This is a genomic window from Plasticicumulans lactativorans (assembly GCF_004341245.1).
In the GTDB taxonomy this organism is placed as follows: domain Bacteria; phylum Pseudomonadota; class Gammaproteobacteria; order Competibacterales; family Competibacteraceae; genus Plasticicumulans_A; species Plasticicumulans_A lactativorans.
Genome location: NZ_SLWY01000026.1, coordinates 1 through 48,168 on the forward strand (window position 1 = coordinate 1; position 48,168 = coordinate 48,168).

44 protein-coding genes, 1 pseudogene and 1 riboswitch are annotated in these 48,168 nt (G+C 71.8%); of the genes and pseudogenes, 25 read left to right on the plus strand and 20 right to left on the minus strand.

Annotated elements, in window-relative coordinates:
• Positions 1–117: 117 nt before the first annotated feature.
• The 3 genes from EV699_RS17955 to EV699_RS17965 all read right to left on the minus strand — a co-directional run bounded on the left by EV699_RS17955 (position 118) and on the right by EV699_RS17965 (position 3,279).
• The gene (locus tag EV699_RS17955; RefSeq protein WP_165904200.1) at positions 118–840 is read right to left on the minus strand and encodes a YiaD family glycine zipper/OmpA-like lipoprotein; all 723 of its coding nucleotides are present in this window, start codon (positions 838–840) and stop codon (positions 118–120) included.
• A 111-nt stretch (positions 841–951) separates the two neighbouring features.
• The gene (locus EV699_RS17960) at positions 952–1,320 is read right to left on the minus strand and encodes a PilZ domain-containing protein (RefSeq protein ID WP_132545392.1); all 369 of its coding nucleotides are present in this window, start codon (positions 1,318–1,320) and stop codon (positions 952–954) included.
• Positions 1,321–1,458: 138 nt separating this feature from the next.
• Positions 1,459–3,279, minus strand: a complete 1,821-nt coding sequence (locus tag EV699_RS17965; RefSeq protein ID WP_132545394.1) for a PHA/PHB synthase family protein — start codon at positions 3,277–3,279, stop codon at positions 1,459–1,461.
• Positions 3,280–3,514: 235 nt separating this feature from the next.
• On the opposite strand from EV699_RS17965, the gene EV699_RS17970 reads away from it, so the two are divergent.
• Positions 3,515–4,114 (plus strand): hypothetical protein, encoded by a 600-nt coding sequence (locus EV699_RS17970; RefSeq protein WP_132545396.1) that lies wholly within the window; start codon positions 3,515–3,517, stop codon positions 4,112–4,114.
• A gap of 7 nt (positions 4,115–4,121) precedes the next feature.
• Here EV699_RS17970 and EV699_RS17975 read toward each other — a convergent pair whose 3' ends face one another.
• Complete coding sequence (locus EV699_RS17975) at positions 4,122–5,969, minus strand: EAL domain-containing protein (RefSeq protein WP_132545398.1); 1,848 nt, start codon at positions 5,967–5,969, stop codon at positions 4,122–4,124.
• Between the two features lie 262 nt (positions 5,970–6,231).
• Here EV699_RS17975 and EV699_RS17980 point away from each other — a divergent pair, with 262 nt between their 5' ends.
• The 3 genes from EV699_RS17980 (at position 6,232) to thiC (ending at position 10,580) form a co-directional block, all read left to right on the plus strand.
• The gene (locus EV699_RS17980; RefSeq protein ID WP_132545400.1) at positions 6,232–7,926 is read left to right on the plus strand and encodes a nitrite/sulfite reductase; all 1,695 of its coding nucleotides are present in this window, start codon (positions 6,232–6,234) and stop codon (positions 7,924–7,926) included.
• Positions 7,919–8,404 (plus strand): DUF934 domain-containing protein, encoded by a 486-nt coding sequence (locus EV699_RS17985; protein ID WP_132545402.1) that lies wholly within the window; start codon positions 7,919–7,921, stop codon positions 8,402–8,404. The genes EV699_RS17980 and EV699_RS17985 overlap by 8 nt, the downstream gene beginning before the upstream one ends.
• Before the next feature lie 140 nt (positions 8,405–8,544).
• A riboswitch (TPP riboswitch) is annotated at positions 8,545–8,642 on the plus strand.
• Between the two features lie 48 nt (positions 8,643–8,690).
• Positions 8,691–10,580 carry a phosphomethylpyrimidine synthase ThiC gene (gene thiC / locus EV699_RS17990; RefSeq protein ID WP_132545404.1) on the plus strand — a complete coding sequence of 630 codons (1,890 nt, stop codon included), beginning with the start codon at positions 8,691–8,693 and terminating at the stop codon, positions 10,578–10,580.
• A 109-nt stretch (positions 10,581–10,689) separates the two neighbouring features.
• Here the strand turns inward: thiC and EV699_RS17995 are convergent, their stop codons facing one another.
• The 3 genes from EV699_RS17995 to EV699_RS18000 all read right to left on the minus strand — a co-directional run bounded on the left by EV699_RS17995 (position 10,690) and on the right by EV699_RS18000 (position 11,817).
• On the minus strand, positions 10,690–11,124 hold the full coding sequence (locus EV699_RS17995) for a hypothetical protein (protein WP_132545406.1): 435 nt from the start codon (positions 11,122–11,124) through the stop codon (positions 10,690–10,692).
• A 115-nt stretch (positions 11,125–11,239) separates the two neighbouring features.
• A complete protein-coding gene (locus EV699_RS20030; protein ID WP_165904201.1) occupies positions 11,240–11,383 on the minus strand; it encodes a hypothetical protein in 144 nt (47 codons plus the stop codon).
• A 134-nt stretch (positions 11,384–11,517) separates the two neighbouring features.
• On the minus strand, positions 11,518–11,817 hold the full coding sequence (locus EV699_RS18000) for a hypothetical protein (protein WP_132545408.1): 300 nt from the start codon (positions 11,815–11,817) through the stop codon (positions 11,518–11,520).
• Between the two features lie 316 nt (positions 11,818–12,133).
• Here EV699_RS18000 and EV699_RS18005 point away from each other — a divergent pair, with 316 nt between their 5' ends.
• Positions 12,134–13,150, plus strand: a complete 1,017-nt coding sequence (locus tag EV699_RS18005; protein WP_132545410.1) for a metallophosphoesterase — start codon at positions 12,134–12,136, stop codon at positions 13,148–13,150.
• 87 nt (positions 13,151–13,237) lie between these two features.
• Here the strand turns inward: EV699_RS18005 and fusA are convergent, their stop codons facing one another.
• The 6 genes from fusA to EV699_RS18035 all read right to left on the minus strand — a co-directional run bounded on the left by fusA (position 13,238) and on the right by EV699_RS18035 (position 21,400).
• Positions 13,238–15,286 (minus strand): elongation factor G, encoded by a 2,049-nt coding sequence (fusA, locus tag EV699_RS18010; RefSeq protein WP_132545412.1) that lies wholly within the window; start codon positions 15,284–15,286, stop codon positions 13,238–13,240.
• A gap of 102 nt (positions 15,287–15,388) precedes the next feature.
• Positions 15,389–16,393 carry a hypothetical protein gene (locus EV699_RS18015; RefSeq protein WP_132545414.1) on the minus strand — a complete coding sequence of 335 codons (1,005 nt, stop codon included), beginning with the start codon at positions 16,391–16,393 and terminating at the stop codon, positions 15,389–15,391.
• A gap of 80 nt (positions 16,394–16,473) precedes the next feature.
• A complete protein-coding gene (locus EV699_RS18020) occupies positions 16,474–17,574 on the minus strand; it encodes a BMP family ABC transporter substrate-binding protein (RefSeq protein WP_132545416.1) in 1,101 nt (366 codons plus the stop codon).
• A 258-nt stretch (positions 17,575–17,832) separates the two neighbouring features.
• Positions 17,833–18,306 carry a MarR family winged helix-turn-helix transcriptional regulator gene (locus EV699_RS18025; protein ID WP_132545418.1) on the minus strand — a complete coding sequence of 158 codons (474 nt, stop codon included), beginning with the start codon at positions 18,304–18,306 and terminating at the stop codon, positions 17,833–17,835.
• Between the two features lie 150 nt (positions 18,307–18,456).
• Positions 18,457–18,903 carry a DUF4124 domain-containing protein gene (locus tag EV699_RS18030; RefSeq protein ID WP_132545420.1) on the minus strand — a complete coding sequence of 149 codons (447 nt, stop codon included), beginning with the start codon at positions 18,901–18,903 and terminating at the stop codon, positions 18,457–18,459.
• An 88-nt stretch (positions 18,904–18,991) separates the two neighbouring features.
• Entirely contained in the window at positions 18,992–21,400 is a 2,409-nt protein-coding gene (locus EV699_RS18035; protein WP_165904202.1) for an ATP-binding protein, read from the minus strand.
• Between the two features lie 96 nt (positions 21,401–21,496).
• Between EV699_RS18035 and EV699_RS18040 the strand changes: the two genes are divergently transcribed.
• The 4 genes from EV699_RS18040 (at position 21,497) to EV699_RS18055 (ending at position 23,649) form a co-directional block, all read left to right on the plus strand.
• On the plus strand, positions 21,497–21,961 hold the full coding sequence (locus EV699_RS18040; protein ID WP_132545424.1) for a flavodoxin family protein: 465 nt from the start codon (positions 21,497–21,499) through the stop codon (positions 21,959–21,961).
• Positions 21,962–21,964: 3 nt separating this feature from the next.
• Positions 21,965–22,723 carry a monofunctional biosynthetic peptidoglycan transglycosylase gene (gene mtgA, locus EV699_RS18045; RefSeq protein ID WP_132545426.1) on the plus strand — a complete coding sequence of 253 codons (759 nt, stop codon included), beginning with the start codon at positions 21,965–21,967 and terminating at the stop codon, positions 22,721–22,723.
• A 35-nt stretch (positions 22,724–22,758) separates the two neighbouring features.
• Positions 22,759–23,061: an Rdx family protein gene (locus EV699_RS18050; RefSeq protein ID WP_243662729.1), complete on the plus strand. Its 303-nt coding sequence runs from the start codon at positions 22,759–22,761 to the stop codon at positions 23,059–23,061.
• A gap of 72 nt (positions 23,062–23,133) precedes the next feature.
• Positions 23,134–23,649, plus strand: a complete 516-nt coding sequence (locus EV699_RS18055) for a disulfide bond formation protein B (RefSeq protein WP_132545430.1) — start codon at positions 23,134–23,136, stop codon at positions 23,647–23,649.
• 36 nt (positions 23,650–23,685) lie between these two features.
• On the opposite strand, the gene EV699_RS18060 is transcribed toward EV699_RS18055, so the two are convergent.
• Both EV699_RS18060 and hemL read right to left on the minus strand, forming a co-directional pair.
• On the minus strand, positions 23,686–25,107 hold the full coding sequence (locus EV699_RS18060) for a saccharopine dehydrogenase C-terminal domain-containing protein (RefSeq protein WP_132545432.1): 1,422 nt from the start codon (positions 25,105–25,107) through the stop codon (positions 23,686–23,688).
• A 114-nt stretch (positions 25,108–25,221) separates the two neighbouring features.
• Positions 25,222–26,499 (minus strand): glutamate-1-semialdehyde 2,1-aminomutase, encoded by a 1,278-nt coding sequence (gene hemL, locus EV699_RS18065; RefSeq protein WP_132545434.1) that lies wholly within the window; start codon positions 26,497–26,499, stop codon positions 25,222–25,224.
• 235 nt (positions 26,500–26,734) lie between these two features.
• Between hemL and EV699_RS18070 the strand changes: the two genes are divergently transcribed.
• Positions 26,735–27,205, plus strand: a complete 471-nt coding sequence (locus EV699_RS18070) for a Dps family protein (RefSeq protein ID WP_132545436.1) — start codon at positions 26,735–26,737, stop codon at positions 27,203–27,205.
• 291 nt (positions 27,206–27,496) lie between these two features.
• A complete protein-coding gene (locus EV699_RS18075; protein ID WP_132545438.1) occupies positions 27,497–28,825 on the plus strand; it encodes a dicarboxylate/amino acid:cation symporter in 1,329 nt (442 codons plus the stop codon).
• A 69-nt stretch (positions 28,826–28,894) separates the two neighbouring features.
• On the opposite strand, the gene EV699_RS18080 is transcribed toward EV699_RS18075, so the two are convergent.
• Positions 28,895–29,092 (minus strand): hypothetical protein, encoded by a 198-nt coding sequence (locus tag EV699_RS18080; RefSeq protein WP_132545440.1) that lies wholly within the window; start codon positions 29,090–29,092, stop codon positions 28,895–28,897.
• A gap of 123 nt (positions 29,093–29,215) precedes the next feature.
• Between EV699_RS18080 and rraA the strand changes: the two genes are divergently transcribed.
• Both rraA and EV699_RS18090 read left to right on the plus strand, forming a co-directional pair.
• Positions 29,216–29,695 carry a ribonuclease E activity regulator RraA gene (rraA, locus tag EV699_RS18085; RefSeq protein ID WP_132545442.1) on the plus strand — a complete coding sequence of 160 codons (480 nt, stop codon included), beginning with the start codon at positions 29,216–29,218 and terminating at the stop codon, positions 29,693–29,695.
• Positions 29,696–29,759: 64 nt separating this feature from the next.
• Entirely contained in the window at positions 29,760–32,042 is a 2,283-nt protein-coding gene (locus EV699_RS18090; RefSeq protein ID WP_132545444.1) for a Tex family protein, read from the plus strand.
• Positions 32,043–32,051: 9 nt separating this feature from the next.
• Here the strand turns inward: EV699_RS18090 and EV699_RS18095 are convergent, their stop codons facing one another.
• A complete protein-coding gene (locus EV699_RS18095; protein ID WP_207923025.1) occupies positions 32,052–33,380 on the minus strand; it encodes an ATP-binding protein in 1,329 nt (442 codons plus the stop codon).
• Positions 33,380–34,093 (minus strand): response regulator, encoded by a 714-nt coding sequence (locus EV699_RS18100; RefSeq protein ID WP_132545446.1) that lies wholly within the window; start codon positions 34,091–34,093, stop codon positions 33,380–33,382. Before EV699_RS18100 ends, EV699_RS18095 begins: the two co-directional genes overlap by 1 nt.
• Before the next feature lie 187 nt (positions 34,094–34,280).
• Here EV699_RS18100 and EV699_RS18110 point away from each other — a divergent pair, with 187 nt between their 5' ends.
• Entirely contained in the window at positions 34,281–34,859 is a 579-nt protein-coding gene (locus tag EV699_RS18110; protein WP_165904204.1) for a Spy/CpxP family protein refolding chaperone, read from the plus strand.
• Between the two features lie 285 nt (positions 34,860–35,144).
• Positions 35,145–35,474, plus strand: coding sequence for a hypothetical protein (locus EV699_RS18115; RefSeq protein WP_132545452.1), 330 nt, complete (start codon positions 35,145–35,147; stop codon positions 35,472–35,474).
• A 100-nt stretch (positions 35,475–35,574) separates the two neighbouring features.
• Here the strand turns inward: EV699_RS18115 and pyrC are convergent, their stop codons facing one another.
• On the minus strand, positions 35,575–36,609 hold the full coding sequence (gene pyrC / locus EV699_RS18120; RefSeq protein WP_132545454.1) for a dihydroorotase: 1,035 nt from the start codon (positions 36,607–36,609) through the stop codon (positions 35,575–35,577).
• A 129-nt stretch (positions 36,610–36,738) separates the two neighbouring features.
• Here pyrC and EV699_RS18125 point away from each other — a divergent pair, with 129 nt between their 5' ends.
• On the plus strand, positions 36,739–37,722 hold the full coding sequence (locus EV699_RS18125) for a magnesium and cobalt transport protein CorA (protein ID WP_132545456.1): 984 nt from the start codon (positions 36,739–36,741) through the stop codon (positions 37,720–37,722).
• 21 nt (positions 37,723–37,743) lie between these two features.
• Here the strand turns inward: EV699_RS18125 and norR are convergent, their stop codons facing one another.
• Complete coding sequence (gene norR, locus EV699_RS18130; RefSeq protein ID WP_132545458.1) at positions 37,744–39,285, minus strand: nitric oxide reductase transcriptional regulator NorR; 1,542 nt, start codon at positions 39,283–39,285, stop codon at positions 37,744–37,746.
• Positions 39,286–39,436: 151 nt separating this feature from the next.
• Here norR and ytfE point away from each other — a divergent pair, with 151 nt between their 5' ends.
• The 9 genes and pseudogenes from ytfE to EV699_RS20340 all read left to right on the plus strand — a co-directional run bounded on the left by ytfE (position 39,437) and on the right by EV699_RS20340 (position 47,943).
• Positions 39,437–40,120: an iron-sulfur cluster repair protein YtfE gene (gene ytfE, locus EV699_RS18135; RefSeq protein WP_132545460.1), complete on the plus strand. Its 684-nt coding sequence runs from the start codon at positions 39,437–39,439 to the stop codon at positions 40,118–40,120.
• Between the two features lie 23 nt (positions 40,121–40,143).
• Positions 40,144–42,432, plus strand: coding sequence for a nitric-oxide reductase large subunit (locus tag EV699_RS18140; RefSeq protein ID WP_132545462.1), 2,289 nt, complete (start codon positions 40,144–40,146; stop codon positions 42,430–42,432).
• Positions 42,433–42,555: 123 nt separating this feature from the next.
• Positions 42,556–42,933 carry a DUF488 domain-containing protein gene (locus EV699_RS18145; RefSeq protein ID WP_132545465.1) on the plus strand — a complete coding sequence of 126 codons (378 nt, stop codon included), beginning with the start codon at positions 42,556–42,558 and terminating at the stop codon, positions 42,931–42,933.
• 91 nt (positions 42,934–43,024) lie between these two features.
• Positions 43,025–44,011: a magnesium and cobalt transport protein CorA gene (locus tag EV699_RS18150; RefSeq protein ID WP_132545467.1), complete on the plus strand. Its 987-nt coding sequence runs from the start codon at positions 43,025–43,027 to the stop codon at positions 44,009–44,011.
• Positions 44,012–44,100: 89 nt separating this feature from the next.
• Positions 44,101–45,306 (plus strand): argininosuccinate synthase, encoded by a 1,206-nt coding sequence (locus EV699_RS18155; RefSeq protein ID WP_132545469.1) that lies wholly within the window; start codon positions 44,101–44,103, stop codon positions 45,304–45,306.
• A gap of 134 nt (positions 45,307–45,440) precedes the next feature.
• Positions 45,441–45,830, plus strand: coding sequence for a lactoylglutathione lyase (gene gloA / locus EV699_RS18160; protein WP_132545471.1), 390 nt, complete (start codon positions 45,441–45,443; stop codon positions 45,828–45,830).
• Complete coding sequence (locus tag EV699_RS18165) at positions 45,830–46,813, plus strand: tRNA dihydrouridine synthase (protein ID WP_132545473.1); 984 nt, start codon at positions 45,830–45,832, stop codon at positions 46,811–46,813. The genes gloA and EV699_RS18165 overlap by 1 nt, the downstream gene beginning before the upstream one ends.
• Before the next feature lie 170 nt (positions 46,814–46,983).
• Positions 46,984–47,367 (plus strand): annotated as a pseudogene (locus EV699_RS20335) (alpha/beta hydrolase); the annotation flags it as partial.
• Between the two features lie 81 nt (positions 47,368–47,448).
• A complete protein-coding gene (locus EV699_RS20340; protein ID WP_243662731.1) occupies positions 47,449–47,943 on the plus strand; it encodes a GNAT family N-acetyltransferase in 495 nt (164 codons plus the stop codon).
• The last annotated feature ends 225 nt before the right edge of the window (positions 47,944–48,168 follow it).

Consider the following 48,168-nt stretch of genomic DNA (forward strand, 5'->3'; position numbering starts at 1 on the left):
GGTATCGGGTTTGGGGCACCGGCCGCCACACGCAGGCGCATGGACGAGGGAAGGCCCTCCCCGCGTCCATGCGCACAGTGAACACTCCACTATCGTCATCTCGAAGATACAAGGGGATCAGCCCTGCGAGATCGGCTGCAGCACGATCTCGACGCGGCGGTTCTGCGCGCGGCCGGCGGTGGTGTCGTTGCCCGCGACCGGCATGTCGTCGGCGAAGCCGCGGGTGCTGATGCGCTGCGGCGGCACGCCGCGCGAGGTCAGGTAGTTGGCGACCGCGAAGGCGCGGTCCTGCGACAGCTGCACGTTGGTGGCGCGCGAGCCGGTGCTGTCGGTGTGGCCGCAGACGCCGACCGTGGTCTTCTCGAAGCGCACCAGCGTCGGCGCGACGCGGTCGAGCGAGCGCTGCGCGCCGGTCGACAGGTTCGACTTGCCGGTCTGGAAGGTGATGCCTTCCGGCAGCGTCAGGATGATCACGTCGCCCGAGCGCGCCATCTGGATGCCCGAACCCGCCAGCTGGCCGCGCAGCGCCTGCTCCTGCTGGTCCATGTAGGCGCCGATCGCACCGCCGACCAGCGCGCCGCCGGCCGCGCCGATCAGCGCGCGCTTGCCGTGGGACTGCCCGGTCGCAGCACCGATCGCCGCCCCGGCGAGGCCGCCGATCAGCGCGCCGGTGGCGGTGTTGTTGGTCTGCACCGTCTGCTGGAAGCCACAGCCGCGCGCCCCGCCCGCCACCGTGCTGCCGACCGACCCCGGTGCGCCCGGCCCGGCGCAACCGGCGAGCGCCATGCTGACGACCACCGCCGCGACGATGGCACCCTTGCTTGCCTTACTGGACATCATCCCGAAAGACCTCCCGAAGCTGTCGTTCCATTGCCGGCGCCGCGCCCCTCGCCGCGGCGCTGCCGCCACGCTGGGGCCGGGCACCGGCCGCTGCGATCCGCACCGCCGGAGCTAGTCCGTCGCCGGCCGGATCAGTTCGAACACCTCGCGCTTGATGCGCTCGGCGTCGCCGAGGTTGAGTTCGAGCAGACGGCGCAGGTGCACCATCGTTTCGAGTTCCACGCGCTCGAAGGCGAGCCCGAAGTGATCACCCTCGCGATGGGCGACACGCGCTCCCATTTCCAGCACCAGCGCGTTGTCGCCGAGGGCGAGCACCAGGGTGACCGCCTCGCCCCGCCCCGGCGCGGCGGCGTCGGCACAGGCGACCAGGGCGCCGGCGAGCGAGAGGTCGAGCAGCTCGGCGGGCAGCTGCCCGCCGGCGAAGACGAGCATCGCATCGGCGACGAAGGGCACACGGCTGAAGGTGCGGCGTTCGTTCATGGGACGATCTCCGTGGGGCCGGCGGCCCGCCGATCGGGGGGCGCGCCCGTCACCGGTGCGAGGTCTGCAGCCGCGGCCGGCCCGTGCGCCGCCGGCGGGAGCGGTGCCGCGCTGCGCGGCACCGCTCCCGGGCGTGGGCTAGATGCGGATCTTCACGAACGACCCCGGGGCGTCCTCGAGCGGCGGGCACTTGTCGCTGCCGGGCTGGCGCGCCGGCACCATCTCGCCGGCGAGCTCGCGGACCCACTCGCGCCAGTAGGGCCACCAGGAGCCCTCGTTCTGCTGCGCGCCGGCGAGCCATTCGTCGGCACTCGCGGGGTAGCTGTCGTTGGTCTGGAAGCCGTACTTCTTCGAGGTGGCCGGGTTGATCACGCCGGCGATGTGCCCGGAGCCGCCGAGCACGAACTTGACCGGCCCGCCGACCAGCTGGGTGCCGCGGTAGGTGGACTTCCACGGGGCGATGTGGTCTTCCTTGGCCGACAGGAAGAACACCGGGGTCTTGACCTTGCGCAGGTCGATCGGCACCCCGGCGAGGGTGATGCCGCCGGGCTCGCGCAGCTTGTTGTGCTGGTACATGTTGCGCAGGTAGAAGCTGTGCATCTTCGCCGGCATGCGCGTCGAGTCGCTGTTCCAGTACAGCAGGTCGAACGCCATCGGATCCTTGCCGAGCAGGTAGTTGTTGATCACGAAGGACCAGATCAGGTCGTTCGCGCGCAGCATGTTGAACACGTTCGACATCGACGTGCCTTCGAGATAGCCCTTCTCGGCCATGTGCTTCTCGATCAGCTGGATCTGCTCCTCGTCGATGAACACCTCGAGCTCGCCGGGCTCGCCGAAGTCGAGCATCGTGGTGAAGCAGGTCGCGCTCTTGATGCGGTTGTCGCGCTTGGCCGCGAGGTAGGCCAGCGTGGACATCAGCAGCGTGCCGCCGAGGCAGTAGGCGATGGCGTTGACTTCCTTCTCGCCGGTGACGTCGCGGATCGCGTCCAGCGCCGCCAGGGTGCCGTCGGTCAGGTAGTCCTCGAAGTCCTTCTCGGCCAGCGCCGCGTCGGGGTTGACCCACGAGATCAGGAACACCGTGAAGCCCTGGTCCACCGCCCACTTGACGAAGCTGTTCTTGGGGCCGAGGTCGAGGATGTAGAACTTGTTGATCCACGGCGGCACGATCAGCAGCGGGCGCTTGTGCACCTCCTCGGTGGTCGGCGTGTACTGCAGCAGCTGCATCAGCGGCGTCTGGAACACGACCTTGCCGGGGGTCGTGGCGACGTTCTTGCCGAGCTCGAAGGCTTCGAGGTCGGTCATCTTCACGCGCAGCTGGCCCTTGCCGCGCTTGAGGTCGTCGAGCATGTTGCCGAGGCCGCGCACCAGGTTCTCGCCGCCGGACTCGAGGGTTTCCTTGAGCACGCGGGGATTGGTCAGCGCGAAGTTGGTCGGCGCCATCGCGTCGACGAACTGGCGGGTGTAGAACTCGATGCGCCCCGCGGTCTTCTCGTCAACGCCGTCGACGCTGGTGGCGGTCTGGTGGATCGTGCGGGCGGCGAGCAGGTAGCTCTGCTTGATGAAGTCGAACACGGCGTTCTCGACCCAGGCCTCGTCCTTGAAGCGCTTGTCGTCGGCGGCCGGCTTCACCACCGGATCCACCTGCTCGCCCATCATGCGGCGCGCGCTCGCCTGCCAGACGTTCATGTACTCCTGCCAGAAACTCATCTGCGCCTGCACCAGCTTGCCGGGGTCGGCCATCAGGCGCTGCGTCATCTCGGCGAAGGTCTTGGCGACGATGCCCGGGTCGGGGACCTGGAAGTTCCCGCCGCTGGCCTGGCTCTCGACGAAGTCCTGCACCAGGGACTGGCTGCGCTCGGCGATCTTGGACAGGTTCTCGGCGAGACGCTGGCTGTCGGGCAGGCTGACGTTGGGCAGGTTGACGTTGGGCAGACCGAAGGGCGGCTTGTTGTCGGCCATGGGGGGACTCCCTGGGTGGTGCTGCGCGGTTTCGGCAGCGTCGTCGTTGTGCGTCGGCGCGCCACGGCGCCGTCGGCTGGCAGAGTCTCCGTCGCGTCCCCGGGCAGGGGGCCGCGAAGGGCGCCTACGATACGGCCTCGCCCGCGCCAGCGGAATACGCGGCTGCGCTTTTACCGCTTCGGCGAATGTGGAACCATGGATCGACCAGTGGCGAGGCGGATGGCAGGGGCTGACGATGAAGCGGTGGCAGGGGAGGTGGATCGCGCTGCTCCCGGCGCTGATCACGGCGCATGCGGCGGCGGCCGACGAGGTCGAAACGCGCCTGCAGCGCGGCCTCGATGCCTACCGCGCCGGCCAGTACACGCGCACCCTGCAGGAACTCGGCACCGCGCTGCAGGCGGTGCAGGCGCGGGTCGCCGACGAGTACCGCGGGCTGCTGCCGCCGCCGCCGAGCGGCTGGGACGCCGACGACACCGAGGTGCGCGCGCTGGTGCCGGCGGCGGCGAGCGGTGCGCTGCAGCTGAGCCGGCGCTACTTCCGCGAGGAGGAGGAGATCGCGCTCGAGGTGAGCGTGGACTCGCCGCTGCTCGCCGGTCTCGGGTTGATGCTGTCCGACCCGAAGCTGCTCGCCGGCGAGCCCGCCGCGCGGCCGTACCGGCTCGGCGACCACAAGGGCCTGATGAAGAGCCTCGGCGACGAGACCGAACTCTCGGTGATCGTCGGCCCGCGCCTGCTGCTGCGGGCCAGCGCCACCAACGTCAAGGACGAGACCGTCACCGAGCGCCTGCTCGACAGCGTCGACCTCGCGCAGCTGAGCCGCACCCTGGTGCCCTGAGGCGGCATCACGCCCAGGCGCGCGGCACTTCCAGCACGTGCCCCTGGGCCAGCGTGAAGCCGCGCGCCCGCACGCGGGCGAGCAGCTCCGCCGTTTCCACCTGTTCGGCCACCGTGGCCACGCCGAGCGCGTCCGCCAGCTGCAGGATCGCCCCCACCATCGCCGCGTCGAGCGGATCGCCGACCAGGCCGCGGACCAGCGGCCCGTCGATCTTCAGGAAGTCGAGCCTGAGCGCGGCGAGCTGGACCGGTGACGGCAGCCCTCCGCCGACGTCGTCGAGCGCGACCGCGCAGCCCAGCGCGTGCAGCGCATCGGCCAGCGCGCAGGCGCGGTCCCAGTGGTTGAGCGCATCCGCCGCGGGGAGCTCGAAGCACAGCCGGGTGCCGTCGACCCCGGCGGCGGCGAGCTCGGCGCCGACGAAGGCGGCGAAGCCGGGGTCGCACAGGGTCGCCGCGCCGAGGTTGAGCGCGTAGCGCCCGGCGGGTGCCGGCCCCGGGCCGCGGAGCCGGGCGAGCGTGCGCCGCAGCACGGCGCGGTCGAGTTCGGCGCCGAGGCCGCCGCGCCCCGCCGCCGGCAGGAAGGCGCCGGGCGGCAGCAGGGCGCCGTGTTCCTCGATGCGCAGCAGCACCTCGTGCAGCGGCGTCGCGGCGGGGGCGGCGAGCGGGACGATGGCCTGCACCAGCAGCTGCAGGCGCCCCTCGGCGAGCGCGTGCTGCACGCGCTCGAGCCAGCCGGCGTAGCCGTCGTCGCGCGACTCGTCGCCGGGCACGAACACGTGCACGCGCCCGCGCCCGGCGTCCTTCGCCGCATAGCAGGCGGCGTCGGCGCGGGCGAGCGCGTGCGTGACCTCGCTGCAGGAGCCGTCGAGCGCGACCACGCCGACGCTGACCCCCAGTTCGAACACCTGCGTGCCCCAGTGGAAGCGGAACGCCGTGACCGCGGCGACGAGCTTCTCGGCGATGCGCAGCGCCTGCGGCAGCGGGCAGCCTTCGAGCAGCACGCCGAACTCGTCGCCGCCGAGCCGCGCCAGCGTATCGCTGGTGCGCAGCTGGCGGCCGAACAGCAGCGCGAGCTGGCGCAGCAGGGCATCGCCGGCGACATGGCCGGCGCCGTCGTTGACCGGCTTGAAGCGGTCGAGGTCGAGGTAGAACAGGGCGTGCGGGCGCTGCCCGCCGCGGCGGTCGCCGAGCAGGCGGCCGAGCCGCGCCTCGAACTCGGTACGGTTGATCAGGCCGGTGAGCGGGTCGTGGCTGGCGCGGTGGCTGAGCGCCGCGGTCAGCGCGCGCTGCGCCGAGACGTCGCGGAACACCCAGACGGCGCCGGGGGTGCCGGTCTCGTCGACGAAGGGGATGAGCATGTAGGCGACGGGGAGGTGTTCGCCTTCGCGCGTGAGCAGCAGCGCCTCGTCGTCCTGCACGCAGCCGCCGCCGGCGAGCAGGGCGGCGAGGTCGGGCACCGTGGCCTCCGCCGGCAGCAGCCGCGCGAACAGCGGCGTGCCCGCGAGTTCGGCGGCGCTCCAGCCGAGCAGGCGTTCGGCGGCGGGGTTGGCGAGGCGCACGTGGCCGTCGGCGCCGAGCACGAACAGGCCGTCGGCGATCGCGTTCAGCACCGTCAGCAGCAGCCGGCGTTCGGCCGCCAGGCGGGGTTCGCTGGCCTGGCGCAGGCCGTCGCCGAGACGCGCGAGTTCGGCGTAGAGCACCCCGAGCGAGGCTTCGAGGCTGCGGCGTTCCTCGTCGTGCGCGGCGCAGCGCGCCTCGAACGCCGCCAGCAGGCGATCGAGCGTGGCACCGGAGAGCGTCGACGGACGCGCCGGCAGGCCCAGCCGGGCCAGTTCCTCGCGCAGGTGGGGGTGCATGCGGGATCTCGAACGGGGACTCGATCGCGCCGGCCCGGCGGGCGTGCCGCCGGGCCGGCGCGATCGAGCATAGCAGCGCCGCCCCGACGGGCAAGCGCGACGCGGCGCGCGCGTCGCTGCCGCGCAGGTGCGGTCATTGGAATTTGGGTATGGATAAAAGATACTTCAATGGAATAACGCGCGGTGTTAGCGTGCCGGGTTCTCAGACCAGGCACACCCGCCGTGCCCTCATCAGGGGCGGTACGAGAGGTGGACGGAGCACATGTACCAGTACGATCACTACGACCAGACCCTCGTCGATCAGCGCGTCGCCCAGTTTCGCGGGCAGGTCCGCCGCTACCTCGCCGGCGAACTCAGCGACGACGAGTTCCGTCCGCTGCGGCTGATGAACGGGCTGTACCTGCAGACCCACGCCTACATGCTGCGCATCGCGGTCCCCTACGGCGTGCTCGCCTCGCGCCAGCTGCGCATGCTGGCGCACATCGCCCGCACCTATGACCGCGGCTACGGCCATTTCACGACGCGCCAGAACATCCAGTTCAACTGGCCGGAGCTGGAGCGGGTGCCCGACATCCTCGCCGACCTGGCGAGCGTGCAGATGCACGCGATCCAGACCAGCGGCAACTGCATCCGCAACGTCACCAGCGACCCGCTGGCCGGCGTGGCCGACGACGAACTCGAGGACCCGCGGCCGTGGTGCGAGATCATCCGCCAGTGGTCGACGCTGCACCCGGAGTTCTCGTTCCTGCCGCGCAAGTTCAAGATCGCCGTCAGCGCCTCGAAGCAGGATCGCGCCGCGGTGCAGGTGCACGACATCGGCCTGTACCTGGTGCGCGGCGCCGATGGTGAGGTGGGCTTCCGCGTGCTGGTCGGCGGCGGGCTCGGGCGCACCCCGATGATCGGTCAGACGATCCGCGAGTTCCTGCCGAAGCAGCACCTGCTGTCGTACCTCGAAGCCATCCTGCGCGTGTACAACCAGGAGGGGCGGCGCGACAACCTCTACAAGTCGCGCATCAAGATCCTCGTCAAGGCGCTGGGCGCGGCCGAGTTCGGACGCCGCGTCGAGGTCGAGTGGGCGCAGATCCGCGATTCGGCGCTGCAGCTCGAGCCCGCCGAGATCGAGCGCATCCGCGCCTTCTTCGCTGCGCCCGCCTACGCCGCGGATGCCGCCGCCGACGCCAGCTTCGATGCCCACCTCGCCGCCGATGCGGCGTTCGCGACCTGGGTGCGGCGCAACGTGGCCGGCCACCGCGTCGCCGGTTACCGCAACGTGTTCGTGTCGCTGAAGCCGTTCGGCCGGCCGCCGGGCGACATCAGTGCCGGGCAGATGGAGGCGCTCGCCGACCTCGCCGACCGCTACGCCGGGGGCAAGGTGCACAGCACCTTCACGCAGAACCTGCTGCTCACCGACGTGCGCCAGGCCGACGTCTACCCGCTGTGGCAGGCGCTCGCGGCGCTCGACCTCGCCACGCCGACGATCGGCACGCTCGCCGACATCATCGCCTGCCCGGGGCTCGACTACTGCAGCCTGGCGAACGCCGAGTCGATCTCGGTCGCCAAGAGCCTGCACGCGCGCTTCGACGAGCTCGACTACCTCTACGACCTCGGCGACCTGCGCCTCAACATCTCCGGCTGCATGAATTCGTGCGCGCACCAGCACGTCGGCGCCATCGGCATCCTCGGCGTCGACAAGAGCGGGGAGCAGTGGTACCAGATCACTCTCGGCGGCAGCTCGGGCAACGTGGCGTCGCTCGGCGACGTGATCGGGCCGTCGGTGCGCCACGAGGACGTGGCCGACACCATCGCCCGCGTGCTCGAGGTCTACCTGGAGCAGCGCGAGCCGGACGAGCCCTTCCTCGACACCTACCGTCGCATCGGCATGGCGCCGTTCAAGGCGCGCGTCTACGGTGTGCCGGCCAAGGGCCGTGCCGGCAAGGAGGCCGCTGCCCATGTCTGAGATCATCAAGCACCGCCAGATCGTCGCCGACGAATGGCGCAGCGTGGCCGACGATGAAACGGTGGGGACGGGGCCGGTGATCGTGTCGCTCGCGCGCTTCCTCGCCGAACGCGAGGCGCTGCTCGCCCGCGGCGAAGCACTCGGCGTGCGCGTGCCGCCCGACGTCAGGCTCGACGCCCTCGCCGGTGACCTGCCCCGGCTCGCACTGATCGCGGTCGAGTTCCCGGTGTTCAAGGACGGCCGCGGCTTCTCGGTGGCGCGCCTGCTGCGCGAGCGTTACGGTTTCCATGGCGAGATCCGTGCGGTCGGCGACGTGCTGCGCGACCAGCTCTTCTTCATGGAGCGCAGCGGCTTCGATGCCTTCGCGGTGCGCCCCGGCAAGAGCCTGCAGGATGCGCTCGCCGCCTTCGACGAGTTCTCGGTCACCTACCAGGCCGCCGCCGACGATCCGCGACCGCTGTTCCGCCGCCGCGGCTGAGGCCGCGGGCGTCGTCGCCCCCTGACGCCCTGCCCGGCATGCGCCGGGCAGGGCGTTTTCGTTGCGCCGTGGCGGCATTGCGGTGATCGTCGGCGTAACGGAACTGGCGGGGTGGGGAGCCCTGTGGTAGCTTCGCCGGCGGATCGAAGCGGGGGTGCGCCCGGAACCGGGCGCTGAGATAAACCCTTTGAACCTGAACCGGTTAGTACCGGCGTAGGGAAGCTTCGGCGCGTCGATCTGCGCCCCTGTTTCGTCCGCATACGATAAGCCGCCGAGGACGAACGACATGAGCGCCATCCCCCTGGATTTCATCCGCGCGACCGCGCAGCTGGGCGAGGACATCACCCGCCCGTATCCGAATTCGACCAAGGTGTTCGTGCAGGGCTCGCGCGCCGATCTGCGGGTGCCGATGCGCGAGATCGCCCAGCACGCCACGCCGGCCGGTTTCGGGGCCGAGGCGAATCCGCCGATCCCGGTCTACGACTGCTCGGGGCCGTACACCGACCCCGCCGCGCGCATCGACCTGCTGGCGGGCCTGCCGCCCCTGCGCGCGGCGTGGATCGCCGAGCGCGGCGACAGCGTCCAGCTCGACGGCCCGAGCTCCGACTACGGCCGCGCGCGCGCCGCCGATCCGCGTCTCGCCAGCCTGCGCTTCGAGCACATCCGTGCGCCGCGGCGGGCCAGGCCGGGCGCCAACGTCAGCCAGATGCACTACGCCCGGCGCGGCATCGTCACCCCCGAGATGGAGTTCATCGCCATCCGCGAGAGCCTGCGCCTGCAGCAGCTGCGCGAGGACCCGCGCTACGCCCGGGTGCTGCGCCAGCACCGCGGCCACTCGTTCGGCGCGGCGATCCCCGAGCAGATCACGCCCGAGTTCGTGCGCGACGAGGTCGCCCGCGGGCGCGCGATCATCCCCGCCAACATCAATCACCCGGAGCTGGAGCCGATGATCATCGGCCGCAACTTCCTGGTGAAGATCAACGGCAACCTCGGCAACTCGGCGGTCACCTCGAGCATCGCCGAGGAGGTCGAGAAGATGGTCTGGGGCATCCGCTGGGGCGCCGACACGATCATGGACCTGTCGACCGGCAAGAACATCCACGAGACGCGCGAGTGGATCATCCGCAACGCGCCGGTGCCGATCGGCACCGTGCCGATCTACCAGGCGCTCGAAAAGGTCAACGGCAAGGCCGAGGACCTGACCTGGGAGATCTTCCGCGACACGCTGATCGAGCAGGCCGAGCAGGGGGTGGACTACTTCACGATCCACGCCGGCGTGCTGCTGCGCTACGTGCCGCTGACCGCCGACCGCGTCACCGGCATCGTCTCGCGCGGCGGCTCGATCATGGCCAAGTGGTGCCTCGCGCATCACCGGGAGAACTTCCTGTACACGCGCTTCGACGAGATCTGCGAGATCATGAAGGCCTACGACGTGAGCTTCTCGCTCGGCGACGGCCTGCGTCCCGGCAGTCTCGCGGATGCCAACGACGCGGCGCAGTTCGGCGAGCTGGAAACGCTCGGCGAGCTGACGCAGAAGGCCTGGGCGCATGACGTGCAGGTGATGATCGAAGGCCCGGGCCACGTGCCGATGCAGCTCATCAAGGAGAATATGGACAAGGAGCTCGCCGACTGCTTCGAGGCGCCGTTCTACACGCTGGGCCCGCTGACCACCGACATCGCGCCCGGCTACGACCACATCACCAGCGCCATCGGCGCGGCGCAGATCGGCTGGTACGGCACCGCGATGCTGTGCTACGTGACGCCCAAGGAGCACCTCGGCCTGCCCAACAAGCAGGACGTGCGCGAAGGCATCATCGCCTACAAGATCGCCGCGCACGCGGCCGATCTCGCCAAGGGCCATCCGGGCGCGCAACTGCGCGACAACGCGCTCAGCAAGGCGCGCTTCGAGTTCCGCTGGGAGGACCAGTTCAACCTCGGACTCGATCCGGAGCGCGCCCGCGAATTCCACGACGAGACCCTGCCCAAGGAATCGGCCAAGGTCGCCCACTTCTGCTCGATGTGCGGGCCGCACTTCTGCTCGATGAAGATCACCCAGGACGTGCGCGATTACGCCGCCCAGCAGGGCGTGGAAGCCGAGGCCGCGCTGGCCCGCGGCATGGAGGAGAAGGCCGAGGAGTTCGTGCGTAGCGGCGCGGAGATCTACCGCAAGGCATGACAAGGCCGCGCCCGCCTGCCGCAGCCTTCGACGGGAAGGCGCGGCAGGCGGGCGCGGGGGTGGCCGACCGCCCGGGAGGGGCGGTCGGCGCCGTCGACAGAGGCGGGACTCAGTCGTCCCAGCCGCGCCGGTGCTTGTGGCGCCAGCCCGGCGGGTAACGCTCGACGTAGCGTTCGACGTACACCGTCCGCGGCGCGTAATAGACGGGCGGCGGCGGCGGCGTCACCACGCGGTAGTAGGGCCGCGGCGCGTAGTACACCGGCGGCGGCCCGTAGTAGCGGCGTTCGCTGTAGTAATAGGGGCGCCCGTACTCGACGCGGCGCACACGCGGTCCGTCGTCGGTGGCGATCGCCACACCGGCCATCGCGCCCACCGCGCCGCCGAGGATGGCGCCGTCGCGACCACCGACCTCGTTGCCGAGCGCCGCACCGACGGCGCCACCGAAGCCGCCGCCGATCATGGCGTCGGCCGTGTCGCCCGCACGGGCGGCGGCGGGCAGCATGAGCAGCGCGGCGAGCAGCCAGCCGATTCGTTTCGTGATCATCAGTGCACCTCCATCTGACCTGACCGTGCGCCGAGCGCCTTTCGCCCGCGGCTGCAACAGTCCCTGTCCAGGGTGATTCAGGTTCCGTGCCAGTTGCCGGGCCAACCTGTCCCCATCACTCATCGAGATCAAGCATGGCCTTGTAATCAGGTAGTTGCGCCTTTTCGCCGGGCACTGCGGTGGGCGTCACCGGAACAGCAAAACTGTCGCCGCTGGGCGACGGTCCTGTTGGGTCGGCGCGATTTTCCAAGGTAATCATGGGGTTGTTGTGTTGCCAACAGGCGACAGTGGAGGCCGGACAAAACCCTGCCCGCAGAGGAGGGTGGTACCTCCCCCGGCGGGCAGGGTGGGGCTGGCGTCGCCCCGTTCCCGTGGGGGAAGGGGGCGCCGGGTTCAGTCGTAGCGGTAGTAGCGCTTCCTGTAGTGCTTGGGCCGGCCGTGGTCGTGTTCGTAGACGTAACGGACCTCGCGGCGGGGCTCACGCCGGGGAGTGGTGATCGCCGCGCCGACGCCGCCGCCGACGGCACCGCCGAGGATGGCGCCGTTGCGCCCTCCGACCTCGTTGCCGATGGCGGCACCGACGGCGCCGCCGAGGCCGCCGCCGATGGCGGCATCCAGCGTGCTGCCCGCGTGGGCCGGAAGCGCGATGGCACCGGCGAGGGCCAGTGTGGCGAGTGTTCGTTTCAGCATCATGCAATCTCCGTATTGATCGGCCCGGCTCTTGCTTTGTTGGTGTCGGGTAGCGCCGACAGCAGTGGCTGGGATCTCGGGGGTTGCGGCTTCCGATGCCCCGGGGAACAGCCCCGAACGCACCGGTTACCGGTTCTAAGGGGACTCAAGCACAAGATATGCCATGGTTGATTGCGCGCTGCATCCCACCCCCGGCGGGTCCGCACGGGCTTACAATGACCAAAAAGGAAGGGAGCATCATCGAAACGCCCCCGATTGCGGGCTTGACGGCCGCGCAGCCCGCGGGTTCGCGGCCCGTGCCGTTACGAGGTGAACCACCATGCCCGATGACGTGAGTCTGCTCGATGCCGAGCCCACGGGGTTCGCGGGTGGCGCAGCCGAGGGTGCCGACGTGCCCGCCGATGCCACGCTGGAGCGCTTGCGCAGCCGTCTCGATCCCATCCACCTGCGCCAGCGGCTCGGCATGGAGTCCGCCCACGGCAAGGCCGTGTTCGGCTACGGCCGAACCTTCTTCCACCTGGAGAACTGGTACTCGATCCACGCGCTGATCCGGTTTGGCCTGCGCGCGCTCGGCCTCTACGCGCGTGGCGAGCGCAACGCCGCGGCGATCCGCGTCACCGCCAATACGGTGCGGCTGGCGGCGCTGCCGGCGGTCTTCGACGGTCTGCGCCTGCTGCATTTGACCGATCTGCACCTGGATGCGCCGATCGCCTACAGCCACGCGCTGGTGCAGGCCGTGCTGGCCGCGCCGCGCGCCGAGTACACGCTGATCACCGGCGATTTCCGTTACCGCACGCACGGCGACTGGCAACTGGCGCTCGCGCGCCTGGCGGCGCTGCGCCCGCACCTGCCGGGGCCGGTCTACGCGGTCCTCGGCAACCACGACAGCATCCGCATGGTGCCGGCGATCGAGGATCTCGACATCCGCCTGCTGCTGAACGAGAGCGTGCGGCTGGAGCGGGACGGCGCGCGCATCCACCTGGCCGGCATCGACGATCCGCATTACTTCTGCGCCGACAACTTCCACCGCGCGGCGCGCGACGTGCCGGTGGAGGAGGTCGCCATCCTGCTGTCGCATTCGCCCGAGACCTACTGGCAGGCTGCGCACTGCGGCTTCGACCTGCTGCTCGCCGGCCACACCCACGGCGGGCAGGTGTGCCTGCCCGGCGGGCTGGCCCTGATGACCAATGCCGACTGCCCGCGCGCCTACTGCCGCGGTGCGTGGCGTTACCGCGACCTGCAGGGCTACACCTCGACCGGTGCCGGCGCGTCGGTGGTGCCGGTGCGTTACAACTGCCCGCCCGAGGTCGTGGTGCACACGCTGCGGCGCGGCTGAGCCCGCGCCTCGCAAGCCGCGGCGGGCGGCGCGGCGTCGTGCGGGCTGCCGTCGTGCCGTCCGTACCGGGCCGCCGGCGCGGGCGCTTCAGGCGTCCTCGCCGGCCGTCGGCTTGTACTGCGCGCACAGCGCCTTCTGCAGGTTCGGCGGCACCACCTCGTAGTGGGCGAACTCCAGCGTGTAGGAACCGCTGCCGGAGGTCATCGCCTTGAGCATCGACGGGTAGTCGTCGAGTTCGCCGAGCGGCGCCTGGGCGCTGACGGCGACGCGTCCGCGCGCCAGCATGCGCGTGCCGAGGATCCGCCCGCGCCGGCCGGAGAGATCGCCGGTGATGGTACCGACCGCCTCCTGCGGGATCTGCACGTCGAGGTTGACGATGGGTTCGAGCACCTTGGGGCCGGCGGCGCGTACCGCGGCGAGGAAGGCTTCGCGTCCGGCGGTGGCGAAGGCGACCTCCTTGGAGTCGACCGGGTGGTGCTTGCCGTCGTACACGGTCACGCGCAGGTCCTGCAGCGGGTAGCCGGCGATCGCGCCGGTGGCCAGCGCCTCGCGCACGCCTTTTTCCACCGCCGGGATGAACTGCCCGGGGATCACGCCACCGACCACGGCGTCGACGAACGCGAAGCCCTCGCCGCGCGCCAGCGGCTCGATGCGCAGGTAGACCTCGCCGAACTGGCCGGCGCCGCCGGTCTGCTTCTTGTGCCGGTGGTGGCCTTCGGCGCTGCTGGAGATGGTCTCGCGGTAGGCGATGCGCGGCGGGCGGGTGTCGACCTCCAGCCGGTAGCGTTCCTTCATCTTCTCGAGCGTCACCCGCAGGTGCAGCTCGGAGAGCCCGCGCAGCACGGTTTCACGCGTGGCCGGGTTGTGCTCGAGCGCGAGGCAGGGGTCCTCCTCCAGCAGCTTGTGCAGTGTGTCGGCCAGGCGCTGCTCGTCGTTGCGGGTGCGCGCGGCGATCGCGAGGCCCGCCAGCGGCACCGGGAAGTGCGAGGGCGCGAGGTGCAGGTAGTCCTCGTCGTGCGAGTCGTGCAGCACCGCGTCGCGGTGGATGTCGTCGACCTTGGCCACCGCGCAGATATCGCCCGGGACCGCGCCGGTGATCTCGGGGTGCTCCCGGCCGAACAGCGCGAACAGGTGCCCGACCTTGAACGGTTTGCGCGCGTCGCCGATGAACAGCTGGCTCGCCGGCGTCAGCGTGCCCTGGTGCACCCGCATCAGCGCGAGCTTGCCGACGAAGGGGTCGATCAGCACCTTGAAGACGTGCGCGACCACGTGTTGCGCCGGGTCGGGGGCGACCGCGTACGGCTGCGCCGCGTCACCCTCGCCGATCAGGAACGCGGGCGGGTTGCCCTCGCTGGGGCTGGGGGCGAGCCGGGCGAAGACGTCGAGCAACTCGCGCACGCCGGCGCCGCTGCGTGCCGAGACGAAGCACACCGGGATCAGGTGGCCCTCGCGCAGCGCCTGCTCGAACGGCGCATGCAGCTGCTCCGGGGCGAGCTCCTCGCCCTGTTCGAGGTAGAGCGCCATCAGCGCCTCGTCGACCTCGACCACCTGGTCGATCAGCGCGGTGTGGGCGTCGGCGACGCTGGAGAAGTCGCTGTCGCCCGCGGGGTTGAAGAAGCAGTCCACCACCGCGGTGGCAGCGCGCGCCGGCAGGTTGATCGGCAGGCATTCGCGGCCGAAGGTGTCCTGCAGCGCAGCGAGCAGGCCGGGCAGGTCCACGCCTTCGGCGTCGATGCGGTTGACCACCAGCAGCCGGCACAGCCCGCGCTCGGCGGCGCGTTCCATCATGCGCACCGTCACCGACTCGATGCCCGCCTGCGCGTTGACCACCACCGCGGCGGTTTCCACGGCCGGCAGCACCGCCACCGCCTGGCCGAGAACGTCGGGGAAGCCGGGGGTGTCGATCAGGTTCACATGGCAGCCGTCCCAGTCGAAGTTGACCAGGGCGGCATCGAGCGAGTGGCCGTGGGCCTTTTCGAGCGTGTCGAAGTCGGTGACGGTGCTGCCCTTTTCCACCGTGCCGGCGGAGGGGATGCGCCCGGCGGCGAGCAGCAGCGCCTCGGTCAGGGTGGTCTTGCCGCTGGCGGCGTGGCCGACCAGGGCGATGTTGCGGATGTCGTGGGTGGAATGCGCCATGCTCGCGGCCTGCCTCGTGCGGTCTGGAAGGTGTGCACGAGTATAGGGACCGCCTCCGCCGGGCGTGGCCGCCGCCGCGGCGCCCGGCGCCTTCGGCGCGGCTCAGTACTTGTCGAAGGGCGTGCGCCGCCACGCGTTCGAGCGTTCCAGCCGGTCGGTCAGCAGCGGACTGTTGATGTACTTGACGTCGAAGCGCACGTCGTCGGGGATGATCGCTTCGAGCGACCTGGCGCTGTAGGGTGAGATGCCGAGCAGTTCGATCTGCACGTACAGCCACTGCCGGTCGAGGTCGGTGAGCGCCTTCTTGCCGTACTCGTAGAGCGTATCCAGGTCGAGTTCGTCGCTGGACTTGTTCATCGTCGTGGCGGCGTCCTTCTGCAGCGGGCGGTTGGAGTGCTGGCGCAGCGCCTGGCCCTGGTACACCGGCTTGCCGGTCTTCGATTTGTCCGCCGGGATCAGCACCTTGAGGCCCTTGCGCAGATCCGCCTTCGAGCCGAGCAGGGCGTCGATCTCCTTCAGCGCGCCCGCGACCCGTTCGAGCGCACCGAGGTCGCGCAGGTACAGGTACATGGCGGCGGTCTGGTAGCAGGCCGCGGCGAACGCGGCGCAGGTGATGCCGCGCAGCTTGCTGAGGGGTGCCCTGGTGTGTGCCCGCTGCACCCACTTCAGCAGGCGCGCCAGGGCGGTGAAGTCGAACGGGATCTCGCCGAGGTCGGCGGTCGCGCGCATGCCCTGGAAGCGGTTGGCCAGCGGGGCGGCGTCCTTGCCGAGGTCCTTGGTGCCGGGGTAGCTGCCGTAGGGGGTGGCGCTGGCCTCGACCCCCCAGATGGCCGCGATCCGCGCCGCCTCCTGGCGCAGCACCTCGTTGACCGGCGCTACGTGCAGGAAGCCCGAGACCTTGCCGTACTCCGCATACCCCGCCTCCGGGGTGAACTCGACGCCATCGTTGCCGGCGTGGATGAAGCCGGCGCTCGCCTTGCCGCGCGGGTTGTCCTTGGCGGTGAAGTAAAGCGTCAGGTGCAGCGTCGCGCCCTTCTTCGGCGGGTAGTAGCAGATCACCAGATCACCGGTGCTGAACTGCTTGATGCTGTCGGTCAACTTGGCCATGCGCCCCTCCCGTCAGACGCGCTGCCGTGGCCGCGCGGGATTGCCGGCCACCGTCGCAGCAGTCTAGCGCCGCCGCGGCGCTATTTCGGCAGCCGGCCGACGACGCCCTCGACGAAGTAGTTCATCTTCAGCAGTTCCTCGTCGGTCAGCGTGCTGCCGGCGCCGATCACCTGCCGGCCGGCCTGGTCGAACAGCGGCCCCTGGAAGGGCTGCAGGGTGCCGTCGATGATCGCCTGCTGCTGCTCGCCGACCTGGGCGGCCACGTCGGCCGGCACCGCCGCGCTGAGCGGGGCGAGCGCGACCATGCCGTCCTTGATCCCGCCCCAGACGTTCTCCGAGACCCAGCGGCCCTCGAGCACCGCGGCGGTGGTGCGGGTGTAGAAGCTCTCCCAGTGGTGGGTGACCGCGGTCAGGTGGGCGTGCGGGGCGAAGCGCGACATGTCGGAGTGGTAGCCGATCGCGTACCTGCCCCTGGCTTCGGCGGCCTGCACCACGGCCGTGGAATCGGTGTGGTGGGTGACGAGGTCGGCCCCCTGCGCCAGCAGCGCGTCGGCGGCATCGCGCTCCTTGGCGGGATCGAACCAGGCGTTGATCCACACCACCCTGACCTGTGCGTCGCGATTGACGCTGCGCAGGCCGCGGGTGAAGGCGTTGATGCCCATCACCACCTCGGGGATCGGGAAGGCCGCGACGTAGCCGATGTTGCCGGACTTGCTCATGCGGCCGGCGACGATGCCGGCGAGGTAGCGCCCCTCGTAGTAGCGCCCGGCGTAGACGCCGACGTTCTTGTCCTGCTTGTAGCCGGTGGCATGTTCGAACACGACCCTGGGGAACTGTCGCGCGATCCGGATCGTCGGGTTCATGTAGCCGAAGGTGGTGGTGAACACGAGTCCGGCGCCGTCGGCCGCGAAGTCGCGGATCACGCGCTCGGAGTCGTTGCCTTCGGGCACGTTCTCGGCGTAACGCACCTGCACCTTGTCGCCGAAGGCCGCCTCGATCGCCCGGCGCCCGAGGTCGTGCTGATAGGTCCAGCCGGCTTCGCCGATCGGGCTCACGTAGACGAAGCCGATCTTCAGCGGCAGCGACGGCTTGACGTTGTCGGCACGTGCGAGCACCGGCGCCAGCGCGGCGAGCGTGCCGGCGGAGACGCCGGCGATGAGCAGACGGCGGCGGGTGAGCATCGGGTGAGATCCTCCATGGAGCGTGACGGAAAGCGTCCGCTGCGATGATAGGGCCTGGCGGGGGCGGCCGGTGCATCGGCGTTCGCCTTCACCCGATGCGCCTGCAGGTCCGCGGGGCCTCGCGGTGGCAGCGCGTGGTCGCAGCCGGCCGGTGCCGCGGCCCGCACGCGCGCAGGGGCATCGCTGCGGCCGGGCGGCCGCCGCGCGGTCCGGCGTCGGTAACGGCCACGGGCACGCCGTGGCCGCAGGGGAGGGCGCCTACTCGGCGTTGGCGAGCATGCGCCGCAGCAGGCTTTTCAGGAGATCGTGCTCCTCGCGCGAGAAGCCGCGCAGGTGCTGGTTGAGCGCGCGGCAGGCGACCCCCGGCAACTGGGGCGCCAGCGCACGGCCGGCCGCGGTCAGCCGCAGCTTGACCACGCGGCGGTCGTCGCCGCTGCGCTCGCGGGCGATCAGCCCCTTGTCGGCGAGGCGATCGAGCATGCGCGTCATCGAGCCGGTGTCGGTGTTCGAACAGCGGCAGAGTTCACCCGCGGTTTCGGCGTAGCCGTTCGCGAGGTGCATCAGCACCATCCATTGGGCGGCGGTGATGTCGAATGCGGTCGCCTCGGCATCGATGGCGGCGAGCAGGCGGGCGCGCACCTGGGCGATCAGGAAGCCGACGCTTTCCTCGATGCGGAAGTCGTCGCTGTGATAGAGCGGTTGGGAAGCGGAGTGCGCGGTAGCCGCAGGCATGGCCGGGGTCCCTGTTGCTGCAACGTGGGCGACAAATATACTGCCTGGGCAGATGATGTCAATGCAGATGTCTATTTGACAACGACATGCCCGCTCCTCGCGCCGGCAGGGAACGGGCGCCGGCCACGCCATCCGCCGTCGCGTTCCGGTTCAGTCGCAGTGCTCGCGCACCCGCTCGCGCGCCGTCGCCGCCCGCGCTTCGAGACGGGCGATCTCGCGCAGCGTGTAGCCCTGGCTGCGACGTTCGGCGACGGCACGGGTGTGCTCCTCCAGTTGCGCGCGGGCGGCGTCGCAGCGGCGCTGGCGCTGCTCGCGTGCCTTCGCCGCGGCGGCGGCGCGGGCGCGCCGCTCGCGCTCGTCGCGCGCCTCGCGGGCATCGGCGTCGCGCAGCAGCTGGCGCGTCTGGGCTTCGAGGGTGGCCCCGGCATCCGGGGCGGGCGCCGGGGCGGCGGGCACCTCCACCACCCGGGCCGGGCGGTCGGCGGGGGGCGTCGAACCGTAATGGACGCGCCCGGCGGCATCGGTCCACTGGTAGACCTCGGCGACCGCGGTGGTCTGCAGCACGAGCAGCAGGGGGAAGACGCGCAGGGGTGACATGGCGATCGTCCTTGATGATGGGGGGCGGGGAGCGGCACCGGGTGGCGCCACTGTGCCTCAGCGTAGACCGCCGGCGCGCGTTTGTCGGCTAGGCCCGCTGGCCCAGGCCACGCACCTTCGCGGTGCGCTGGCCGGCGCGGCAGCGGGCGAGCGCCGCGGCCAGTTCGCTCGCCTTGAACGGCTTGCTGACGTAGTCGTCCATGCCGCTCGCCAGGTAGCGCTCGCGGTCGCCGGTGACCGCGTGCGCGGTGAGCGCGATGACCGGCGTGTGGGCACGTCCCTCGCGCCGCTCGACGTCGCGGATCGCGCGCGTGGCGGCGAGGCCGTCGAGCACCGGCATCTGGCCGTCCATGAACACCGCGTCGAAGCGGTCGCTGATGTAGGCCGCCACCGCCTCGTGGCCGTCGGCGACCGAGCGCACCTGGCAGCCGAGCCCTTCGAGCATCGACCGCGCGACCTCCTCGTTGATCGGATTGTCCTCGGCGAGCAGCACCCGCAGGCCGGTGGCGGGGGCCGCGGCCGCCGTCTGCGCCTGCTGCACGTCGGCCGGGGCGGCCTCGTGCTCGAGGCAGCGCACCAGCGCGCGGTGCAGCCGGCGCGCACGCACCGGGCGTTCGAGCACGCGGCAGCCGGCGAGCGCGGACGCCGGCAGCGGCCCGGTGTGGGCGGCGAGCAGCAGGATCTTCGGCAGGCCGGCACTCGCCGGGTGGTGGATGAAGTCGAGCGCGCCGAGGTCGGGCAGCACGTCGTTGACGATCAGCGCCTGCCACGGCAGCCCCTGCGCGCGGCTCTCGGCGATCGCCGCGAGCGCCGGGGCAGCGCCGGGTTCGGCGCGGTCGATCACGCCCCAGGGCGCGAGCATGTTGTGCAGCGCCTCGCGCTGGCTGGCGGGCATGCCGACCAGCAGCACGCGGACCCCGGCGAGCGGGGTGTCGCGCACCGGCACCAGGGCGTCGGCGCGCTGCACCTGCACCGTGAACCAGAAGGTGCTGCCGCGCCCGGGCTGGCTGGTGAGGCCCATCTGTCCGCCCATGCGTTCGGCGAGCTGGCGGGCGATGGTCAGGCCGAGGCCGGTGCCGTCGTGGCGGCGCGTGATCGAGTCGTCGGTCTGCGTGAAGGCGTCGAAGATGCGTGCCTGGTCGGCCTCGGCGATGCCGATGCCGGTGTCGCTGACCTCGAAGCCGAGGGTGACGCTGTCGCCGGCACCGGCGAGCGCGTCGACCCGCACCACGATCTCGCCCTGCGGCGTGAACTTCACCGCGTTGCCGATCAGGTTGCCGAGCACCTGGGCGAGGCGCCCGGGGTCGCCGCAGACGGCGGTCGGCACGTGCGGGGCGACGCTCAGCACCAGCTCCAGGCCGCGCTGGCGCACCGCCTCGGCGAACAGCTCCACGGTGTGCTCGATGCGCTCGCGCAGGTCGAAGTCCTCCTCCTCCAGCGTGAGCTTGCCGGCCTCGATGCGCGAGAGGTCGAGGATGTCGTTGATGATCGCGAGCAGGCTGCGCCCGGAGCGGCTGATCATGTCGAGCAGGTGCGCCTGGCGCTGGTCGAGCGTGGTCTGCCCGAGCAGCTCGGCCATGCCGAGGATGCCGTTCATCGGCGTGCGGATCTCGTGGCTGACGTTGGCGAGGAAGCGCGACTTGGCGTGGCTCGCGGCCTCGGCGCGCTCCTTCTCGGCACGCAGGTCGTCGACGCGGGCGAACAGCTCGGTGTTGACCCGCGACAGTTCGCGCGTGCGGCTGTCGACCTCCTCGGCGAGGCGGGCGTTGTAGCGCGCGAGCTCGGCGTCGCGGCTCTGGATCTGGTCGAGCATGTCGTTGAAGTCCTCGACCAGGGTGCCGAGTTCGTCGTCGGTGCTGGCCGGCACGCGCACGCTGTAGTCGCCCTGGCCGGCCACGCGCCGGGCCGCGGCGCGCAACTGCAGGATCGGCTCGGAGATCACCCGCTGCAGGCGCGAGGCGATGAACACGGCGATGCTCAGCGTCGTCAGCATCATCACCAGCAGGATCACCGAGTAGCGTCCCAGGCTCGCGCGCAGCTCGGCGTCGTCGGCACCGATCTGCAGCGTACCGACGGTGTTCCACTCCACCCGCACCTGCTCGACGACGTACAGGTGGCCGTCGGTTTCCAGCACCCGCCTCGTGGCGCCGGGCAGCAGCTCGAACGCCGGCGGCGGCGGCTCGCCCGGGCGGCGGTACTCGGCGAACACGCGGCCGTCCTCGGTGCGCAGCTGCGCGGAAATGATGTTGCCCTTGTGCTCGAGCGCACGCAGCGCCTCGAACGCCGCCAGCGGATCGTCGAGCGCCAGGGCCTGGCCGCTGCCCGAGGCGATCACCGCGGCGAGCGTGGAGAGCTGGTCGCGCGTCGAGCGCTTCAGCGTGAAGGCCTCGTTGATCACCATCGCCAGCATCGCGAGCGCGAGCACGCTGCCGCTGGTGAGCAGCATCATCGCCATCAGCTTGTGGCGGATCGGCAGGCGGCGGAACGCGGCGAGCATCAGGGCCTCGCGGGGCGGGCGGAACGGTCCGCGGCCCATTCTACCCGTGCCCGGGCGCGCGCTTGTGCGCAGCCGGCACGGCGGCATACTGCCGCGATGTCCGCGCGCCGCCATCTGTTGATCGTCTACCACTCGCAGAGCGGCCACACCGAGGCGCTGGCGCAGGCGGCGCACGCCGGCGCGCAGGCGGTGGAGGAGGTCGAGGTGCGGCGGCTGCGCGCCTTCGACGCCGGCCTCGACGATCTGCTGTGGGCGCACGGCCTGCTCCTCGGCACGCCCGAGAACTTCGGCTACATGTCGGGAGCGCTCAAGGACTTCCTCGACCGCACCTACTACCCGGCGCAGGGCCGCGTCGAGGGGCTGCCCTACGCGGTGTTCATCAGCGCCGGCAACGACGGCAGCGGGGCGCTCGCCGCGATCGAGCGCATCGCCCGCGGCTACCCGCTGAAGCCGGTGTGCGAGGCGCTGATCGTGCGCGGCGAGGTCGACGCCGCCGCCCTGGCGCGCGCCCGCGAACTCGGCGAGACCCTCGCCGCCGGCATCGCTTTCGGAGTGTTCTGACGCATGGACCCTCACGGCCCGCATCACCCTGGCATCGACCCCGGAGCCGCCGGCGCGGCCTGGCCGCCCGCGCGGGCGGGCCGCGGGCGGCGCCTGCTGCGCTGGCTGGCCAGGGCCACGCTGGCGTTCGTCCTCGGCTCGGTGCTCGTGGTCGGGCTGCTGCGCTGGCTGCCGCTGCCGACCTCGGCGGTGATGCTCGGCGACTGGATCGAGCACGGTCGCCCGCCCGAGCACACCTGGGTACCGCTCGAGGCGATCGCGCCGGCGCTCGCGCTCGCCGTGCTCGCCGCCGAGGACCAGCGCTTCCCCGACCACGCCGGCTTCGATTTCGTCGAGATCCAGCGCGCGCTCGACGAGGCCGAGGACGGCGGGCGCCTGCGCGGCGCCAGCACGCTGACCCAGCAGGTGGCGAAGAACGTGTTCCTGTGGTCCGGCCGCTCGTGGCTGCGCAAGGGCCTCGAAGCCTGGTTCACGGTGCTGCAGGAAGCGCTGTGGGGCAAGCGGCGCATCCTCGAGGTGTACCTGAACGTCGCCCAGTTCGGCAGCGGCCTGTACGGTGCCGAGGCCGCCGCCCGGCGCTACTTCGACAAGCCGGCACGGGCGCTGACCCGCGCCGAGGCCGCGCGCCTCGCCGCGGTGCTGCCCAACCCCGAGCGCTACCGCGTCGAGGCGCCGTCGGCCTACGTGCGCGGCCGTGCGCAGCGGATCCTCGAACAGATGGACCGCCTCGGCGGCAGCGCCTTCCTCGAACGCCTCGACTGACGTACCCCCCGACCCCCCGCACAGGAGCCATGCCCGTGAGCGACGAGATCCGCCGGCCCCGCATCGAGATCGCCTACTGCACGCAGTGTCGCTGGCTGCTGCGCGCCGCCTGGCTCGCACAGGAACTGCTCAGCACCTTCGACGCCGAGCTCGGCGAGGTCGCCCTGCAGCCCGCCACCGGCGGCACCTTCGAGGTGCGGGTGCAGGGGACCGTGGTGTGGTCGCGCAAGGCCGAGGGGCGCTTCCCCGAGGCCGCCGAGCTCAAGCAGCGGGTGCGCGACCTGATCGCGCCGGCGCGTGATCTCGGCCATGTCGACCGCGCGCGGCCGGCGCCCTGATCGGCTTGCCCGCCGCCGGGCGCGGAGGGCGATAATGCCGGGTCCAACGCCAACGGCCCGGAACCCACCGCCATGTCCAGCGCCATCTCCGCCACGCAGCCGCGTTCGCCGCGCCTGATCAACGTCCTCGGCTTCCTCGCCTGCCTGCTGGGGCTGATGTACGCGCTCTACGCGCAGTACTACCTGCTGCTCGAACCCTGCCCGCTGTGCATCCTGCAGCGCGTGGCGCTGGCCGCGCTGGGCGTGGTGTTCATCGTCGCGGCGCTGCACGAGCCGCGCGCCTGGGGCTCGCGGGTGTACGCGCTGCTGATCGCGCTGGCCGCCGGCGCCGGCGCCGGCGTGGCCGGCCGCCAGGTCTGGCTGCAGAGCCTGCCGGCCGACCAGGTGCCGGCCTGCGGCCCCGGCTTCGACTACCTGTGGGAGACCTTCCCGCTGCTCGAGGTGCTGGGCACCGTGCTGCGCGGCAGCGGCGAGTGCGCCAAGATCGACTGGACCTTCCTCGGCTTCAGCATGCCGGTGTGGACCTTCGTGATGTTCGTCGGCCTCGGCGTGCTCGGTGCGCTGCGCAACTGGCTCGGCGCGCGCTGACGCACCCGCCCGCGGCGCGCGGGCGGGCCAGGGGACTCAGGGCAGCAGGAAGTGGGCGAGCTGCCAGGGCGCGTCGGACTCGCCCGCGGGGCGCGGCATGCCGTGGTAGCGGTCGGTGAGGGGGTTCCAGCGGCCGTGGAAGCCGGCGAGCTCGCCGAGGTAGGGGCGGGCGGTGGCGAGCACCTGCGCGTGGTCCATGTCCTCGGCCTCGACCAGGCCGGCGCGCGGCTGGGTGATCGCCCAGACGACGGCGCCGAGCACGCCGGCCGCCACCTGCAGCGAGGTGGCGTTGTTGTGCGGCGCGAGGCGGCGCGCCGCGGCCACGTCGAGCGTGGTGCCGTACCAGTACACCCGGTCCTCGCCGTACATCAGCAGTGCGCCGAGCTCGTCGTGGCCGTCGGGCAGGGCCTCGTCGAGCAGGATGCGCTGGCGCGGCTGGGCCTGCCAGCCGCGTCCGGCGAGTTCGTGCAGCGACAGGATGGCATCGCTGCACGGGTGGTAGGCGTAGTGCACGGTCGGCCGGTACACCGCGCGCCCGGCGGCATCGCGCACGGTCAGGTAGTCGGCGAGCGAGATCGCCTCGTTGTGGGTGATCAGGTGGCCGGCGATCGGGCCCGCCTTGGGCGTCCAGGTGCGCACGCGGGTGCCGGCGCCGGGGCGCAGCAGGAAGATCGCCGGCGCGTCGGCGTCCGCATGGGTGTGCGCATCGGCGGGCAGGGCGCGCTCGTGCGTGCCCCAGCCGAGCTCGGCCGGCTGCAGTCCTTCGCTGATGAAGCCGTCGACCGACCAGGTGTTGACGAACTCACCGATGGCCTTGGGGGTCGTGCCGCGCTGGGAGTCGTGCTCGGCGCAGTGCACCACCGCAACGCCCAGGCGCTGCGCGAGCGCGGCCCAGCCGGCGCGCCCGTCCGGCACCGGCGCATCCAGCCCCGCTGCCGCGGCGGCGTCGAGCAGCGCCTGCTTGGCGAAGTGGCTGATCAGCCCGGGGTTGGCGCCGTGCGCGAGCACCGCGGTCGGGCCGGCGCCGAGTTCGTCGCGCAGCGCGAGCGCCTGGCGGCGCAGCGCGTAGTTGGTGCGCTCGGCAATCGGCACCTCGGCGTCGTAGTAGCCGCCCGCCCAGGGTTCGATGCAGGTGTCGACGTAGAGCGCGTCGAGGCGGTGGCACAGCCGCACCAGGTCGATGCTCGATACGTCGACGGACAGGTTGAGCAGCAGATCACCGGCCCGCAGCCTCGGTTCGAGCACCCCGACGTAGTTGTCGCGCGTCAGCGGCTGCACGGTGAAGCCGAGGCCGTGCTGGCGCGCCACGGCGGCGCCGCGTTCGTCGGCGGTGATGATGTCGATGCGCGGAGGTTCGCCGTCGGCGCCGCGCAGGTGGCGCAGCAGCAGCGGAATCACGGCGCAGCCGATGGCGCCCCCGCCAACGATCACGATCTGGCCCTGGAAGGCGATCTGCATGGTCAAGCTCCTGTCGTTGTGACCCGCCGGCTGCTGCGGACGCACTCGTCGCAGCAGGCACACCCGGGTCTGCCCTGAACCTCGTCGTCAGGCTGAGTGGATGGAAGATGAAGCTTACAAACGTGCGAACACGCGCTGTGCGGCGGCGAGGGTCGCGTCGATGTCGGCGTCGCTGTGCGCCGCGGACACGAATCCGGCCTCGAAGGCCGACGGCGCGAGGTAGACGCCTTCGGCCAGCATGCCGTGGAAGAAGCGCCGGAAGCGCCCGACGTCGCAGGCGGTGGCCTCGGCGTAGGTGTGCACCGTGCGCTCGGTGAAGAAGAGGCCGAACATGCCGCCGACATGCTGCGTCGTGAGGGCGACGCCGGCGGCGCGCGCGGCGTCTTCGAGCCCGCTGCAGAGCGCGCGGCTCAGTTCGCTGAGGCGCGCGTGGAAGCCCGGCGCGCTCAGCAGCTCCAGCGTGGCGAGCCCGGCGGCCATCGCCACCGGATTACCCGACAGCGTGCCGGCCTGGTACACCGGGCCGAGCGGGGCGAGCCGCTCCATGATCGCGCGCCGGCCGCCGAAGGCGCCGACCGGCATGCCGCCGCCGATGACCTTGCCGAGCGTGGTGAGGTCGGGGCGGATGCCGTACAGCCCCTGCGCGCTCTCCCGCGCCACGCGGAAGCCGGTCATGACCTCGTCGAAGATCAGCACCGCGCCGTGGCGGTCGCACTGCGCGCGCAGGCTTTCGAGGAAGCCCGGCAGCGGCGGGATGCAGTTCATGTTGCCGGCGACCGGCTCGACGATGACGCCGGCGATCTGCCCGCCGAGCTCGGCGAAGCAGGCCTCGACCGCGGCGGCGTCGTTGAAGGGCAGCGTCAGCGTGTGGGCAGCGAGTTCGGCCGGCACCCCGGGCGAGGTCGGCACGCCGAGCGTGAGCATGCCCGAGCCGGCCTTGACCAGCAGCGAGTCGGAATGGCCGTGGTAGCAGCCCTCGAACTTGACGATCTTGTCGCGCCCGGTGTAGCCGCGCGCCAGGCGGATCGCGCTCATCGTCGCCTCGGTACCCGAGGAGCACATGCGCAGCAGTTCGATCGACGGCAGCAGCTCGATGACCTTGCGCGCCAGCACCGTCTCGGCGGCGGTCGGCGCGCCGAACGACAGCCCGTTGCGCGCGGCCTCGATCACCGCCCCGACGATCTGCGGGTGCGCATGGCCGGCGATCATCGGCCCCCACGAGCCGACGTAGTCGATGTAGCGCCGCCCGTCCTCGTCGAACAGGTACGCGCCCTCGCCGCGGCGGAAGAACACCGGCGTGCCGCCGACGCCGTTGAAGGCGCGCACCGGTGAGTTGACGCCGCCGGGGATGACCTGTCGGGCTTGGGCGAAGAGTTCTTCCGAACGGCTCATGGGCACGATCCTGCTGGTTCTGGCGGACGGGACACGGCAGCGCGGACGCGGCCGGGCGGCAATTTGACCGCAAATGCGCCGCCGCGCAAACCCTTGCGCGTACATAGCCGCGGCCTACCGGGACCATGCGCAGGATCGATTGGCACGATCGGCGTGCCGGACCAATACTGGTGCGGGCCGGGAAGCCGCCGCGCGCGGCTTCCCGTTCGGTACCCCGGACACGGAGACACCCGTCATGAGCAGCATCGATATCGGCATCGACGACGCGCATCGCCAGACGATCGGCGAGGGCCTCGCCCGCCTGCTGGCGGACACCTACACGCTGTACCTGAAGACCCACAACTTCCACTGGAACGTGAAGGGGCCGATGTTCAACACGCTGCATCTGATGTTCGAGACGCAGTACAACGAGCTCGCGCTGGCGGTCGACCTGATCGCCGAACGCATCCGCGCGCTGGGCTTCCCGGCGCCCGGCAGCTACCGCCAGTTCGCCGAGCTCACCTCGCTGCGCGAGGAGACTGGCGTGCCCAGGGCCGAGGAGATGATCGCCCAGCTCGTCGCCGACCAGGAGGCCGTGGTGCGCACCGCGCGCTCGATCTTCCCGGTGGTCGACGCGGCCAACGACGAGCCCACCGCCGACCTGCTCACGCAGCGCATGCAGGTGCACGAGAAGACCGCCTGGATGCTGCGCAGCCTGCTCGAGTGAAGCGCGCGGCGTTGCCCGCGAGTCCCCCCCGGAGAGCGGCGCGAGCCGCTCTCCGCGTTTTCGGCGCCGTGGGCGAAGCTCCGCACGGCGCACCCCGGCCGCCGTGCGGATATCCATCCGCCGGAGCCCCGGGCGGGGCCGTCCGGGACTCGGGTAAAATTTTCAAGCGACTTATTCTCAAGGGGAAATCAGAAAAATTCGGGTGTCAGCCGGGTTTGGCATCGAAGCTGCTCTAACGGTCTGCGAGCCGGTCAGCAAAGCCGGCCCAACGTCACGATTGGAGGAGATCACATGCCCAAGATTTTCAAGAGCCTGTACTTCCAGGTGCTGACCGCGATCGCGATCGGCATCGTTCTGGGCCACTTCCAGCCGAAGCTCGGCGTCGACCTCAAGCCGCTCGGCGACACCTTCATCAAGATGATCAAGATGGTCATCGCCCCGATCATCTTCTGCACCGTGGTCGTCGGCATCGCCGGCATGGAAGACATGAAGAAGGTCGGCCGCGTCGGTGCCAAGGCGCTGGTCTACTTCGAGATCGTCACCACTTTCGCGCTGGCGATCGGCCTGCTGGTGGTGAACCTGGTCAAGCCGGGTGCCGGCGTCAACGCCGACGTCTCGACGATCGACACCAGCTCCATCGCCAGCTTCACCGCGGCGGCGCAGAAGCAGCAGACCACGGCCGAGTTCTTCATGAACATCGTCCCGGGCAACATCGTCGACGCCTTCGCCAAGGGCGACATCCTGCAGGTGCTGTTCTTCGCGATCCTGTTCGGCTTCGCGCTGGCGGCGATGGGCGAGAAGGGCCGTCCGCTGGTCAAGATCCTCGACCAGATCGCGCACGGCATGTTCGGCGTGGTCGGCATCGTCATGAAGGTCGCCCCGATCGGTGCCTTCGGCGCGATGGCCTTCACCATCGGCAAGTACGGCGTCAGCACCCTCGGCAACCTCGCCGTGCTGATGGGCTCGTTCTACCTCACCTGCGTGCTGTTCGTGTTCCTGGTGCTCGGCGGCATCGCCAAGTGGACCGGCTTCAGCATCTGGAGCTTCATCAAGTTCATCAAGGAAGAGCTGCTGATCGTGCTCGGCACCTCGTCGTCCGAGTCGGTGCTGCCGCGCATGATGGACAAGCTCGAACGCCTCGGCTGCTCGAAGTCGGTGGTCGGCCTGGTGATCCCGACCGGCTACTCGTTCAACCTCGACGGCACCGCGATCTACCTGACGATGGCCGCGATCTTCATCGCCCAGGCCACCGGCGTGGAGCTCTCGCTGGTGCAGGAGCTGACCATCCTCGGCATCCTGATGGTGACCTCGAAGGGCGCCGCCGGCGTCACCGGCTCGGGCTTCGTGGTGCTCGCCGCCACGCTCGCCTCGATCGGCACCATCCCGGTCGCCGGCCTGGCGCTGATCCTCGGCATCGACCGCTTCATGTCCGAGGCGCGCGCGCTGACCAACCTGATCGGCAACGGCATCGCCACCATCGTCGTCGCCAAGTGGGAAGGCGAGCTCGATGTCGAGCGCATGCGCAAGCACCTCGACGGCAGCGTCGACGTCGAGCAGGAGCTGGAAGAGGAAGTGCACTTCCCGCTCGGCCAGACCGCCCCGGTGAAGAACGCCGCCTGATCACGGTACCGGCGCACCCCCCGCGCAAGCCCGGCCCCTGGCCGGGCTTTTTCTTTGGGCGACGGGGAGTCAGTGTCGCGCCCGCCGGCGCCCGTCGTCTGCCAGCGGCACGACGGTCGCGCGGTGCAGGGCGACGACGCGTGCCGCGCGCGGGGTATCGGGAGCGGCCGGCGGCGGCAGGCTCGCCAGGTAAGCGAGCAGCGCCACCCAGACCCGGCCGACGCCGAGCGTCAGCGCGAAGATCGGCAGCAGGAGCAGGGCTTTCATCGGCGTCGCACCTCCGGCGGGCGGCTGGGACGACGCTGATGCTGGCGCGCTGCGGCGTTAAAAGTCCGTTGGGGGCGGTGCTACACTCCGGCGCCGTTTCCACCCTGCCGCGAGGGCCATGCCATGGGCTTCAAGACCGCCGACCTGTGTGACGATCATGCCGACAAGGTGCAGATCGCCGAGCCGATCTTCGGCGATTACGGGGGTGACATCAGCTTCTTCGGTCCGCTCTCGACGCTCAAGGCGTTCGAGGACAACTCCCTGGTGCGCAAGGCCTTCGAGGAGCCCGGCCAGGGGCGCGTGCTGGTGATCGACGGCGGCGGCTCGATGCGCTGCGCGATGTTCGGCGACCAGCTCGCGGCGCTGGCCGAGAAGAACGGCTGGGCCGGCGTGATCGTCAACGGCTGCATCCGCGACTCCGCGGCGATCAGCGACACCGCCATCGGCGTCAAGGCGCTCGGCGTGCACCCGCTGAAGACGGTCAAGCGCAACGAGGGCCAGCGCGACGTGGTGCTGCGCTTCGCCGGCGTCACCTTCACCCCCGGCCACTACGTGTACGCCGATGAGGACGGCCTGCTGGTCAGCGCGAAGCCGCTGTTCTGATCGCCCGCCGGCCGCGGCGCCCGCGCCGCGCCCCCTCCCGTCCCGTCCACCGGCCGCCCCCGTCATGAACATCGCCCAGACCATCGCCACCGAACTCGGCGTCCGCCCGGCCCAGGTCGACGCCGCCACCCGGCTGCTCGACGAGGGCGCGACCGTGCCCTTCGTCGCGCGCTACCGCAAGGAAGTCACCGGCGGCCTCGACGACACCCAGCTGCGCCGGCTCGAGGAGCGCCTCGGCTACCTGCGCGAGCTCGAGGAGCGCCGCGCCGCGGTGCTGAGGAGCATCGACGAGCAGGGCAGGCTCGACGAGGCGCTGCGTGCCGACATCCTCGCCGCCGACACCAAGCAGCGCCTCGAAGACCTCTACCTGCCGTACAAGCCCAGGCGCCGCACCAAGGCGCAGATCGCCCGCGAGGCCGGCCTCGCGCCGCTCGCCGAGACCCTGCTCGCCGATCCGGCGCAGGACCCGGAGCGCCTCGCCGCGGGCTTCGTCGCTGCCGACAGGGGCGTGGCGGACGTCAAGGCGGCGCTCGACGGCGCGCGCCAGATCCTGATGGAGCGCTTCGCCGAGGACGCCGAGCTGCTCGGACGCCTGCGCGAGTACCTGTGGGAGCACGGCGTGCTGCGCGCGACGCTGGTCGACGGCCAGGCCGAGGCCGGCGCCAAGTTCGCCGACTACTTCGACTTCGCCGAGAGCCTGAAGAAGATCCCCTCGCACCGCGCGCTCGCGCTGTTCCGCGGGCGCAACGAGGGGGTGCTGAACCTCGCGCTCGAGCTCGGCGCGCCGGGCACGGTCAACCCCTGCGAGGGCATGGTCGCGGCGCGCTTCGGCATCGCCGCGCAGGGCCGCGCCGCCGACGCCTGGCTGGTCGAGACCGCGCGCTGGGCCTGGCGCGTGAAGATCCAGACCCACCTCGACCTCGAACTCAAGGCGCGCCTGCGCGCCGACGCCGAGGACGAGGCGATCAAGGTGTTCGCGCGCAACCTGCACGATCTGCTGCTCGCCGCGCCGGCCGGCCCGCGCGTGACCCTCGGCCTCGACCCAGGACTGCGCACCGGCGTCAAGGTGGCGGTGGTCGACACCACCGGCAAGCTGCTCGCCACCGACACGCTCTACCCGCACGTGCCGCACCAGCAGTGGGACCGCACGCTGGCGGCGCTCGCCACGCTGTGCCGCACGCACCGCGTCGAGCTGATCAGCATCGGCAACGGCACCGCCTCGCGCGAGACCGACAGGCTCGTCGCCGAGCTGATGCAGCGCCACCCCGAGCTCGGCCTGAGCAAGCTCGTGGTGTCGGAGGCCGGCGCCTCGGTGTACTCGGCGTCGGAGCTGGCGGCGCAGGAGTTCCCGCAGCTCGACGTCAGCCTGCGCGGGGCGGTGTCGATCGCCCGCCGGCTGCAGGACCCGCTGGCGGAGCTGGTGAAGATCGACCCCAAGGCGATCGGCGTCGGCCAGTACCAGCACGACGTCGACCAGGGCGGCCTCGCGCGCACGCTCGACGCGGTGGTCGAGGACTGCGTCAACGCCGTCGGCGTCGACGTCAACACCGCCTCGGCGCCGCTGCTCGCGCGCGTCGCCGGGCTCAACACCACGCTCGCGCGCAACATCGTCGACTACCGCGACCAGCACGGTGCCTTCCGCAACCGCCGGGAGCTCCTGAAGGTGGCGCGCCTCGGCGAGCGCACCTTCGAGCAGGCCGCCGGCTTCCTGCGCATCAACGGCGGCAGCAACCCGCTCGACCGTTCCGCGGTGCACCCCGAGGCCTACCCGGTGGTCGAGCGCATCCTCAAGCGCTCGGGGCGCGGCATCGACGCGGTGCTCGGCGACGCGGCCTTCCTGAAGACGCTGAAGCCCGAGACCTTCACCGACGAGCGCTTCGGTGTGCCGACGGTGCGCGACATCCTGCTCGAACTCGAGAAGCCCGGCCGCGACCCGCGCCCGGAGTTCCGCACCGCGGTGTTCCGCGAGGGGGTCGAGGAGCTCAAGGACCTGCGTCCCGACATGATCCTCGAAGGCGTGGTGACCAACGTCGCCAATTTCGGCGCCTTCGTCGACATCGGCGTGCACCAGGACGGGCTCGTGCACATCTCGTGTCTGTCCGACCGCTTCGTCAAGGACCCGCGCGAGGTGGTCAAGGCCGGCGACGTGGTCAAGGTCAAGGTGCTCGAGGTCGACGTCAAGCGCCGGCGCATCGCGCTGACGATGCGCCTCGCCGACGACCGCCGCGAGCGCGTCGCGCCGACGCCGCGCGAGGCCCCGCCGCGCGCCGGCAAGGGCGCCGCACCGCCGGCGAAGCCCGCCGGCGGCTCGCTCGCCGACGCCTTCGCGCGCGCCAAGGGCAAGTGAGCGGCGCCGTCAGCGCGGCAGCGTCAGGCGTGCCTCCAGCCCGCCCTCGGGGCGGTTGGCGAGGCTGAGCTCGCCGCCGTGGGCGCGGGCGATGTTGCGGGCGATCGCGAGCCCGAGCCCGGTGCCGCCGGTGTTGCGGCTGCGCGAGCCTTCGAGGCGGTGGAAGGGCTCGAACACGCGTTCGAGCTCGGCGGCGGGGATGCCCGGCCCGTCGTCCAGCACCCGCACCGTCACCGCCGCCGCGCCGTCCTCGACGACGATGCGCAGCGCGCCGCCGCCGTAGGCGCGGGCGTTGTCGATCAGGTTCTGCAGGCAGCGCTTGAGCGCCAGCGGGCGCCCGGCGACCGGCGCGCGCAGGCCGCCCTCGACGGCGATCGCGGTGCCGGCGTCGGCGGCATCGTCGGCCAGCGCGTCGATCAGCGCGAGCAGGTCGAGGCGGGTCACCGGCTCGCCGCGCTCGACCCCGCGCATGTAGTCGAGCGTGTCCTGCACCATCGCCTCCATCTCGTCGAGGTCGGCGAGGATGCGCGTGCGCTGCGCCTCGTCGTCGATCAGTTCGGCGCGCAGGCGCAGGCGCGTCAGCGGCGTCTTCAGGTCGTGCGACACCGCGGCGAGCATGCGCGCGCGGTCGTCGAGGTAGGCGCGCAGGCGCGCCTGCATGGTGTTGAACGCCTGCGCCGCGGCGCGCACCTCGAGCGGGCCGGCCTCGGCCAGCGGCGGGCGCTCGAGGTCGTGGCCGAGTTCGGTGGCGGCGTGCGCGAGGGTGCGCAGCGGGCGGGTGAGCGCGCGCACCGCGAGCACGGCGAGCACGACCACCGACACCAGCAGGATCGCCAGCGAGGCCAGCACGCGGTCGGGGCGCTGCACCAGCGTGCGCGGCAGCTCGTGCAGGAAGCTCACCACCGCGCCGTCGCGCAGGCCGACCTGGATGAAGAAGCTCGCCCGGCGGGCGGGCGCGGCGTGTCCCGGCTCGACGTGGCCGGGCTCGGCGAGGCTCACGCTGAGCGGGCGCTCGTCGCCGAGGCGCTCGTGCAGGGCATCGGCGAGCGCGCGCGCGGGCGGCGAGCGGTCGGCCGGCAGTTCGCTCCACGGCAGGTCCACCGCCATGCGCAGCGGCGGCAGGTCGAGCGCGCTGGCGATGCGCTCGCGGTCGTCGTCGCCCATCTCGTCCAGCAGTTCCACGATCGCGCCGATGCGCGCGACGTTGTCGGCGGCGAGCACGCGGTACAGCGCGCTGCCGCGGTCGGCGAGCAGCAGCCAGGCGCTCAGCGCCTGCGCGGCGACCAGCCCGAGCAGCAGGAACAGCAGCAGCCGTCCGAACAGCGAGCGCGGCAGCATCAGCGTTCGCGGGTGACCGGGCCGACCAGCAGGTAGCCCTCGTTGCGCAGCGTCTTGATGATCGCCGGTTCGCGCGGGTCGTCGTCGAGGCGCCGGCGCAGGCGGCTCACCTGGACGTCGACGCTGCGGTCGAAGGGCGTGGCCTCGCGGCCCTGGGTGAGCTCGATCAGCGTGTCGCGGCTCACCACGCGGTCGGCGCGTTCGAGCAGGATGCGCAGCAGGCGGAACTCCGCGCCCGACAGCGCCACCACCACCCCGGCCGGCGACACCAGGTGCCGCGCCTGCAGGTCGAGCGTCCAGCCGTGGAAGCGCAGGCGGCGCAGCTCAAAGCCGGCGGGCTCGCCGTTGCCGTGGGTGCGGCGCAGCACCCCGCGCACGCGCGCCAGCAGTTCGCGGGGGTTGAAGGGCTTCGGCAGGTAGTCGTCGGCGCCCATCTCCAGGCCGAGGATGCGGTCGAGGTCGTCGCCGCGCGCGGTGAGCATGATCACCGGCAGGTTGGAGCGCGCGCGCAGGTTGCGGCACAGCACCAGGCCGTCGTCGCCGGGCAGCATCAGGTCGAGGATCACCAGGTCGACGCCGCCGGCGTCGAGCGCCGACCACAGGCCGCGGCCGTCGGCGACCGTGCTGACGCGGTAGCCGTTGCGGCCCAGGTAGCCGGCGAGCAGCTCGCGCAACTGGGGGTCGTCGTCGACGACGAGGAGGTGTTCGGGCATGGCGCAGGGCGCGCAGCGCGCGCGGGCAGGAACGATGCCGCCCTTATAGCGCGTCGCCGCGGCGGCCGGGGACGATGTAAGCGGGTGCTTACATTCGCTTACGCGCCGTTGCGCCGGGAACACGCCGGCGCAAAGTGGCGGGTGTCTGATGATCGCCGAGGACCACAGGCCCGTTCAGGAGGCCATCATGAAAGCTTTCGACACTCCCGCCCGCAAACTGCTCGTCGCCGTCGCGCTCGCGGTCGGTCTCGGCGGCGCCGCCCTCGCCGACCCCGGCATGGGCCCGGGCTGCGGCCCCGGTCCCGGCCCCGGCCCCGGCTATGGGGCCGGCCCCGGCCGCGGCGACCCGGCCCAGCACTGGGCGATGATGCAGCAGCACCGTGAACAGCGCTTCGCCACCCTGAAGGCCGACCTGAAGCTGCGCCCGGACCAGGAGGCGGCGTGGAACGCGTTCCAGGCCGCGGCCCAGGACCACCGGATGACGCCCGAGGAGATGAAGGCCCAGCGTGACCGCATGCAGGGGCTCAACGCCGTCGAGCGCCACCAGGCCCGCGTCACCTTCATGGAGGAGCGGCTCGCCGACATGAAGACGATGGGCAGTGCGCTCGAAACCTTCTACGCCACGCTCGATCCGCAGCAGAAGGCGACGCTGGACCGCTTCAGCGACATGCCCCGGCACGGCGCGTGGAGGCGGACGGAGCCGCCGGCACCCCCGGGCGTCCCGGCACCGGCCGCGCCGCCGCCCGCGCCGGCCCCGCAGAACTGAGCCTCCGTCCGACGGGCGTGGACGGCGCCGAGGCGCCGCGCCACGCCCGTTTTCGTTGGCCGGGGCGGTCGCGCGCAGGCGCCGGCGGCGTGTCCGCGGCGCCCGCTGGTTCAAGCAAAACGACGCCAAGTTCTTAATTCTTTTCATCAACAGCGGATGACCCAAGGCGCGTGAAGGAGGATATATTGCACTGCAACAAACCGGTGACGCCCTGAGCCCCGGCGAGTCGGATCGGTTGCCAGGGGCAGCCGGACAGGTTCAAGCATCGTGCAAGAGGATTCCATCATGGCCATCAGCATCAACGCTTCCTCCCCGGTTTCGACCGTCGCGTCGACGCCGGCCACGTCCGCCGCCGCCAAGCGCGTGGGCAAGTCCGGGTCGGACGCCGTCAGCTACTACGGCTTCATCACCGCGATCGTCGCGGCGGTCGTCATGGGCGCGCTGCGCCTGATCGCGGGGGTTTTCGACGGCGCCGAGTTCGCCGCGCTGCAGGAGTTCCTCGACACCGCGACCGGCGTCGCGGCGGTGGTGCTGGTGGCGAGCCTGTACCTGGTCGCGATCGTCGCCCGGCTGTCGATCGCGCCGCATCACGAACGCGCGATGCGCGAGGACTGACCGCGCGCCGGGGGCGCAGGCCCCCGCGGCTGCCCGCAGGGCGTGCCCGGATCATCCGGGCACGCCCTTTCCTTTTGTACGGGGGCGCCGCGGCGCCCGCTCAGGCGCTGGCCTGGCGCCAGCGCAGGGTCTCGCCGGCGCGCAGCGGCACCAGCGCCTCGTCGGCGTACGCGAAGCTCGCCGGCACCGCCTGCTCGACCCGCTCGAGCGTGAGCGTGCCGCTGTTGCGCGGCAGGCCGTAGAAGTCGGCGCCGTGGAAGCTCGCGAAGGCCTCCAGCCGCGCGAGCGCGCCGGCGCTCTCGAAGGCCTCGGCGTAGAGCTCGAGCGCGGTGGCGGCGGTGTAGCAGCCGGCGCAGCCGCAGGCGGCCTCCTTGGTGCTGCGCGTGTGCGGGGCGCTGTCGGTGCCGAGGAAGAAGCGCGGATGGCCGCTGGTGGCCGCGGCGAGCAGCGCCGCGCGGTGGGTCTCGCGCTTCAGCACCGGCAGGCAGTAGTAGTGCGGGCGGATGCCGCCCTGGAAGAGCGCGTTGCGGTTGTAGAGCAGGTGGTGCGCGGTGATCGTGGCGCCCAGGCGTTCGTCGCCGGCGAGCACGAAGTCGACCGCGTCGCGGGTGGTGATGTGCTCGAACACCACGCGCAGGCCGGGGAAGTCGGCGAGCAGCGGCGCGAGCACGCGCTCGATGAACACCGCCTCGCGGTCGAACAGGTCGATGTCCGGGTCGGTCACCTCGCCGTGCACCAGCAGCAGCAGGCCCTCGCGCTCCATCGCCGCGAGCGCCGGGCGGATGTGGCGGATGTCGGTCACGCCCGAATCCGAGTTGGTGGTGGCGCCGGCCGGGTAGAGCTTGCAGGCGACCACCTGCCCCGAGGCGCGCGCCGCGCGCATCTCGGCCGGGTCGCTGCGGTCGGTCAGGTAGAGCGTCATCAGCGGCGTGAAATCGCTGCCGGGCGGGCGCGCGGCGAGGATGCGGTCGCGGTAGGCGAGCGCCTGCGCGGTCGTCGTCACCGGCGGGCGCAGGTTGGGCATCGCGATGGCGCGCGCGAACTGGCGCGCGGTGTGCGGCACCGTGGTGGCGAGCGCGGCATCGTCGCGCAGGTGCAGGTGCCAGTCGTCGGGGCGGGTGAGCGTGAGGCGCATGGCGGGCGTCCGGTGAGGTGACGGGGGCGCATTCTACGTCGGCCGCCGGGCGCGGCGGCGCCGGTATACTCGGCGGCAGCGTCCGCGGCAGACGGACGCACCGCCACCACCGCCCGGAGAGCCGCCGCCATGACGCAAGACCGTCCCGGCATCGTCAACTGCGCGCTGTACGTCGCCGGCCGTCGCGTCCGCGACATCGGCATCGACGAGATCGGCGCGGCGCTGAAGCAGGAGGACAGCTTCGTCTGGCTCGGCCTGTACGAGCCCGACGAGGAGCTGATGCGACGGGTGCAGCAGCAGTTCGGCCTGCACGACCTCGCCGTCGAGGATGCGCACAAGGCGCACCAGCGGCCCAAGGTCGAGACCTTCGACGACTCGCTGTTCGTGGTGCTGCGCACCGCGCAGATCATCGACGGCAGCGCGCACTTCGGCGAGACGCACGTGTTCGTCGGCGCGCGCTACGTGGTGTCGGTGCGCCACGGCGCCTCGCAGAGCTACCGCCCCGCGCGCGCCGCCTGCGAGGCCGCGCCGCACCTGCTGGAGAAGGGCACGGGCTTCGTGCTCTACGCGCTGATGGACTTCGTCGTCGACCACTACTTCCCGGTCGCCGAGGCGCTGGAGGACCAGCTCACCGCGCTCGAGGACGGCATCTTCAGCGGCCATTTCGACCGCGCCTCGACCGAGGCGATCTACGCGATCAAGCGCGACCTGGTCGAGCTGCGCCGTGCGGTGGCGCCGATCGTCGACATGTGCAGCGCGCTGATGGGCTTTCGCATGGCGCTGGTGCCGGGCCCGATCAAGCCGTACTTCCGCGACGTGCAGGACCACGCGCTGCACATCAGCGAGGCCATCGACGCGATGCGCGAGATGCTCTCCACCGCGCTGCAGGTGAACCTGTCGCTCGCCTCGATGCGCCAGAACGACGTCACCAAGGCGCTGGCCGGCTGGGGCGCGATCCTCGCCGTGCCGACGATGGTGTTCGGCGTCTACGGCATGAACTTCGAGAACATGCCCGAACTGCACTGGCATTACGGCTACGAGACCATCGTCGCGCTCACCGGCGCCGCCTGCCTGCTGCTGCACCGGCGGCTGAAGCGCGCCGGCTGGCTCTAGCCGCGGCCCGCGCCTCCGCCCTCAACCCTTGAGGCCGAGGCGGCGCGCGAGCTTGTGCAGGTTGCTGGCGTCGAGCCCGAGCGCGCGCGCCGCACGCGCCCAGTTGTCGCCGTGTGCGGCGAGCGCCTGCCGGATGGCGTCGCGCTGGCAGGCGTCGACCGCCTCGCGCAGCGGCGGCAGCGTCGTGGTGGCGTCGGCCGGCGCCGCGGCGGTGGGGGGGACCGCCGCGGGGGGCGGTGCGGGCGCCTCCAGCCCGTCCAGGTCGAGCAGGTCGGCTTCCAGCGTGACGATGGCGCTGCGGTCCACGCCGCGGCTCATTGCCTTGAGCGCGGCGCGGCTGATGACGTGCTCCAGCTCGCGCACGTTGCCCGGCCAGCGGTAGCGGTGCAGCGCCGCCTGCGCCGCACCCGACAGGCGCAGGCTGCGCAGGCCGAGGCGCGCGCGGTTGAGTTCGAGGAAGCGCCCGGCGAGCAGCAGCACGTCGTTGCCGCGCTCGCGCAGCGGCGGGATCGGGATCGGGTAGACCGACAGCCGGTGGTAGAGGTCGGCGCGGAACGAGCCGTCGCGCACGTGCTCGCGCAGGTTGCGGTTGGTGGCGGCGATCACGCGCACGTCCACGCGCCGCGGGCGGTCGGCGCCGAGCCGCTGGATCTCGCCGTTCTGCAGCGTGCGCAGCAGCTTGGCCTGCACCGCGAGCGGCAGCTCGCCGACCTCGTCGAGGAACAGCGTGCCGCCGTCGGCCGCCTCGAAGCGCCCCGGCCGCTCGCTGAGCGCGCCCGAGAACGCCCCGCGCGCGTGGCCGAACAGCTCGCTCTCGGCCAGCGATTCGGGCAGCGCCGCGCAGTTGACGTGCACCAGCGCCTGCGCGCGGCGGCGCGACAGGCGGTGCAGCCGGTGCGCGAACAGCTCCTTGCCGACGCCGGTCTCGCCGAGCAGCAGCACCGGCAGCTCGCTGTCGGCGACCACGTCGAGTTCGTGCAGCAGGCGGCCGATGGCCGCGCTCTGGCCGACGATCTCGCCTTCGTCGCGCCCGCCGCCGTCGACCCGTGCATCGCCGCGGGCGAGGCGCAGTGCGCGGATCTCGGCTTCGAGCCGGGTGGTGCGGATCGCGGCTTCGATCAGCACCCCGAGGCGCTGCAGCTCCGCCTGCGCCGCGGCGTCGAAGGTGCCGACGTCGAGCGCGTCGAGCGTCAGCGCCCCCCAGGGCCGGCCTTCGACGTGCAGGCCGATGCCCATGCAGTCGTGCACCGGCAGCGGTTCGCCGGCGTGTTCGTCGATGAGCCCGTCGTAGGGGTCGGGCAGGCTGCTGTCGTGATGGAAGCGGGTCACGCCGCGGCGCGCCAGGATCGCGGCGAGGCGCGGGTGCTGGCCGACGACGAAGCGCCGGCCCAGGGCATCGCCGACCAGGCCGTCGACCGCGACCGGGCGCAGCTGCTCCTCTTCGAGTTGCAGCAGGGCCACCGCACCGCAGCGGAAACGCGCGCGCAGCCGGCTCACCAGGCGCTGCAGGCGCTCGGCCCGGGGCAGGTCGGTGACCAGATCGGCGAGCAGGGTGTCATCCATCGGGGTATTAATCACCATTTGAGGTAATTATTACCTTAACAGATTAGGGTAAATATGACCATAATTTATTCAATATAATGATTTAAAAGAATTTTATTAGTGGCACACGATTCGCAACGGCTCCGGTGTCAACCGATCAGGAGACCTTGCGATGAATCTGCTAGACCAACCCCTGGGGCAACTGGCCCGCCGCATCGCCGGCGCCACCCGGGTGTTCCATGACCACCAGCTCGACTTCTGCTGCGGCGGCAAGCACAGCCTGCGCGACGCCGCCGCGGCCCGGGGCGTCGACGGCCCGGCCGTTGCCGCACGACTGCAGGACCTGCTCGACCACGCCGGGCCGGCCAATCGCGACTGGGGCACGGCGACGCCGGCCGAGCTGATCGACCACATCATCACGCGCTTCCACGAGCGCCACCGCGACGAACTGCCCGAGCTGATCCGCCTGGCCGAGAAGGTGGAGCGGGTGCACGGCGACCGTGCCGACTGCCCGGTGGGCCTCGCCGCGCACCTCAGCGCGATGTGGCGCGAGCTCGAAAACCACATGCAGAAGGAAGAGGAGGTGCTGTTCCCGCTGCTCGCCGGCGGCCACGGCGTGCTGGCCGGCGGCCCCATCGCGGTGCTGCGCCACGAGCACGACGAGCACGGCGAGGCCCTGCAGCGCATCGCCGAGCTGACCCGCGACATCACGCTGCCGCGCGGCGCCTGCAACACCTGGCGCGCGCTCTACCTCGGCCTGCGCACGCTGCGCGAGGGCCTGATGGAACACATCCACCTCGAAAACAACGTCCTGTTCGAGCAGGCGACGGCCGGCGCGCCGTGGCCGCAGGCCTGAGCCGCGCAAGGAGGGCATCGATCATGGGTCCGTACCGCAGACTCTGGTTCACGCTGATCGCCGTGCTGGTGGTCACCTTCTCGCTGCTCGGCTACTACGGCAGCGAGGTCTACCGGCAGGCACCGCCGATCCCGCAGCAGGTGGTCGCCGCCGACGGCCGGGCGCTGTTCGGCGGCGACGACATCCTCGACGGCCAGACCGCCTGGCAATCGGTCGGCGGCATGCAGCTCGGCTCGATCTGGGGCCACGGTGCCTACCAGGCGCCGGACTGGACCGCCGACTGGCTGCACCGCGAGCTCGGCGCGTGGCTCGACCTCGCCGCGCAGCAGGCCCACGGCCGCCCCTACGCCGCGCTCGACGCGCCGGCGCAGGCGGCGCTGCGCGAGCAGTTGCGCGCCGAGTACCGTGGCAACCGCGCCGACGCCGCGAGCGGCGTGCTGACGGTGTCGGTGCGCCGCGCGCAGGCGATCGCGCAGACGGCGGACTACTACCAGCGCCTGTTCGCCGATGCGCCGGAGCTGCACAAGAGCCGCGAGAGCTTCGCGATGAAGGAGAACACGCTGCCCGACGCCGCGCGGCGGACGCAGCTGACGCACTTCTTCTTCTGGACCGCATGGGCGGCGGCCACCGAGCGCCCCGGCCAGGCGGTGACCTACACCAACAACTGGCCGCACGAGCCGCTGATCGGCAACCGGCCGAGCGGCGAGAACGTCGTCTGGTCGATCGCCAGCATCGTCGTGCTGCTCGCCGGCGTCGGCTTCCTGGTCTGGGGCTGGGCCTTCCTGCGCCAGCACGAGGAGCCGCTGCCCGACGCCCCCGCCCGCGACCCGCTGACCAGCTTCGCGCTGACGCCCTCGCAGCGCGCGCTCGGCAAGTACCTGTTCCTGGTGGTGGCGCTGTTCACCTTCCAGGTCTTCCTCGGCGGTTTCACCGCCCACTACACGGTCGAGGGGCAGACCTTCTACGGCATCGACCTGTCGCAGTGGTTCCCGTACGCGCTGGTGCGCACCTGGCACATCCAGAGCGCGCTGTTCTGGATCGCCACCGGCTTCCTCGCCGCCGGCCTGTTCCTCGCGCCGCTGATCAACGGCGGCCGTGACCCGCGGTACCAGAAGCTCGGCGTCGACGTGCTGTTCTGGGCGCTGGTCGTGGTGGTCGTCGGCTCCTTCGTCGGCAACTACCTGGCGATCGCGCAGGTGATGCCCGCGAACCTCAACTTCTGGCTCGGCCACCAGGGCTACGAGTACGTCGACCTCGGCCGCCTGTGGCAGATCGGCAAGTTCGCCGGCATCGCCTTCTGGCTGCTGCTGATGCTGCGCGGCATCGTGCCGGCGCTGCGTGCGCCCGCCGGCGACCGCAACCTGCTGGCGCTGCTCGCCGCCTCGGTGGTGGCGATCGGGCTGTTCTACGGCGCCGGCTTCTTCTACGGCGAACGCACGCACCTGTCGGTGATGGAGTACTGGCGCTGGTGGGTGGTGCACCTGTGGGTCGAAGGCTTCTTCGAGGTGTTCGCGACCACGGCGCTGGCCTTCATCTTCTCGACCCTCGGGCTGGTGTCGCGGCCGCTGGCGACCGCGGCGAGCCTCGCCTCGGCGTCGCTGTTCATGCTCGGCGGCATCCCCGGCACCTTCCACCACTTGTACTTCGCCGGCACCACCACGCCGGTGATGGCGGTCGGCGCGAGCTTCAGCGCGCTCGAGGTGGTGCCGCTGATCGTGCTCGGCCACGAGGCCTGGGAGAACTGGCGGCTGAAGACCCGCGCGCCGTGGATGGAGCACCTGGCCTGGCCGCTGCGCTGCTTCGTTGCGGTGGCGTTCTGGAACATGCTCGGCGCCGGGGTGTTCGGCTTCATGATCAACACACCGCTCGCGCTGTACTACGTGCAGGGGCTCAACACCACGCCGGTGCACGCGCACGCCGCGCTGTTCGGGGTCTACGGCTTCCTCGCGCTCGGCTTCACGCTGCTGGTGCTGCGCTACCTGCGGCCGCAGCTCGTGTTCAACCGCAGCCTGATGCGGGTCGCCTTCTGCGGCCTGAACGCCGGCCTGGTGCTGATGATCGCCACCAGCCTGCTGCCGATCGGCATCATCCAGTTCCACGCCAGCGTGAGCGAGGGGCTGTGGTTCGCGCGCAGCGAGGCGTTCATGCAGCAGGAGCTCCTGCAGACGCTGCGCTGGGTGCGCACCGGCGGTGACGTGGTGTTCATCGTCGGCGCGCTGGCACTGGCGCTGCAGGTGGTGACGGCGCTGCGCGTCCCGCGCGCGGCGCCGGTGCTGGCGGCCGACGGGGAGCTGAGCCCGGTGCGGCGCTGAGCCCGGCCCCGCGAGGCAGCGCAGCGGTCGGCCGCGGGGAACCGCGGCGGGCCGCTGCGCTGGCGCTTGACGCGGGCGCCACCGCTGCGGCCTGCTGGGCGCCGGTCACCCGCGGAGCGGACCATGTCGCCGATCCCCTGCCGGGTGCTGATCCGGCGCGCCTACCTCGAACCGACCGCCGCCGACGGCTACCGCGTGCTCGTCGACCGCTTCTGGCCGCGCGGGCGCAGCCGCGACGCGCTGCGCCTGGATGCCTGGGCGCGCGAGCTCGCGCCGTCGCCGGAACTGATCCGTTGGTTCGGGCACGACCCGGCGCGCTGGGAGGACTTCCGCGCGCGCTACCGCGCGGAACTGGCGATGCCCGAGCGCCGGCAGCCGTTGCAGGCGCTGCTCGACGCCGCGTACCCGCGCCCGCTCACGCTGGTGTACGGTGCCCGCGACGAGGAGCGCAACCAGGCGCTGGTGCTGCGCGAGGCGCTGCTCGAACTCGCCGCCGGCTGAGCGCCGCCGCACGCCGGTGACGGCGCGGCGCGCGGCGGCGACCGTCGAACCCCGCCCGCCAAGCCCGGGCGCCTGCCGAGGAAGCCCCGCCATGCCCGATCCCGCCGGTGCCGTCGTCAACTGCCGTCACTACCGTCCGGGCGCGCCCGCGTGCGACCTCGCGCTCGACGCGATCGCGCCGGCGCTGGCGCAGGACGAGGGTTTCGTCTGGCTCGGCCTGCACGAGCCCGGCGAGGCGCTGATGCGCCAGGTGCAGGCGGCCTTCGGCCTGCACGAACTCGCGGTGGAGGATGCCCATACCGCGCACCAGCGGCCGAAGGTGGAACGCTACGACGAGTCGCTGTTCATCGCGCTGCGCACCGCGTGGATGGAGGGCGACAAGCTGCGCTTCGGCGAGACCCACCTGTTCCTGGGCAGGCGCTACCTGGTCACGGTGCGTCACGGCGCCGCCGCCGGCCACGCGCGGGTGCGCGCCGCCTGCGAGCGTCGCCCCGAGCGCATGGCCTGGGGGCCGGCCTACCCGCTCTACGCCCTGCTCGACGCGCTCGTCGACCAGTTCTTCCCGATCGTCAACGGCCTCGACGACCACCTCGCCAGGCTGGAGGACGAACTGCTGTTCCGCGAGCGCATCGACCAGAGCGTGATCCGCCGCATCTACCGCTTCCAGCGCCAGATCATGAAGGTGCGCCGCGCCGTGGTGCCGCTGGCGCAGGTGTGCAGCGCGCTGATGAGCACCGAGGAGGACCTGATCCCGACGGAGCTCAAGCCCTACCTGCGCGACGTCGCCGACCACGTCGGCACCGTCACCGAGAGCGTCGACAGCGTCGGCGAGATCGTCCTCACCGCCCTCAACGTCAACGCCTCGCTGGTCTCGGTGCGCCAGAACGAGGCCACCAAGCGCCTCGCCGGCTGGGGCGCGATCCTCGCGGTGCCGACCATGCTGTTCTCGGTGTACGGCATGAACTTCGACTACATGCCCGAGCTGCGCTGGCACTGGGCCTATCCGGCGCTGATGGCCGCGGCCGGCGGGCTCTGCGTGCTGCTGTATTTCCGCCTGCGCCGCGCCGGCTGGCTGTAGCCTTGACCATCGCCGTCCAAGGCATAAAGTAGCGCTCCCCTCCGGCCCCCGGGGCCGGCGTCACGTCCCTGCGCTCGATAGGTAAACCCATGTCCGCCATCAAGAAAGTCGTGCTCGCCTATTCCGGCGGCCTCGACACCTCGGTGATCCTGAAGTGGCTTCAGGAAACCTACGGCTGCGAAGTCGTCACCTTCACCGCCGACATCGGCCAGGGCGAGGAACTCGAACCCGCGCGCGCCAAGGCCCAGGCCGCCGGCGTCAGGCAGATCTACATCGACGACCTGCGCGAGGAGTTCGTGCGCGACTTCGTCTTCCCGATGTTCCGCGCCAACGCCATCTACGAGGGCGAATACCTGCTCGGCACCTCGATCGCCCGGCCGCTGATCGCCAAGCGCCTGATCGAGATCGCCAACGAGGTCGGCGCCGACGCGGTCTCCCACGGCGCCACCGGCAAGGGCAACGACCAGGTGCGCTTCGAGCTCGGCGCCTACGCGCTGAAGCCGGGCGTCCGGGTGATCGCGCCGTGGCGCGAGTGGGACCTGCTGTCGCGCGAGAAGCTGCTCGACTACGCCGAACAGCACGGCATCGCCGTCGACCGCTACGGGCGCAAGTCGCCGTACTCGATGGACGCCAACCTGCTGCACATCTCCTACGAGGGCCAGGTGCTCGAAGACCCCTGGCAGGAGGCCGAGGAGGACATGTGGCGCTGGACCGTGTCGCCCGAGAAGGCCCCCGACGTCCCGCGCTACCTCGAGCTCGGCTTCCAGCGCGGCGACATCGTCGCCATCGACGGCCAGGCGCTGTCGCCCGCGCAGGTGCTCGCCACGCTCAACCGCATCGGCGGCGAGCACGGCATCGGCCGCCTCGACCTGGTCGAGAACCGCTACGTCGGCATGAAGTCGCGCGGCTGCTACGAGACCCCCGGCGGCACCATCATGCTGAAGGCGCACCGCGCGATCGAGTCGATCACGCTCGACCGCGAGGTCGCCCACCTCAAGGACGAACTGATGCCGCGCTACGCCAGCCTGATCTACAACGGTTACTGGTGGTCGCCCGAGCGGCGCATGCTGCAGGGCATGATCGACGCCTCGCAGCAGTACGTGAACGGCGTGGTGCGGCTGAAGCTCTACAAGGGCAACGTGATCGTCGCCGGGCGCAAGTCCGAGGACACGCTGTTCGACATGAACATCGCCACCTTCGAGGACGACGCCGGCGCCTACAACCAGGCCGACGCCGACGGCTTCATCAAGCTCAACGCCCTGCGCATGCGCATCGCCGCGCTGAAGGGCCGCTGAGGCCGCTGCACCCCGGGGGCGCCTGCGGGCGCCCTTCGCATTTGCGCCGCCGCGGTCGCCGCGCATACTGGCGATCGCCCGCGCGGCCCGCTGCGCCGCGCCCCGTCCGTTCCGCACGCCAGGAGACCCCCGCGATGCGCATCCTGCACACCATGCTCCGCACCGGCGACCTCGACCGTTCCATCGCCTTCTACACCGACGTGCTCGGCTTCACGCTGCTGCGCCGGCAGGACTACCCGGCCGGCGAGTTCACGCTCGCCTTCCTCGGCTTCGCCGACGACCCGCACGGCGCGCAGATCGAGCTCACCTACAACTGGGGCGTGGACCGCTACGAACTCGGTGGCGGCTACGGCCACATCGCGCTCGAAGTCGACGACGTCTACCGCGCCTGCGAGGCGATCCGCACCAAGGGCGGCAAGATCCTGCGCGAGGCCGGGCCGATGAACGCCGGCACCACGATCATCGCCTTCGTCGAGGACCCCGACGGCTACCCGATCGAGCTGATCGGCCGCAAGGCGACGTGATGGCGCACGGCGGCGGCGCCGGCCGGCTCGTGCTGGCGCCGATGGAAGGGCTCGCCGATGCCCTGCTGCGCGACATCCTCAGCGCGGTCGGCGGCATCGACCTGTGCGTGACCGAGTTCGTGCGCATCACCGACCAGCTGCTGCCGCCGGCGGCGTGGCTGCGCCGCGTGCCCGAGCTCACCCAGGGCGGGTGCACCGCGGCCGGCGTGCCGGTGAAGGTGCAGCTGCTCGGCGCCGACCCCGCCTGCCTCGCCGACAACGCCGCGCGCGCGGCCGAACTCGGCGCCCCGGCGATCGACCTCAACTTCGGCTGCCCCGCGCCCACGGTCAACCGTCACCGCGGCGGCGCGGTGCTGCTCGCCGAACCCGAGCTGCTCGGGCGCATCGCCGCCGCGGTGCGCGCGGCGGTGCCGGCGGCGGTGCCGGTCAGCGCCAAGATGCGCCTCGGCATCAGTGACACCGCGCCCGCGCTCGCCTGCGCGCAGGCGCTCGCCGGCGGCGGCATCGACGAGCTCACCGTGCACGCCCGCACCAAGGCCGACGGCTACCGCCCGCCCGCCTACTGGGAGTGGATCGCGCGCATCCGCGAGGCGGTGGCGGTCAACGTGGTCGCCAACGGCGAGATCTGGAGCGCGGCCGACGCGCTGCGCTGCCGCGCCGAGACCGGCTGCGCCGACCTGATGCTCGGCCGCGGCCTGGTCACCCGGCCCGGCCTCGCGCTGGCGATCCGCGCCGCCGGCGCCGGTCGCCCGGCCGTGACGCTGCCGTGGCCGGCGCTGCGCCCGCGGGTGGCGGCGTACTTCGCCGGCGTCTGCCAGCGCCTGGCGCCGCGCCACGCGCCGGGACGGCTCAAGCTGTGGCTGTCGTACCTGCGCGCCGGCTACCCCGAGGCCGCCGAGCTGTTCGCGCGCCTGCGCACCGAGACCGACTGCGCCCGCCTCGCCGCGGCGCTTGCACCGGCGCCGCAGCCCTGCGCGGCCTGAAACCGGGTGCGACTGGCGGCCCGATCGAGGAGAGGGAAGCGACGATGACGCTGCAGGTCCTGTTCATCCACGGCGCCGGCGCCCAGGACGGGCCGCAGGGCAGCGGCGCGCTGCTCGCGCCGCTGCGCGCGGGGCTCGAAGCCGCCGGCGGCATGCTGCTCGCACCGCGCATGCCGGACCCCGAACGCCCCCGCTGGCCGCGCTGGCGCGAGGCGCTCGGCGAGGTCTTCGCCGGGCTGCACGGGCGCTGGGTGCTGGCCGGCCACTCGCTGGGCGGTGCGGTGCTGCTGAAGTACCTGGCGGAGGAGGGCAGCGGTGCGGTCGAGGTCGCCGGCGTGCTGCTGGCGGCGGCGCCGTACTGGGGCGCCGATGCCGACTGGGACATGCCCGGGTTCGCCCTGCCGGAAGACTTTCCGGCCCGCCTCGCCGGCGTGCCGCGCATCGTCGTGTGCCACGGCCGCGACGACGCGGTCGTGCCGTTCGCCCACGCCGGGCGCTACCTCGCGCGGCTGCCGGCGGCCACGCTGCGGGCGTTCGACGGCCACGGTCACGGCTTCGTCGACGGCGGCGGCCGCGCGCTCGTCGCCGAGCTGGTGGCGCTCGGCGCGGACGGCGGCGGTGCGCACGAGCCGGCGATCCGCCCCGAAACCGCGGCCGATGCGGCGGCGATCGCAACGCTGACGCGCGCAGCCTTCGCCTCGCACCCGTTCAGCCAGCAGACCGAGGCCGCGATCATCGCGGCGCTGCGCGCCGATGCCGCGCTGACGCTGTCGCTGGTCGCGGAACGCGACGGGCAGGTGGTCGGACACATCGCCTTCTCGCCGGTGCAGGTGGCCGACGGCGCCAGTGGCTGGTTCGGCCTCGGGCCGATGGCGGTGACGCCGCAGCGGCAGCGGCAGGGGATCGGCAGCGTGCTGGTGCGCTGCGGGCTGGAGGTGCTGCGCGCGCGCGGCGCCCGGGGCTGCGTGGTGCTCGGCGAGCCCGAGTTCTACGGCCGCTTCGGCTTCGCGCCGCAGCCGGGGCTGACGCTCGCCGGCGTGCCGCCCGAGTACTTCCTCGCGCTCGCCTTCGACGGCGGGGTGCCGCAGGGCGAGGTCGCCTATCACCCGGCCTTCGCCGCGGCCGGCTGAACGGCACGCCGACGGGCAGGGAAGGTTTCGCGGGCGGGCCGCTGCGTCACCGCAAAGTCCCTGCGGTCGCGGAAAGCGACGAGAGCGGTGGACCGCCCCGCAAGGCCGTCCACCGCTCTCGGAAAGCGGGGGGCGCGGTTGCCCGCGCCCGAAGTGCCCGAGGGAACCCCGGGCCCTGGGAGGACTTAGAAGTCGTGACGCAGGCCGAGGGCGACGGTGTCGGCG

Coding starts and splice junctions, on each gene's coding strand:
- EV699_RS17955 (WP_165904200.1), bottom strand. CDS start 840: ATGATGTCCAGTAAGGCAAGCAAGGGTGCCATCGTCGCGGCGGTGGTC.
- EV699_RS17960 (WP_132545392.1), bottom strand. CDS start 1,320: ATGAACGAACGCCGCACCTTCAGCCGTGTGCCCTTCGTCGCCGATGCG.
- EV699_RS17965 (WP_132545394.1), bottom strand. CDS start 3,279: ATGGCCGACAACAAGCCGCCCTTCGGTCTGCCCAACGTCAACCTGCCC.
- EV699_RS17970 (WP_132545396.1), top strand. CDS start 3,515: ATGAAGCGGTGGCAGGGGAGGTGGATCGCGCTGCTCCCGGCGCTGATC.
- EV699_RS17975 (WP_132545398.1), bottom strand. CDS start 5,969: ATGCACCCCCACCTGCGCGAGGAACTGGCCCGGCTGGGCCTGCCGGCG.
- EV699_RS17980 (WP_132545400.1), top strand. CDS start 6,232: ATGTACCAGTACGATCACTACGACCAGACCCTCGTCGATCAGCGCGTC.
- EV699_RS17985 (WP_132545402.1), top strand. CDS start 7,919: ATGTCTGAGATCATCAAGCACCGCCAGATCGTCGCCGACGAATGGCGC.
- thiC (WP_132545404.1), top strand. CDS start 8,691: ATGAGCGCCATCCCCCTGGATTTCATCCGCGCGACCGCGCAGCTGGGC.
- EV699_RS17995 (WP_132545406.1), bottom strand. CDS start 11,124: ATGATCACGAAACGAATCGGCTGGCTGCTCGCCGCGCTGCTCATGCTG.
- EV699_RS20030 (WP_165904201.1), bottom strand. CDS start 11,383: ATGATTACCTTGGAAAATCGCGCCGACCCAACAGGACCGTCGCCCAGC.
- EV699_RS18000 (WP_132545408.1), bottom strand. CDS start 11,817: ATGATGCTGAAACGAACACTCGCCACACTGGCCCTCGCCGGTGCCATC.
- EV699_RS18005 (WP_132545410.1), top strand. CDS start 12,134: ATGCCCGATGACGTGAGTCTGCTCGATGCCGAGCCCACGGGGTTCGCG.
- fusA (WP_132545412.1), bottom strand. CDS start 15,286: ATGGCGCATTCCACCCACGACATCCGCAACATCGCCCTGGTCGGCCAC.
- EV699_RS18015 (WP_132545414.1), bottom strand. CDS start 16,393: ATGGCCAAGTTGACCGACAGCATCAAGCAGTTCAGCACCGGTGATCTG.
- EV699_RS18020 (WP_132545416.1), bottom strand. CDS start 17,574: ATGCTCACCCGCCGCCGTCTGCTCATCGCCGGCGTCTCCGCCGGCACG.
- EV699_RS18025 (WP_132545418.1), bottom strand. CDS start 18,306: ATGCCTGCGGCTACCGCGCACTCCGCTTCCCAACCGCTCTATCACAGC.
- EV699_RS18030 (WP_132545420.1), bottom strand. CDS start 18,903: ATGTCACCCCTGCGCGTCTTCCCCCTGCTGCTCGTGCTGCAGACCACC.
- EV699_RS18035 (WP_165904202.1), bottom strand. CDS start 21,400: ATGCTCGCCGCGTTCCGCCGCCTGCCGATCCGCCACAAGCTGATGGCG.
- EV699_RS18040 (WP_132545424.1), top strand. CDS start 21,497: ATGTCCGCGCGCCGCCATCTGTTGATCGTCTACCACTCGCAGAGCGGC.
- mtgA (WP_132545426.1), top strand. CDS start 21,965: ATGGACCCTCACGGCCCGCATCACCCTGGCATCGACCCCGGAGCCGCC.
- EV699_RS18055 (WP_132545430.1), top strand. CDS start 23,134: ATGTCCAGCGCCATCTCCGCCACGCAGCCGCGTTCGCCGCGCCTGATC.
- EV699_RS18060 (WP_132545432.1), bottom strand. CDS start 25,107: ATGCAGATCGCCTTCCAGGGCCAGATCGTGATCGTTGGCGGGGGCGCC.
- hemL (WP_132545434.1), bottom strand. CDS start 26,499: ATGAGCCGTTCGGAAGAACTCTTCGCCCAAGCCCGACAGGTCATCCCC.
- EV699_RS18070 (WP_132545436.1), top strand. CDS start 26,735: ATGAGCAGCATCGATATCGGCATCGACGACGCGCATCGCCAGACGATC.
- EV699_RS18075 (WP_132545438.1), top strand. CDS start 27,497: ATGCCCAAGATTTTCAAGAGCCTGTACTTCCAGGTGCTGACCGCGATC.
- EV699_RS18080 (WP_132545440.1), bottom strand. CDS start 29,092: ATGAAAGCCCTGCTCCTGCTGCCGATCTTCGCGCTGACGCTCGGCGTC.
- rraA (WP_132545442.1), top strand. CDS start 29,216: ATGGGCTTCAAGACCGCCGACCTGTGTGACGATCATGCCGACAAGGTG.
- EV699_RS18090 (WP_132545444.1), top strand. CDS start 29,760: ATGAACATCGCCCAGACCATCGCCACCGAACTCGGCGTCCGCCCGGCC.
- EV699_RS18095 (WP_207923025.1), bottom strand. CDS start 33,380: ATGCTGCCGCGCTCGCTGTTCGGACGGCTGCTGCTGTTCCTGCTGCTC.
- EV699_RS18100 (WP_132545446.1), bottom strand. CDS start 34,093: ATGCCCGAACACCTCCTCGTCGTCGACGACGACCCCCAGTTGCGCGAG.
- EV699_RS18110 (WP_165904204.1), top strand. CDS start 34,281: ATGAAAGCTTTCGACACTCCCGCCCGCAAACTGCTCGTCGCCGTCGCG.
- EV699_RS18115 (WP_132545452.1), top strand. CDS start 35,145: ATGGCCATCAGCATCAACGCTTCCTCCCCGGTTTCGACCGTCGCGTCG.
- pyrC (WP_132545454.1), bottom strand. CDS start 36,609: ATGCGCCTCACGCTCACCCGCCCCGACGACTGGCACCTGCACCTGCGC.
- EV699_RS18125 (WP_132545456.1), top strand. CDS start 36,739: ATGACGCAAGACCGTCCCGGCATCGTCAACTGCGCGCTGTACGTCGCC.
- norR (WP_132545458.1), bottom strand. CDS start 39,285: ATGGATGACACCCTGCTCGCCGATCTGGTCACCGACCTGCCCCGGGCC.
- ytfE (WP_132545460.1), top strand. CDS start 39,437: ATGAATCTGCTAGACCAACCCCTGGGGCAACTGGCCCGCCGCATCGCC.
- EV699_RS18140 (WP_132545462.1), top strand. CDS start 40,144: ATGGGTCCGTACCGCAGACTCTGGTTCACGCTGATCGCCGTGCTGGTG.
- EV699_RS18145 (WP_132545465.1), top strand. CDS start 42,556: ATGTCGCCGATCCCCTGCCGGGTGCTGATCCGGCGCGCCTACCTCGAA.
- EV699_RS18150 (WP_132545467.1), top strand. CDS start 43,025: ATGCCCGATCCCGCCGGTGCCGTCGTCAACTGCCGTCACTACCGTCCG.
- EV699_RS18155 (WP_132545469.1), top strand. CDS start 44,101: ATGTCCGCCATCAAGAAAGTCGTGCTCGCCTATTCCGGCGGCCTCGAC.
- gloA (WP_132545471.1), top strand. CDS start 45,441: ATGCGCATCCTGCACACCATGCTCCGCACCGGCGACCTCGACCGTTCC.
- EV699_RS18165 (WP_132545473.1), top strand. CDS start 45,830: ATGGCGCACGGCGGCGGCGCCGGCCGGCTCGTGCTGGCGCCGATGGAA.